This window comes from Fructilactobacillus hinvesii (genome assembly GCF_024029435.1).
GTDB classification, from domain to species: domain Bacteria; phylum Bacillota; class Bacilli; order Lactobacillales; family Lactobacillaceae; genus Fructilactobacillus; species Fructilactobacillus hinvesii.
On record NZ_CP097118.1, the window covers coordinates 1,202,656 to 1,259,948 of the forward strand.

The following is a 57,293-nucleotide window of genomic DNA, read 5'->3' on the forward strand; positions in this document are numbered from 1 at the left end:
ATCATCACGAGTTTGTAAAAAATTGACTCCTTTTGCATCACTTTCCGCGGCGGTTAGGCTCTGGGCGATGGCAGGAAATTGCTCTTGATGCACCTGTTCGTAACTTTGTTGAGCATCTTTAAACTTGATCAACGAATCTCCCGTTAGGGTCAGTTGTTTTACCTGCTGAATTTGTTCCGTCAAAGATAGGTTTTGCAATCGAGAAAGTTCCGTACTCATGGTATTAGCCCGTTTTAATTGGGTTCTTTGGTACACAACAACGGCTAGATAAATAACAATGATAATAATAACAATCCCGATAATAACGTTTAGCATGATTTTCAACCTTCACCTAATTAAATTTGTTAACTAACTGTCAATCCTACAGTCTCTCTGGATTATACCATAACAAAGCCGGGAAAAGCAGCCTCCCTCTGCAGAAAATCCGGTTTCCTGCGTTGACAAATGTTCCGATTCCAGTGTACAATCGTCGTTGTGTAAAATAATGCAGCGGCACACGGTAAGCTCGTCAACATGTCTTTGCTATCTTTAGAATAGTTTAATTAGTAACCCACCGGCTGCTGAGGTGAAAGTTCTGAGAGATATGCACGAATACTAAGTGTGCATTTGGTTATTTTACTCCAAATAATTTCATTGGAGGATTTATTATGTCTAGATATACTGGACCAAGTTGGCGAATTTCTCGTCGACTCGGCATTTCTTTATCGGGAACTGGTAAAGAGTTACAACGGCGTCCTTATGCACCTGGTGTTCATGGTCAGGGTCGGCGTCAAAAGCTTTCTGAATACGGTGTTCAATTACGTGAAAAGCAAAAGATGCGTTACATGTACGGCCTAACTGAACGTCAATTTTACTCCCTCTTCTTAAAGGCGGGTAAGATTCGGGAAGGTAAGCACGGTGACAACTTCGAAATTAAGTTGGAACAACGGCTTGATAACGTTGTTTACCGTTTAGGTTTAGCTACGACGCGGCGTCAAGCACGTCAATTAGTGAACCATGGTCACATTACGGTTGACGGTAAACGCGTTGACATTCCTTCTTACGAAGTTGAACCTGGTCAAGTAGTTGGCGTTCGGGAAAAATCCAAGAACATGGCCATCATCAAAGAAGCAGTTGAAGCAGTGGTTAGTCGCCCTACTTACGTTTCATTTGATGCTGACAAGTTGGAAGGTTCCTTAACCCGACTTCCACAACCAGATGAATTAAATGCTAACATCGACACTTCCTTAGTGGTTGAATTTTACAACCGTTAATCAGTCAAAAGAGCGATCTCTTCTTGTAGTGCCCCATAAAAGTTAGACAAAATCTAATTTTTATGGGGTATTTTTTATGACTAAATACGATACAAAATTCAAAATTAAAGTAGTTGAATTTTACTTGAATAACCCGGTTTCCATTAGGGAAACCGCTAGAAAATTTAACATCAAATCTAATACTAATCTATTGCAATGGATCGAAATTTATAAATCGGAAGGACCGTTAGGGCTAAAAGTTAATCGATCACATAAAATTTATTCCAGAGAATTTAAATTAAGCGTGGTAAACTACTATAAAACTCATGAAACTAGTATTCGGCTTACAGCATTAGAATTTAAACTCAATCAAAGTCAAGTACAAAATTGGATTTATCAATTTAATCATTTTGGTGCTGAGGCGCTCTTACCGAAAAGGCATGGTAGACCATCAATGAAGAAAAAATATAAAGATTCACCCTTATCACAAGATAAGGAGTCAGCTTATTTAGATGAAATTTCTAAGCTAAAAGCTCAAATTAATGAAAATCAGATGGAGATTGATATCTTAAAAAAACATCTAGCCTCAGAGTATGGCATAAAAATTGGACAAAACGACAATTGGAAGCACAGGTCATAGATACTTTGAGGCATAAGTATTCGCTCAAACAGCTTTTTCGTTACTTTTCAATGGCTCGCTCAACCTTCTATTACAATCTTAAACGAGCCAAACAACCAGATAAATATCAGCAAGTTAAATCAGAAATTAAATCCATTTTTAGTAAAAATCTAGAAACCTTCGGTTACAGAAGAATCTGGTTGAAATTGGTTAAATGTGGAATTAGTATTTGTCCAGAAACAGTTAGAAAATTAATGACTCAATTGGGAATTAAAACTAAAGTGTATTCTAAACCTACCAGCAAAAGATATAGCTCGTTTCGTGGCAAAGTGGGGAAAATTGCGCCTAACTTATTAAAGCAACACTTTAGTGAAAAGATACCGTTTAAAGTGCTGCACACTGATATTACCCAGGTTCAACTAGTTGACGGTAAGAAGGCTTATATTTCGGCTATTATTGATGAAGCTTCTAGTGAAGTCATTTCATTAGTAGCAGATAATAATGAAAGGTTTCAGTTAGTGGAAAGAATGTTAAATGAAACTAAGATCAAAATAAAAGACTTGAAGCAAGTAACAATTCACTCAGATCAAGGATTTCATTATCAAATTCCAGCATATCAAAGCTGGATTAAAGCTAATCACGTAACTCAAAGCATGTCTAGGAAAGGTAATTGTCTTGATAATGCGCCAATTGAAAGTTTTTTTAACTTGTTGAAACGAGAATGTTTAAATCGAATTAAATTGACCTCTTTAACTTCGTTAAAGCAGGTCTGCCAAGAATATGTTAAATGGTTTAACAAGGAAAGAATTTCAGGTAACAAAAAAGGACTTACTCCGATTGAATATCGGAATAAATCCTTAAAAACTGAATAATGTCATGTCCAACTTTTATAGGGCACTACATCTTGAGACCGCTCTTTTTTATTACTTAGAATTTGATGTTACAATTAAAGAACAACGAAAGAAAGGAGCACCACTACCATGCCTAACGAAAATAACGTTCAAGACCGGCTTGATCAAGCAATGAACGGAGGAACTCCGAAAATCAATCCGGATGAACAACGACGCTACCTTGGAACTTTCCGCGAACGCGTTGCACTAATGATTCCTGTCTCTGCGGTTAGTGATGATGCCGCTTTAAACCAAGTACGACAAATTTTAACGGCTCATTCTGATTACAACCTCCTCATCAACGGGAATTTAGATAACGCCTTGCAAAGTCCCTACCTGAAACTAGCTGGTGAACTACACGCCAAATTCACCCTAAAAAACAGTGATGACTATGGAACTGCTCCTGACCAAGCCGCTGTGGTGGTTGCGGCAGCTAATGCCATTAACGTTGAAAACATTGACTTTCAAGCTCCCCAGCAACAAACTCCAAAAGAACAGTCCAATAGCCGCCAATCGTTTTGGCAACGGCTCTTTCACCATTAAAGTATTGAAATCGAGGCTGTTATGCAACAAAAACCATTAGCATATCGGATGCGCCCCACTAAAATTGAAGAAATCGTCGGGCAATCGGAACTGGTGGGTCCCGGCAAAATAATTAACCGAATGGTCAAGGCCCACCTGTTGTCATCAATGATTTTGTATGGTCCGCCAGGAACGGGAAAAACTAGTATTGCGAGTGCCATCGCTGGTTCGTCGCAATATGCCTTTCGAACGTTGAATGCGGCTACTGACACTAAAAAAGAGCTTCAGATTGTGGCCGAAGAAGCAAAGATGAGTGGAACCGTCGTATTACTCCTGGATGAAATTCACCGGTTGGATAAGACGAAGCAAGATTTCCTTTTACCGCTCTTAGAAAGTGGCCAAATCATTTTAATTGGAGCGACAACCGAAAATCCTTACATTAACATTAGTCCCGCCATCCGTTCCCGTACGCAAATTTTTACCGTCCATCCACTTGCTAGTGCTGACATTAGTACGGCCATTGATCGAGCCCTACATGATCGTACAAATGGATTAGGTAGCGAACCAGTCAAACTCGATCCGGCCGCTAAAAATCTGCTGACGCACCGCACTAATGGAGATCTGCGTAGTGCCCTCAATGCCCTTGAATTAGCGGTTAAATCCACTCCTAAACAAGCAGATGGAACCATTCACGTTACTCTAACCGACGTGGAAGCGTGCTTACAGCAACAAGCTCTAACTCAGGATAAAGATGGCGATGCCCACTATAACGTCATCTCTGCGTTTCAAAAATCCATCCGCGGCTCTGATCCCAATGCTGCCTTGCACTATGCTGCCCGGTTGATTGAAGCGGGAGATCTAACCTCCCTCATCAGACGGCTGATGGTAATTGCCTATGAAGACGTGGGCTTAGCCAATCCAGCGGCAGCCGCCCGGACGGTAGCAGCCGTCCAAGCGGCGGAACGAGTGGGCTTGCCGGAAGCCCAAATTCCGCTTGCAAACGCCATCATTGAACTGGCTTTATCACCTAAGTCCAATTCAGCAATGGCGGCAATGGCGGCGGCTTTAAAGGACGTTCGGACCGGTAAATACGGTACCATCCCCCCTTATCTTCGTGATGCTCATTTTAAAGGTGCCAAGGAGCTTGGTCACGTTGGCTACCAGTATCCCCATGATTTCCCTAACGGATGGGTTAATCAGCAGTATCTTCCCGATCAAATTAAAGATGCCCAGTATTACCAACCAAAGGAAACCGGAAAAATGGAACGAGCCTACGCCGAGCAATATCACAAGTTACAGGCAGCGCAACATCAACAACCAAAGGAGGATTCCCATGATTAATTTGTTAGCGTTACTGTTTGCCCTCCTCTTGGCGGGAAACGGACTCTACTTTTTATTCCACCAGCACCGCCCCTTCTTACTCTTTCATCCGGAACAAAACTCTAAACTCCAAACCATTTTAAGGGTGAGCGGGATTTGCTTATTACTCCTAGCGTTATTGACGCTTGGGGCCGTTCTTCTCAATAACATTCCCCTCTTGGTAATTGCCTTAATTGGCGGTTGTCTCGGGTGCCTAATTCCTGAATTGTTGCTGATTCCTTACATGAATCATTAGTCACTGTTATTTTTGGCAAAGAGCGTTAAAATTAAATTGATTAGATGCTTCACAAATCTAAATGAGGTGATTATTTATGTTACAAGAATACAAAAACATCCTAGTCCCCGTTGATGGGTCCTATGGTGCAGAATTAGCCTTTGAAAAGGCCGTGGCCATCGCCAAACGAAATGAAGCTCACTTACATTTGGTTCATGCCATTGATACTAGAGCTTACCAAGACGTCTCCAGTTTTGATAATAGTATCGTGGACGAGATTACCGATAAAAGTAAAAAGCGGCTGGAAAAATACATTCAGACGGCCCACGAAGCTGGATTAGAAGCCATTGATTACTCAATTGAGTATGGCTCTCCTAAAACCATTATTGCCAAGGAATTGCCTCAAGAACTCAACGTTGATTTAATCATCATGGGCGCAACTGGTTTAAACGCTGTGGCCCGACTCTTGATTGGTTCCGTGACGGAGTACGTAACTAGAAACGCTACTTGTGATGTTCTGGTGGTTAAAACCAACTTGAAAAACGAACTGATTCCCGAAAAACAATTAGGCAAACAAAGTAAAGAGTAATTGTTAATCCCTAGCAATCCAGCTGGGGATTTTTTAGTTGATAAAGCTCGTAAACTTGGATTAACTTGCTGTTATTTTTTAAGTGCGCTACCTGATCAGCTTGGTGAAAAAGATGACTTGCAACACTATTTTGCTCTGTTGCTTGAACAGCAAGCCCCTCAAGATAATAAAAGTCGGTTAGACAATAATAGGAATAGTGTTGCTTCAAATAGCGACGCAATTGTTGACACATCCGTTGGGTTGCTGGATATAATTTGAGAATCAAACCAAGGGTCGTAGTGGCCATTCCAAATTTCATTAATATCAGCAAAGCTTCTTGTTCCGTTTGCAGCAATAATTCTAACTGCGTAAATGCCTTGTGTAGAGACAGCTGAGCCCGTTTTACAAAGTTAAGCCGTTGATAAGTGGCCGCTTCCCCCAGATAAGCCAGTCCCTGGGTTAACGTTAGCTGATTATTAACGGGATAACTTAACGCTTGATCAAAGGAAATAATTGCAGCTTCAAAGTTACTCTGCTGGAGTAACTGTAACAAACCGCAATAGCAATGATAACGACTTAATAACTGCTTAGAATCTAGATTTTCTACTTTAATCTGGGCTAAACGCCGGGCTCCTTCTTTAAATTCAAACTGAAAAAGATCTAGTTCGAGTGCTTGCAACTGCCGTTCTCCGTAACAATACTGCTTACAAAATTTTTGTTCTAATTCTTGTTGTTCAACTTTCAAACGTTCTAATAACGCGGGAATAATTTCCCATTTGGAAAAACTGGTGCCATTTTCCAAGGTACTAATGGTAGTTTGGGTACAAATTCCTCGGGCCAACTCCGCTTGAGATAGGTGAATTTGGTGCCGCCGAACCTTAACCAGGTGACTTAATTCCGCCAATAATTGGGGAGATGGTAATAACAGCATCTGTTTGCTCCTCTAAAAACGATTTAATTAAAATAAATATTATTATCCTATCTTTCTTATAATTTGTCAAACTAATAAAAAATCCTCCCCCGAAGTTAACGTTCATTGTAACTTCGGGGGAGGATTCTGTTATTTAGCTTTATAAACTTTCTTTTGATCCTTCGCTTCTAATGGTTTAAAGTCATGTAAAATTTGTGCTTGTCGTTCAAATTCATCTTGGGCCAAATCAATTAAGCGATCAATTAATTCTGGATAACTAATGCCAGAAGCTTCCCACAACTGCGGGTATAACGAGATGTTGGTAAATCCAGGCAAAGTATTAATTTCACTTAGATATGGAGTAAGGTCTTCTGAAACCAAAAAGTCGATCCGAGCCATTCCCTTTAGCTCAAGAGCTTGATAAGCATCCAATGCCATTTGTGTAACTTCGTTGCTGACCGCTTCTGGGAGTTCAACTGGAATGGTAAATTCAACCGCACTCGCGTCCACAAACTTGTTATCGTACGTGTAAAAAGCATCACTATCCGGAACTTTAATGGCTCCAATCTTAGAAGCTTGCGGGTGTTCGTTTCCAAGGATTGAGATCTCGACTTCTTCCGGACCTTCAATTGCCTCTTCAACCAGAACCTTCGTATCATAACGGAGGGCGTCTTGCATCCCTGCTTCATACTCTGCTTCGTTCTCCACCTTATGAATTCCAATGGAGGAACCTTGGCGAGACGGTTTAATAAATAATATTTTTGAAGCAAGCTTTTCACTAATGCGAGCATAACTCCAGTCAGAAACATTTTGAGGCGTCACCAAAACGTACTTTGTGTTCCGAACCCCCGTCGCCGTTAAGATCTTTTTGGTAAAGTCTTTATCATAGGCTAAGCCCGAGGCTTGAACTCCACTACCTACGTATGGTTTTTTTAGTAGTCGTAAGAGTCCCTGAATGGTCCCATCTTCCCCCAGGTTTCCGTGAATAATTGGGAAAAAGACGTCAATCTTTTTCGTGCTCTCAAGATTTAAAATTGGAGCCAAGGGATTAGCGATGTCTAATTGCGACGCTACCTCAGTGGCCACATCTTCTTCCTTTTCACCCGCAAAGACCCGGTGAGAAGCTGCGTCATCTAAAATAATTCCGTCCTTAGTAATTAAAAAGAGACTAACATCGTACTTCTCCTTGTCCATTGCATCAAAAATATTGTGGGCGGACCGTTTCGAAACGTCATGTTCTGAAGAATCGCCCCCAAATAATAGGGCAACATGTTGTTTTGTATCTGTCATCTGCTTTTCTCCCATTCGTGTGTTTTGGAAACTTAAGTATAACACTTTTTGGTCTAACTTAAAATGCCAAAACAAAAAAGCCTACCGCAGTAGACTTTTACGAAAATTGTTTAACGTTACTAAACATCGAATTCTTATTGTGATATTGCATTGACATGATGAAGCCAATCCCAATCATATTTCCGATTAGAGCTGATCCACCTTGGCTAATAAATGGGAGCGGAATCCCAGTCATTGGGATCAGGTCAATACTCATCCCAATGTTTTCCACCACGTGGAAAAGAATCATCATGATTACTCCCGTGGAAATGTAGGCGTAAAAAACATTCCGGGTTCGAAAGGTCACCTTAATCATTTCGTAAATTAGGAGGAAGTACAACAAGATTAACAAGGTTCCGCCGATGAAGCCAAAGTTTTCTCCCACTACGGAAAAAATCATATCGGATTCTCGGACCGGAACGTACACGTGCGAAACGTTAAAACCAGTTCCAGTCATTCCTCCAGAACCAACTGCCTTCATACTTTGCCACAGTTGGAATCCCTGATTACTAGAATCAGAGGCGGGGTGCAACCAGCTATCAATCCGTTCAAATTGATACTGCTTAAACCCTAAGTGTCCTAAAATAGCCCGACCACCGCTAGTAACTACTAACATTACTGCTGTCGTGACTAAGGCAACAAAGGCAATAATTCCAGGGCCTAAGATTTTCCAAGTAATCCCAGACACAATGATTAATCCACCTAAGATTGCTAGAAACACCACCGTCGTCCCAAAGTCATTTTGCAATTTCAAAAGAATGATCACTGGTAACGTCCACAAAAACATTTTCCCCAATAACTTCCAATCACTGCGCACCGTATGGATCGGATACTGATTATTGTGGGTAGCGATCACCCGTGCTTCCATTAAAATGTAAGCAGGTTTCATAATTTCTGACGGTTGGAACGTTAATGGTCCTAAAGCAAACCAACTTTTAGCTCCTGTTTGCACAAAATAAGCTCGACTATACAGAAAGAGCACTAGAAACAGTAAAACCACTCCAAACCAATAGATATAAGGAGTAATCTTCCATAGTTGCTGGGCATCAAACTGCATGATAACGACAACCGCTACCGCTCCAATTACGTACCAAACCAACTGCGATACTACGGTTCGGACAACTGAAACAGAACCAGTATCGTGCGAAGCCGCTACATAAATCGAGCCTAATCCGACCAAAGCTAACATTAGGACACAAAAGATAATGCTCCAATCAATCCGATCGTCACTTTGCATTTGTCTTCTTTGAAACACAGCTAACTCTCCTTCATTTGAATCCTAGCTTAGCGTTGGTGTAAATTATATTCACGAATGATTTGTTGGAGTGCATCCGTTTCATTTTTTTCGTGGAAAACTTGATCACCCACGTAACAATCAAATTTATCCTGATTGGCAACGATTTTACCCACTGTTTGGCCTTTAATTTGGACTAAATTTTCGTGTTCGGGAGTAGCCACCACTTCTAGTTCAATTTGTTTTTCTTTGCGACTCATCCTAACCTCCATTCTCTTTCATCTGGTTTCTTCGGACACTAAAATGGTTTGGTACCGGGTCAAAGCCACCGGAAACCAACGGATTACACCGTAAAATCCGTGCACCACCCATGATTAAGCCACGCAGACTCCCAAATCGTTCAATCGCTGTCAGGGTGTAGTGTGAACACGTTGGTTGATACCGACACGTCGGTGGTGTATGCGCCGAAATTCCACTTTGATATGCTCTAATGAGCTTAATTAACAAGGCTTGCACCGCATTAGTTCCGGCCAAAGAGGCTAAATTTTTGCTTGTTCGGTTGTTTCTTAGTATCAATGTGTTCGAGTAAGGCACTCGCCCCTTTTGCCACGTTTTCTAAAGGATCTTCAGAAACCATCACTGGGACTGTCAACGCATTGGCAATAACAAAATCAATGTTCTTCAACATTGATCCTCCCCCAGTTAACATCACTCCGCGATCAATAATGTCCGCAGCTAATTCTGGTGGGATGGTTTCCAGCACACTCTTAGCGGCGTTAATAATCATTTGCACCGACATGTGAATTGCGTCTGCAATTTCAGCACTATTAATGGTGACGGAAATCGGCATCCCACTCACAGCATCTCGACCCCGAACTTCCATTTCTTGAATGTCATTAGGGTCTGCTTGAGCCGTTCCAATTGCCTTTTTAATTTTTTCCGCGGTGTGTTCCCCAATGATAATATTATGGGTCCGCTTCATGTAATCAACGATGTCTTGGTTCATGACATCTCCAGCCAATTTAAGCGACTTGCTGGCTACAATGTCACCTAAAGAAACCACAGCAATGTCTGAAGTCCCCCCACCAATATCAATAACCATGCTTCCCGTTGGTTGGAAAATATCCATTCCGGCCCCAATGGCAGCGACCTTTGGTTCCTCTTCTAAAAAGACTTCACCACCCACTGATTTTTGAGCGGCTTCAATAATTGCTTTTCGTTCAATGTTAGTAATGTTAGTGGGAGCACAAATCATTACCTTGGGCTTTGAAACCATGCCCTTCACGCTTAATTTTTTAATGAAGTAATTTAACATTGCTTCTGTCACATCAAAGTCTGAGATAACCCCATCCTTTAATGGTCGAATTGCTTTGATGTTACCCGGCGTTCTACCAACCATTTCGTAAGCTTCTTTTCCGACTGCCAGAACTTTGTTAGTTTTCGTATCGATTGCAACTACGGATGGTTCGTTTAAAACGACTCCTTTTCCAGTTACAGATACCAACACATTGGCTGTTCCTAAGTCAATTCCGATATCTTCGGCCATAATTTTTCTTCCTTTCCCGCAAAAATCTAATCGTGTAAATTATATCATAAGTAGCGGCAGAAAGGCTTAATCCCCAGTCGAAACCCGCTCAATGTCTGCCCCTAAATGACGCAATTTCTTTTCAATTTCGTAGTAACCTCGGTCTAAATACTGGAGGTTTGTGATTTGAGTTTCCCCCGTAGCAATCAAACCAGCAATAATCAATGCGGCGGCGGCTCGCAAATCAGTAGCAGCGACTTCAGCTCCTTCAAAGTGCGTTGGTCCATGCATGACCACTGTGTTTCCTTTGATTTCGAACTTCGCATTCATCCGGCGGAGTTCATCTAAATGGCGGAAACGGTTTTCAAACACCGTTTCTGTCAACGTACTTACCCCATCTGCTTCAAGTTGTAACACGGTCATCTGTGGTTGCATGTCAGTCGGAAAACCAGGGTAAGGAGCCGTTTCAACGTCCACGGGTTGTAGTGTTTTCGGACCAACTACCTTGATTCCAGCGGCTTCTTCTGTGACCTGAACGCCCATTTCCCGTAACTTAGCTACGAGGGGTAAGTTGTGTTCCATGATGGCATCTTCTACCAATACGTCTCCCTGAGTTGCAGCAGCCGCTACCATAAAGGTTCCAGCTTCAATCCGATCTTCTACAACTTGATGATGCACCCCATGTAATTCGTCGACCCCTTCAATCGTAAGGGTATCAGTTCCAGCCCCCGTAATTTTAGCTCCCATGGCATTTAGCATGTTAACTAAATCCACGATTTCTGGCTCGCGTGCTACGTTTTTAATCACCGTAGTTCCTGTCGCCAAAGTCGCTGCCATCATCACATTTTGGGTGGCTCCCACACTCGGAAAATCAAAGTAAATTTCAGCTCCGTGAAGGCCTTCTGGGGCCCGAGCTTCTACGTAGCCCTCGTGTTGTTCAATCGTAGCTCCCATGGCTTCAAAGCCCCGTAAATGGATGTCAATTGGGCGCGAACCAATGGCACATCCACCTGGTAATGCCACTCGAGCCTTCCCCAATCGTGCCAATAGGGGCCCTAAGACAACGATGGAAGCGCGCATCTTAGAAACATATTCAAAGGGCGCTTCGCTACTGATATCCCCGGTCGCGTCTACTGTAATTTGATTGTGATTTTCATCAAAGTTCACCTGTAAGCGCAAACTGCGCAACACCTCGTTCATCACGTGTACGTCCGACAAAATTGGAGTATTAGTAATGATACTTTTTTCCTGTTTCCCTAAAATAGTGGCAGCCAAAATTGGCAAAACGGCGTTTTTCGCCCCTTCAATGTGGACACTTCCGGATAGGCGGTTGCCACCGCGCACAATAATTTTATCCATTTCTCTTCTCCTAGCTGATTTTAAAATAAGAATTGTAGGTTTTTTAAGTTATCAATAAAGGAGAGAAAGAAATTACTGCTTAAAGAACCAATTGCCAAGGCCATTAAAACTAATAAAACCTTCCCCTGTTGTTCTTTAATGGGTAAAAACCGTTCAAAATGAATTCCTTGAATGGCCCAAAATGCTAAAATCACAAAAAACAACTGACTAATTACACTAATTAAAGCCTGTAATCCAAATCCATTCATTTTCTCTTCCTCCATTGATTGCTATCCTTAATCTTATCATAAAATCCCGCAGGTGTCCCTTCCGCCACTCGTTTCCAGCCATGAATGCATAAAAAAAGAAAGCCATGAAAAACATGACTTTCTTTCTAAAAAACTACCGCCGATTAGCAACATTGATCCGATTCAAGGCCCGGCGAAGTTCAACTTCGGCCCGTTTCATTGTATCGGCATCGTGTTTGCTATTGGCTTCTTCAATTTCTCGTTGAGCCCGTTCCTTCGCATTATTAGCCCGGCCCACATCAATTTGATCTTTGCGTTCCGCACTATCAGCGACAATCGTGAGTTCATTATTCGAGAATTCAACGAAACCCCCGTTAACGGCGAGTGTATCAGTTTGACCGTCCTGATTTTTAAACTCAGCCGGGGCAATTTGTAAGGCGGCAATCACCGGAATATGGTTAGCCATGATTCCCATGTCACCACTTTGCGTTTGCACGACCGCTAATGAACAATTGTCATTAGTATAAATCGGTCCGTCCGGAGTCACGATACTAACGGTTAAAACATTCTTTGCTTCAGCCAATTAGATCCCTCCTTACTTGTCGGTATCCTTTTGGGTAGCATCGTACTTGGCAACCACATCTTCAATCGGACCACAGTTTCTAAAGAAATCTTCTGGAATGTAGTCGTACTTACCGTCTAAGATGCCTTTGAAGCCGGCCACTGTATCCTTCACGGAAACGTACTTACCAGGAACGTTCGTAAACGTTTCAGCGACTGAGAATGGTTGCGACAAGAAGAATTGAATCCGACGAGCCCGACCAACAATCGTCTTTTCTTCGTCAGATAATTCATCCATCCCTAAGATTGAGATGATATCTTGTAATTCCCGGTACCGTTGTAAGACATGTTGCACTTCACTAGCAACTTGGAAATGTTCATCCCCAATGATGGCCGGATCCAAAGCGGAGGAGGTTGATGCCAATGGGTCCACGGCTGGATAAATCCCTTGTTGAGTCAAAGACCGTTCCAAGTTAGTCGTGGCATCCAAGTGCGCGAACGTCGTAGCGGGTGCAGGGTCAGTGTAGTCATCGGCAGGAACATAAACCGCTTGAATCGAGGTAATGGCACCCTTCTTCGTCGAGGTGATCCGTTCTTGCAACTGACCCATTTCCGTGGCTAACGTTGGCTGGTACCCTACGGCGGAAGGAATCCGACCTAACAAGGCAGAAACTTCCGTACCAGCTTGGGTAAACCGGAAGATGTTATCAATAAATAACAGCACGTCTTTTCCAGCTTCATCACGGAAGTATTCCGCAATCGTCAGTCCCGTCAAAGCAACCCGCATCCGAGCACCAGGCGGCTCATTCATTTGTCCATACACCATGGCGGTTTGCTTCAGAACTCCCGATCCCTTCATTTCGAAGTACATATCGTTTCCTTCACGGGTTCGTTCACCAACCCCAGTAAAGACGGAAATTCCGTTGTGTCCTTGCGCAATGTTATGGATTAATTCTTGGATTAAAACGGTCTTACCAACTCCGGCACCACCGAACAATCCAACCTTACCACCCCGAATGTACGGAGCCAGTAAGTCAATAACTTTAATTCCCGTTTCCAACACTTCGGCTGACGGGTTAATTTCATCAAATTTTGGTGCTTCCCGGTGAATGCTCCACCGTTCAGCATCAGGACCAAATTCAGGGCCACCATCAATGGTTTCCCCTAAAACATTAAATACTCGTCCTAGTGTGTCATTACCCACGGGAACTTCAATTGGAGCGCCCGTGTTTTCAACTTCCATCCCACGACGTAACCCATCAGTTCCGTCCATGGCAATCGTTCTGACCACTCCGTCACCCAATTCAAGCGCCACTTCAGTTACTAAAACGTCATTGTCGCCCTTTTGGATTTTCAAAGCATCATTAATTTCAGGTAAATCGCCATCTAGGGGAAATTCAACATCGACAACCGGTCCAATTACTTGTACAACTTTACCAGCACTCATTATGCGTTAATTCCTCCTATCATTAGTGATTCAATGCTTCCTGACCACCAGTAATTTCGGTGATTTCGGTCGTAATCGCAGCCTGTCGAGCTCGATTGTATTTTAATTCCAGAGTAGAAATTAAATCATCAGCATTGTCAGTTGCTGCTTTCATCGCCATCGAACTTGATGAATGTTCGGCAGTTTTGGCATCTAAAATTGCCCCGTATACTAAACTTTCCGAATACTGTGGCAAAATAGCGTGTAACACTTCCTGCTCTGAAGGTTCCACTTCGTATTCAGCAGTCAGAGTTTCGGTTTGGACGCTAGCGCCCGCTCCTTTTCCTCCAGACATACTTTGTTCAATCGATTCTCGGTCCATTGGGAGTAGTTTTTCTACCCGAAAGTCCGAACGAACTCGATTGACAAAGTGGTTGTAACAAACGTATAACTCGCTAAACAAGTGATCGTTATACATTTGGGTGATTGTTTTCACAATCCCTTTAACCTCTTGATAACTAGGAATGTCAGAAACGCCACGATACTCATAAGCAACGTTTGCCTGATTCTTTTTATAGAAATCAGCACCCGTTCCTCCTACTGCTAGGATAACGTAGTCATCCGCATTAGGGGTGTGATCGGCGATAAACCGATTAGCACCACGGATTGCGTTACTATTGTAACTACCAACCATTCCCCGATCAGACGTAATCACTAAGTAAGCCGTTGGACCTTGCTTGCCTTGGTCCTTTGTCTTTGAAGGCGTTTGGCTATCTAACAAGTGTGACTCAGCCAAGTGCATTACCACCGCTTTAATTTTAGCCACGTACTCGTTGTACGTTGCCGTTTGCCCTTGAATTTGATTCAACTTTACGGTTTGGACCATTTGCATGGCTTCCGTAATTTGCCGGGTATTTTTAGTGGAGGCAATCCGGTGCTTGACTTCATTCATTGATTCAGCCATTAGTTATCCTCCCTTCAAATCTAAGCTTGCTGTGCGTTTTGATCTTGATCGGTTGCCGCTGTCGAAGTAAATAACTTAGCAAATTCACTAATGGCAGTGGTTAATTGTTGTTCATCAGGTAACTTACCCGTTTCTTTGATTTGTTGTAACAAGTCTGCGTGCTGATCATCAAAGTAATTGAAGATCTCGTTTTGGAAGCGTAACACATCGTCAACCGCAATCTTGTCGAGGTAACCGTGCGTTAAGCAGTACAAAATCAGAACTTGTTTTTCAACTGGGATTGGGTCATGCAGTTTTTGTTTCAAAACTTCCACGGTCCGAGCTCCCCGATCAAGCTTGGCTCTAGTTGCTTCATCCAAATCAGAACCGAATTGAGCAAATGATTCCAATTCGTGGTAGGAAGCTAAGTCAATCCGCAGCGTTCCGGCAACTTTCTTCATTGCTGGAATCTGAGCATCTCCCCCTACCCGAGAAACTGACGTTCCGGCATCAATGGCCGGCCGATCTCCAGCGTAGAACATATCCGCGTTCAAGAAGATCTGTCCGTCGGTAATCGAAATTACGTTGGTTGGGATGTAAGCAGACACATCTCCGGCTTGGGTTTCAACAATTGGCAAAGCAGTCATTGAACCACCACCGAGCTTGTCACTTAACTTAGCAGCCCGTTCCAATAATCGAGAGTGGGTATAGAAGATGTCACCGGGATAAGCTTCACGGCCAGGTGGACGTCTCAAAATCAAAGAGAGTTCACGATAAGCGTTCGCTTGTTTCGTTAAGTCATCATAGATGATTAACACGTGCTTCCCTTTGTTCATGAAGTATTCACCCATCGTTGCTCCCGCATATGGTGCGATGTAAAGCAACGGAGCTGGTTCAGAAGGACCAGCAGTTACAACCGTCGTGTAGTCCATTGCTCCAAACTTCCGCAGGGTTTCTACTTGTTGCATTACCGTAGAATCCTTTTGTCCGATGGCAACGTAAATACAAATCATGTCTTGGTCTTTTTGGTTCAGGATCGTATCAACGGCAATCGAAGTCTTCCCAGTTTTTCTGTCTCCGATAATCAATTCCCGTTGTCCCCGACCAATCGGTACCAACGCATCAATCGCTTTAATCCCAGTTTGTAATGGTTCATCAACTGATTTCCGATCCATGATTCCAGGTGCCTTGTGTTCAATTGGCATCTCAGCCTCGGTTTCAATCTTGCCATTACCATCAATTGGTTGACCTAGTGAGTTAACAACTCGACCCACCATTGCGTCACCAACGGGAACTTCCATGATGCGTCCGGTTCTTTTTACGGAATCACCTTCACGAATCCCGGTGTAATCACCAAGAACCACGATTCCGACGTTGTTGTTTTCCAAGTTTTGCACCATTCCGTAGGTTCCACTTTGGAATTCAACCAATTCTCCGGATAAGGCATTATCAAGTCCATAGGCCCGAGCCACACCGTCACCAATGTAGGTAACGATTCCAGTTTCTGCAACTGAGAGCTCGTCCTGATAGCCTTCTAATTGCTTCTTAATTAGAGCACTGATTTCTTCAGCCTTAATGCTCATAAAAGTTTCACCTCTTTCTTCTGCGAACTTATTACTGCAGTAACAACCGTTTCATCTTATCAATCTTAGTTTTAATGCTGCCATCAAACACGATGTTTTCAGACCGCAAAACTACCCCACCGATAATGTCTGGATCGGTTTGTTCTTGTAACTGGACCTGCTTAGCGTTCACTCGTTTAGCAAAGGTTTGCGCTAACTGGTCGTGTTGATCCTGCGAAAGCGGAACCGCCGTGGTTACAGTTGCAGTAACAATTCCGTGTTTTTGATCATACAAGCGCTTAAACTCGGCAACGACTGCGGCTAGGTCGCTAATCCGACCATAGTCAAACAGCATCTTCAACAAGTTTTGCACTGCCGGCGTTTGCACGTTTTCCACGAGCAGCGTCAACAGGGCTTGCTTTTGTGCGTTATCAAGTGCCGTTGCTGCTAAAGCGCCAGTTAGTTCTGGTTCATCGTCTAAAACTGCTTGAATGACATCCAAATCTGCTCTTCCGGCATCAACTTGATCATTAGTTTCTAAAACCGCATACAGCGCTTTGGAATACCGTTTAGCAACATCAAGTTTAGTTAGACTCATGACTATCCAACTCCTTAATGTAAGAATCAATCAACGTCTTTTGATCATTGGCGTCTAAGTTCTTTTGAATAATCTTGGAAGCAATTTCAATAGATAAATCAGCTACGTCATCTTTTGTGCTAGCCAGAGCATCTCGCTTTTGTTGTTCAATGTCCTTAGCCGCATTTTCTTTAATGGTTTTGGCATCCAAGTTTGCGTCACTAATAATGGATTCGCGCCGTTTATCACCGGTTTGTTGGGCCTTATTAATGATTTCGTTTGCTTCTGCTTGCGAATTAGCCAAAGCTTCCTTACGTTGTTTTGCCAACTCAAGGGCTTCAGTCCGCGACTTTTCGGCCGTATCAATATCATTGGCAATTTTATCCGACCGGTCTTGCATCATCTTGGTGACTGGTTTCCAAGCAAAAATCTTGATTAACCACATCAGAATAATGAATAACACCGCGTAGAACAAGGCATCACCAATATTAAATGCCTCTCCAACCACTAACATCTATTGACACCTCCTTTGTTTGTTAATCAACATTAAATGATTACTTGTTGATAACCAACATTGCAATCACGAAGGCTAAGATGGGCATAACTTCGATCAAAGCGACCCCAATAAACATGTTAGTCCGTAAAGTATTGCTTAATTCTGGCTGACGGGCCATTCCTTCAAGCATCTTAGAAATCAAAATTCCGTCACCGATACCAGCACCAACAGCGGCACCTGCGATCGCGATTCCTGCTCCAATTGCACCCATAAATACTTCCTCCTTTTCTTATTCCTCAATTGATAACTTCTGAGAAACATAAACACATGATAAAGTTACAAATACGTAGGCTTGAATACAGCCAATAAATACTGAGAAGGCCATCCACGCCATTTCAATTGGTGCTGAAATAGCCAGCGTGACAATCCCATGCGAAAATGCCATTTTCGCAATTAAACCTGCCAGCAATTCACCAGCAAAAATATTACCGTACACCCGAATTCCAAGGGTTAAGAAATTAGTAAACTCTTCCATCAAGTTAATTGGCAACAAGTACGGAATGGGCTGCAGATAGGTTTCAAAGTGGCCTTTGTAACCCAACTTTTGCACACTCGAGAATTGAGCAATCAACATTGACATCAGCGCAAACGACATTGCAACGATTGGATCGGCCGTAGGACTCTTTACGTACACAATTCCTCCTACTTCAATATGGAGAAATAATCCCAATTGGTTAGAAACCAAGATGAAGAAGAAGAGCGTAAAAGCCCATAAACCATAATCCTTGGTTGATCCACTTGGCATCGTCGACTTCACAATTCCGTTCGTAAAGTCAATCATGTACTCCAATAAATTTTGCTTCCCGGTCGGCTTCATTTGAATTTTCCGCGAACAGAAATAAACAAAGCTAAACACGATTGCTGCAACGATGAGTCCTGAAATCATGTTCCCAACGTTGAAGGTCAAACCGCAAAATTGAAAAGTACGAGTTGGATCCACTAATTATCACCTCTTTTGCCTTTCAAATAGCGAACGGTCGGCGCTGAATTCACACCTTGCTTTACCATTCATTTTAAGAAAAACCACAACTGCGGCTAATCCTAAAATTCATTAGAATGATACCACCAAATGAAGCTAAATACAAAGTAAATTATTTCCTTTTCACCGTGTAATGTACGTGATTGATGCCCAAGCAAAAAAGCAGAAATCACAAGATTTCTGCTTTTTAACTTTATTTGGTTCCAAACAAACGGTCCCCAGCGTCCCCTAATCCAGGCACAATGTACCCATGGTCTAGGTGATCATCTAAGGCAGCGGCGTAAATTTCAACGTCTGGATGAGCTTTTTCCAGTGCCTCTACGCCTTCGGGAGCAGCAACTAAGCACACAAACTTAATGTTTTTCGCACCCCGTTTTTTCAGTGCATCAATTGCCATGATGGCTGATCCCCCGGTAGCAAGCATGGGATCTACCACTAAAACTTCCCGGTCTTCAATGTCAGCCGGTAATTTCACAAAGTATTCGTGTGGTTCAAGCGTCTTTTCATCCCGGTACATACCGACGTGCCCCACTCGAGCACTCGGCAGTAGTTCCAAGATTCCATCAACCATTCCAATTCCAGCTCGAAGAATTGGCACGATGGCCACTTTTTTCCCGGCTAATTTTTTCGTGGTAGTTTTCCCCATTGGAGTTTCAATCTCAACGTCTTTTAACGGCATGTCCCGAGTAACCTCGAAGGCCATTAAATTGGCAATTTCGTTCACAACTTCCCGAAATTCATTAGTCCCGGTCTTTTTGTCCCGGATGATACTTAACTTGTGTTGAATCAACGGATGATTCATAACGTGAAACTTACTCAACGTCCCCACTCCTTTTTCTGTTTAAATCCACTACTAATCATATCACGAAGTGAACTAACGTGTAATGGGGTGCGTTTTACACAATGATTGAACGGTGGCCCGTACTTCAGCTAACGTTTCCTCGTCGTGGGGATGGTCAACCGTTTTGATGATTAGTTGAGCCACTTGCCGTGCGTCTGCTTCGTCAAAGCCCCGCGACGTAATGGCTGGAGTTCCTAACCGGACTCCACTGGTAATAAACGGGCTCCGCTGTTCGTTTGGTAGCGCTTCTTTATTTGTAGTAATGTTGACCGAATCCAGCAGGTTTTGCGCATCTTTTCCGGTTAATTCTGTCCCGGTTAGATCAATGTTTAAAAGATGGTTATCGGTTCCATCGGAAACCACTCGGATGTGTTCTGAGTGGTTAAATTCATCAGCCATAGCTTGGGCGTTTTTAATAACCTGCGCCATGTACTCATGAAAATCTGGTTGTAAGTCTTCATAAAAGGCAGCCGCTTTTCCAGCAATTACATGTTCTAGCGGTCCCCCTTGGGTGCGTGGGAAGACCGCCGAATTCAACTGTTTGGAGTACTTAGCTTGGGAGAGAATTAACCCACCCCGTGGTCCTCGCAACGTTTTGTGGGTCGTAGTTGTAACCACATCGGCAATTCCTACTGGATTGGGATGTAATCCAGCGGCCACTAATCCAGCAATGTGAGCCATATCAACCATGAGGTAAGCTCCCACTTCATCAGCAATTTTTCGGAATTCGCGCCAGTCAATGATCCGACTGTATGCTGAAGCACCGGCCACAATCATTTTAGGGTGGACCTGTTCGGCCAGCTCACGAATAGCTGCAAAATCAAGTCGTTCCGTTTCATGATTTAATCCATAGGCATATGAATGGTAAATTTTGCCAGAAAAGCTGACCTTGGCACCGTGAGTTAAGTGTCCTCCAGCATTAAGATCCATTCCTAAAATTACATCACCTGGTTGTAAAAAGGCCGCATAGGCTGCCTCATTTGCTTGAGATCCAGAGTGCGGTTGTACGTTCGCATATTCAGCCCCAAAAAGTTGCTTAGCTCGTTCGATGGCCAAATTTTCTACCACATCAATGTATTGACACCCACCGTAGTAGCGGTGTCCTGGGTATCCTTCAGCATATTTATTGGTTAGGACTGATCCCTGTGCGGCGCGCACTGCCTGAGACGCAATGTTTTCTGATGCAATTAATTCAATCGTATCAGCTTGACGTTGCTCTTCATCGTGAATGGCATCCCATAACTGTGGATCTAGGCGTTGGTAGTCTGCTGTCATTTCTTTTCCTCCAGATTTTCTTTAATCCGTTGCTGCGCCCCCAAAGTGGTGCTGCCCAGCTGCCTTCGTCAGTCGATTCATGTACGCCTCTCCTAATCCAGTAGTTGTAAAACCCTGAACCAGAATGGTCGCAAACGAATCATCCAGGTCAAACGTTCGTAAACCAGCAAACAATCCATGGCTGGCAGTTTTAACGTTCGTTCCTAGACTATATGTTACTACATTTTCAGGCCATTTGTACCGTTTAATGATGTTTTCGGTGGCTAAAATTCCAATTTGGGCAGCTTGTTTTTGACACCACGCAATTACTGCTTCCCAGTCCGTTCCCGGATCCACGATTTGGACATCCGCCGCCGGTGAATAGTGGGTGTATTTCATGCCCGGGGCCTTTGGAACCTCCTGCTGACTCACGTGATGGAGTTGATCATCAACTGGGCCAATCACCTGCTCAATCGCTGCACGGGTCACCGCTCCGGGACGCAAAATAGCGGGACGCTCCGTGGACATATCAATCACAGTTGATTCCACCCCAAAGTTAGTTGGTCCGGCATCCAAAATCCCAGCAATTTTACCGTGTAAATCATGATAAACGTGTTCGGCGAGGGTGGGACTCGGTTTCCCAGACGTATTGGCAGAGGGACCCACTAACGGAACCCCTGCTTCCTTAATTAATTCAATCGTTGCTGGTTGGTCGGGATTGCGAAAGGCGGCAGTGTTCAATCCGCCGGTTACTTGGGGAGCCAAGGCGCCTTCTTGTAACGGTAAAATGATCGTCAACGGACCTGGCCAAAACGTATCCATCAATTTTTGCACGGGGGCCGGAAGCGGCTGAGCGTACTTTTTCACCGTTGCTTCATCAGCCACGTGCACAATCAACGGATTATCACTTGGGCGGCCCTTAGCAGCGTAGACCTTTTCCACGGCGGCGACGTTCGTAGCGTCTGCTCCTAAGCCGTACACCGTTTCCGTGGGAAAGGCCACCAAATTGCCGCGCTTAATTTCCGCCGCAGCTGCGGCTACTTCTGCTGGTTTAAAAATTTTAGTTTCCATTATTATCCCTCTCTTGTAGTTGAATCCGAACCATTCGATCATGTCCAGCAAGATCTTGACGCACCTCAATCTGAGCTGTCGGAAACTGGTGGCGCCATAGTTGGACAACTGCTGGCCCCTGCCGGTATCCAATCTCTAAGTAAACTTGCCCAGTAGTCGTTAAATACGGGGCCACCGTCTGGACCAGTTGTTCATACAGAGCTAGTCCGTGATGTTTTGCAAACAATGCCGTGACTGGCTCATGATCTAAAACGATCTGGTCCATCACGTTCACTTCAGAACTCGCAATGTAAGGTGGATTAGCAACTAGCACGTCAAACCGTTGCGCCGGAATGGTTTTTAGTAAATCACTGTGCCAAAAAGTTACCGGCAGACCCAGTTTTTGGGCATTTTGTTGCGCTACTGTAAGTGCATCCGCTGCAATATCACTAGCTGCAACGGTCCAACCGGTCCGGTTTTGTTTCAATGCTAACGCAATGGCACCACTTCCCGTTCCCACGTCTAGCACGTGTAACTGGGGTTCTGGGTGATCTTTTAAAACCCAATCGACTAGTTCCTCGGTTTCTGGGCGGGGAATTAGAACCGCCGGGCTAACCTGCAGGTCTAATCCGTAAAAGGGAGCGTGTCCTAGGATATATTGTGCGGGCTCTCCTTGCTCTCGTCGTTTCACATTCTGTTTAAACTGAGTTAATTGGGTAGTTGTCAGTGGATTCCGATAGTTACTTAGTAACTGGGTTTGGTTCCAACCTAATTGTTCCATTAATAAATAACGCGCTTCCTCTGGAACAATTCCCTGCTCTTTAAAACGCAAAGAAGCCCACTGGAGGGCTTCAAAGGGAGTATTAAAATTAAACTTCGGCATCGTTTAAATGCTCCAATTTTTCCGCTTGATCTGAAATGATTAAGGCATCAATAATTTCGTCCAAATCGCCGGCTAACACTTTGTCTAACTTGTTTAAGGTCAATCCAATCCGGTGATCAGTCACCCGGTTCTGGGGGAAATTGTAGGTTCGGATTCGTTCCGAACGATCTCCAGTTCCGACCGCAGATTTTCTCTGGGCGTTATATTCATCCTCTTCTTGTTGCTTGTAGTAATCATAGACCCGCGCCCGCAGCACCGTCATGGCCTTGGCCCGGTTTTGTTGCTGCGATCGTTCGTCCTGCATGGCCACCACAATTCCAGTTGGTAAATGCGTCATTCGCACGGCAGAAGAGGTCTTATTAATGTGCTGACCCCCAGCTCCAGACGACCGGTACACATCAGTGCGAATGTCAGCTGGATCGATGTCAATGTCAACGTCTTCTTCTTCGGGCATCACTCCGACCGTAGCCGTCGACGTGTGAACCCGCCCGGCTGACTCTGTTTCTGGAACCCGTTGAACCCGGTGCGCACCGTTTTCGTACTTCAGCTTAGAGTAAACTTTGTCTCCAGTAATCATCAACACAATCTCTTTAAATCCTCCGACTTCCGTGTCAGATTCGTCAATGATTTCAACCTGCCAACCCTGCATTTCGGCGTACTTAACGTACATGTTGTATAAGTCGGCCGCAAACAGACTGGCTTCGTCTCCTCCGGCTGCTCCGTGAATTTCCATAATGATGTTTTTTTCATCGTTAGGATCCTTTGGAATCAATAAAATCTTGAGTTTTTGTTCTAACTCATCTTTTTCCTTTTCCAGGTCCGCAATTTCACCTTTGACCATTTCAGTCATGTCATCATCTAATTTTTCTTGCAACATTTCCTGATCATCTGCTAAGGCGGTCGTTACGTCCTGATAGTGGTGATAGGTTTCAACGGTTTCACGTAACCCACCTTCTTCTTTAGACAGTTTCATGAACCGCTGGGTGTCTGCAATCACTTCTGGATCACTAATCAACTCGTTGAGTTCGTCATAGCGATCAGAAACGGCCTGGAGTTTATCAAAAATTTGGTCCATTTGGTTTTCAGCCATCGTTCTCCTCTTTTCTAAATCTAAATTTCGTTTATAGGGGTGGATGTTGGTAATGCATCCGACAAACCGGGTAATAGGATTCGTTGCCACCCATCACCACTTGTTCCCCTTCGTAAACCGGATGTCCGTCGTGCAGCCGGAGGTTCATCGTCGCCTTTTTTTCACAAAACCAGCAAATGGTTTTCATTTCTTCAAGCTTATCCGCGTATAGCAATAGGTACTTAGAACCAGAAAACAAGTGATTTTGAAAGTCATTTTTCAGCCCAAATGCCATCACGGGAATGCGGAGTTCGTCCACAATTCGGGCTAGTTCCAAGATATGGTGGCGTTCTAAAAATTGAGCCTCATCCACCAACACACAACTGATGGGACGGTCAATCAACTGTGCCTGGTCTTTAACAATCTCATAGGCGTCGGCATCCGGATCAATGGCAATTGCGGTGCGGTTTAACCCAATTCGTGATTCAATCATCCCCCGGGCTTCTCGGGTATCCAACGCACTCGTTAATAAAACCACGCGCTTGCCTTGTTCTTCGTAGTTGTGCGCCACTTTAATAATCTCAATTGATTTGCCACTGTTCATGGCTCCGTATCGAAAGAACAGTTGTGCCAAGCTATCACCTTTTTCCTAAAATTCCTCTGCTTTTCATTATAGCTAATTTTAATTCGGCCTGCATTATATTTTGAAAATCAACCCGGTCGTTCCTAATCTTCGTGCAATCAATCGATTTATGCTAAAATCTAAGGGATTGACAATTGAGAATTAATAAAGGATGTGAACCGAATGACATTAAGAAGTGAACTTGCAACGCTAGCCGGTCGTTCCTCGTACTGGTTCTTGCATAACTTCATGGGAGGCGGAAGCTCCCTGCCCGGGAAAATCACTACCACCATTGACCCGAATGTCTTAAAAGAACTCGGCAAAAATTACGACGTCATCATCGTCAGTGGAACCAACGGGAAAACCCTCACCACCGCTTTGATTGTCCAGGTCTTAAAGGAAAAATACGATCGCATTGTGACAAACAAGACGGGCTCAAACATGGTGCAGGGAATCACCTCGACCTTTTTAGAGGCTCATCGCCCAGAAAAAGGCCAAAAAGGGATTGCCGTTTTGGAAGTGGATGAAGCAAACGTCAAACCAATCGTGCAACAGATTAAACCGAAAATGTTTGTTTTAACGAACATTTTTCGGGATCAGTTGGATCGTTATGGTGAAATTTATACCACCTACCAAAAGATTTTGGATGGAATCAAACTAGCTCCCGATGCAGTGGTTTTAGCCAACGGCGACGAGCCCATTTTCCATTCCAAGGAACTCCCCAATCCTCAGGTTTACTATGGCTTTGAGAATCAACCAGCTACAGGAGACATCAAGGCAGCTGCTAACACCGACGGGATTCTTTGTCCCGTATGTCAGCACTTGTTGCACTACCACTACATCATCTACGCTAACCTCGGTGATTACTTCTGCCCTAACTGTGGCTTTCAACGTCCCGATTTACGGTTCAAGGTCACCGAAGTTTCTGAACGTACTCCCAAGGCTTCAAAATTTGCGATTGATGGGCACCAGTACGAAATTGGAGTCGGAGGAACTTACAACATTTACAACGCCCTCGCCGCTTATGCAGTTGGTCGTGAAGTCGGTCTGCAAGCTGACCAAATTCGTCATGCCTTTGATAACAATCAACGGCTCTTTGGTCGTCAGGAAGAAATTAACGTCGCTGGAAAAGACGTCAGCATCATCCTGGTTAAAAATCCGGTGGGAACCAACCAAGTAATTGACCTGTTGGCCACGGAACCAGAACCATTTTCGTTTGTAGGTTTACTTAATGCTGAATACGCCGACGGAATCGATACCAGTTGGATCTGGGACGGTGAATTTGAACGCCTGCCGAAAATGGACATCAAGCGCTTTGAAACTGGTGGAAAACGGTATAAAGACATTACCTTCCGACTCAAGGTAGCCGGAGTCCCTAATGACCAACACACCATTCAACCAGACCTTGGTCAGGTCATCGAGGACATCAAACAAATGCCAACCAAGAAAGTTTACATTCTGGCCACCTACACGGCGATGATGGAAATGCGGGCACGCTTAATGAAGCAAGGTTACATTAAGGGAGGAAAATAATCATGACCATGAACATCCGGGTCGCCCACTTGTATGGGGACCTCATGAATACCTATGGTGACATTGGAAACATCCTAACCCTGCGCTATTACGCACAACAAATCGGGGTGGAAGTGACCGATCAAATCATCAGTTTGGAGGATGACTTTCGAGCTGATGACTTTGACTTTGCCGTCTTTGGTGGTGGCCAGGACTTTGAACAAATGGTGGTGGCTAAGGATTTGCCCAATAAAAAAGCCGAAATCATCAAGTTCATTGAACAAAATAAACCCTTAATTGCGGTTTGTGGTGGTTACCAAATGCTGGGAAAATACTATGTAGATGCGAGCGGGCGTAAGTTACCTGGGATTAGCGCCATGAACCACTACACCGAACAACAACACGAAAACCGGTTTATTGGTGACATTGAGATTCAAAACGAAGTAACCGGGCAAAAGTACCATGGATTTGAAAATCACCAGGGGATCACCTTCCTCGGTGATGATGAACATGCCTTGGGCAATGTGCTTAAGGGATACGGTAACAACGGTGAAGATCATACCGAAGGTGCCGTGCACAAAAACACGATTGGAACCTACTTCCACGGACCAATCATGGCCCGAAACGGCAACTTTTCCATCCACATGATGTTTGAAGCCTTACAAAATAAGTATCCTGATTATGACTTCACGGACTTAAAAACCAAGGTTAAACCAGAATCATACTAACCAATTCAAAAATGCTCCCACTAAGCTCATTGTGGGAGCATTTTTAGTTAGTCAATTTTAATTAGTCGAATAGCTCAGCCAGATAACTAGCCATCATCCGATTTCGTTCTTCCATAAAAGTTTCATTTACCTGCGGATGCACCCGGTTGGACAGAAATACCAAGGCACTGCGGCGGTCCGGAACCAGCATGATTAAGGTTCCCGTATAACCTCCCTGCCAGATGTAACGATGGCCCTGATAAGTTTCTAAGCGCCAGCCAAAGGAGCGACTGCCATCCTGCATCGGCGTTTGATCCGTATACATCGCCGCAAACATGGCGGGTGTGTAAACCTTCCCCGGGGGCGTTAATTGCAACATCCACTGGGCAAATCGGGTCACATCCCGTAACGAGCTAAAGAGGCCCGCTGAACCACAATCGGACCCCAAAATCTGGGCCTTGGGATCATGCACTTGGCCGACCCGATTGGTTCCAGTCTGTTCATCATATGTGGTCGGAACCGTTCGGTTAGAGTCCGGATGAAACGTCGAGTCAATTAGACCCAAGGGTTCTAAGACCATGTGCTTAATCAACGGTTGAATTGGTAAGCCACAAACCACTCCGGCAATCCACCCCAAAAAGATGTAGTTAACGTCCTGATAGTGCATTTTGTGCCCCAAATCAGAGCCAACGTCCAAGTCTAACAGCGCCGTTCGGAGTTGATTCATGGTTAATTGGTTGCGGTTGGGAATATAGCCTTCAATATTAGAAGTATGCGTCAACAAATGGCGAATCGTCACCTGGGGATGTTTCCACTCTGGTAGATAATTGGTAATTGAATCATCAATTCCGACCTTTTCTTGCTCGATCAGTTGCATCATGACCGGAAGCGTCCCCATCACTTTAGTTAAGGAAGCCACATCATACAACTGATTTTCCCGAAGGGGGACCTGGGTGGGCTGCAGTTGTTGGTTCCCTTGGATAAAATTCTGCACGTTAACCCCCGTCACGAAGGCATACGAGACTCCCGGAACAACTTGGTCCGCAATCATGTGCTGAATCTGAGCTTGGGTCCGTTCAAATGGCATCATCGCCCCCACCTTTCTTACTTAAATGGTTCTATTGTTCCGCATTTTTAATTTGACTAGCTACATCGTTATGTTTTGCAAAGTCAAAGTTTAAAAACTCTGGATTAGTGGCTGGGAAATGTTCCTGAAGATCGGTAAAGGATTGCATGCTTAGTTTAGCATCAGCTACAGTAAAGTCTAAGACATGCCCACCAAAGTCATGATCATCAGCAAGGAAGTGGTAGTGAAAACCACCAACCGCCACTCCGTTGTACAATTGCGGGGCATAGTAACCAAGCATCGTTCCAGTTACGTCGTGTTTTTCAAACATGGCTTGATCATTAGCTGCTTGTTCCAGCGTTGGGTACGGTTTGGTTTGTTTCTTCACTGAACGAGTTTTCATGAAGCTAAACTTTCCCGTCAGTTGAAACGAGTAAAATAAGTTATTCCACGGGTGCCGAGCCGCAATTTGTTGTAACATTTCATCGCGACTCTGGTTTTGATAATCCGCCTCTGGCTGGTAATTAGCAAAGTTCACCGTGGCAAATGGCACCTGATCATCAGGTTGTAAGACGTTTACGGCTCCAGTGGAGGTTACCTGATACAATGTCCCGTTTAAAATGATTAATTCTCCATCTAAGCCATCCCCGGTTCCAATCCCGGTATCACCGTGTTTTAACAGTTCTGAAACGGCCATTGTTCCAGAAAACAAACCAGCAGTTAAGTCAGCTAGGGTCGAATGCTGGTATAATAAATTTTGATTCATAATCTTATCTCACTTTCTCAACTAAGGAGTTGTTTATTTTGACTGATACAAAAATGAACGGTGCAGAAGCGCTCGTCCAATCAATGATTAATCAGGGCATCCAGTATTGCTTTGGAATCCCCGGGGCTAAAGTCGATCAACTGTTCGAAGCCCTTGAGTATTGTCCAGATGAACGTGCACCTAAACTTATTGTAACACGCCACGAACAGGATGCTGTTTTCATGGCGGCTGCCATCGGACGGTTAACCGGCAAGCCTGGTGTGGCCATGGTCACTTCTGGACCTGGGGTCGGTAACTTAACGACCGGATTACTAACCGCCACGACCGAAGGAGATCCTGTAATTGCCTTGGGTGGTCAAGTTCCCCAAGATGACTTAAATCGAGCTACTCATCAAGCTGCTCGTAACACTGATATTCTTAGTGACGTGACTAAGAGCAGCGTGGAAATTCACGATGCGAATAACGCTTCTGAAGTCTTTACCAATGCCTATCAAACGGCCATGGCGCCCAAGCAAGGAGCAACATTCATCTCCCTGCCTCAAAACGTATTGGCAGAAGAAGTTACAAGACCAGTCTTAAAACCACTCGGGAAAGTAGACCATGGTCGTGCTGGAAAAGCCACTTTGAATGCCATTACCGAACAAATCAAAAAGGCCAAACGGCCCGTGATTTTAGCTGGAATGCGGGCCTCTGCTCCTGACAATACGCAAGCAATCCGCAACTTAATTCAAAAATACGCCCTGCCCGTTGTGGAAACTTTCCAGGGAGCCGGAGTGGTTTCAAAGGACTTAGTTGACCATTACTTTGGTCGGATTGGCCTCTTTAAAAACCAACTCGGAGATTCGATTCTCCGTGACAGCGACTTGGTCCTAACGGTTGGTTACGACCCCGTGGAATACGAACCTCGAAACTGGCACGACGATAATACCCCCATCATCAACATTGATGACGTCCAAACGGAACTCTCTAATGATTTTCAACCAATCATTGATACCCAAACCAGTGTCGCCAAAACGTTGGAATCAATTACCGATGCCTTGCCAGATCAACCAGAATTCCCTGCCGATACCTTAGCCGAATTGAATAAGTTGCGCAGTGAATATGAAAAAATTGATGCTGAAAACTACCAACAATACGTTGAACAATCGGCCGGTGAGCAAGAACGCTTGAATCCATTGAACCTGCTAGAGGTCGTACAAGACAACGTTACTGAAGACACGCCCATCACAGTTGACATTGGAAGTCACTACATCTGGATGGCCCGCTACTTCAAGTCATACCAACCACGGACGTTATTGTTCAGTGATGGAATGCAGACCCTTGGTGTTTCGTTACCATGGGCCATTGCTGCTTCATTGGTTCGTCCCAACCAGAAAATTGTTTCCGTTTCTGGAGACGGAGGCTTCTTGTTCTCCGGTCAAGAACTAGAAACCGCGGTTCGATTGAACTCGAACATCGTCCAATTAATTTGGAACGACTCGCACTATGACATGGTGCGGTTCCAAGAAATTGCGAAGTATGGTAAGGACTCTGGAGTAGATTTCAATAACATCAACTACGCAGAAATCGCTAATGGTTACGGTGCTACTGGAATCCGGGTTAATAACCTTGATGAGTTCGAGGAAGCCTTCAAGAAGGCTATGAAGACTGATGGTCCGGTTGTGATTGACATTCCAGTTGATTACTCCAATAACATTAAATTGAAGACGTCGAAATTACTGTAAACTTTGGTAATTATAAAGAAAAACACTCCTACTTATATGGGAGTGTTTTTTTGTAGTTTTAACATTCAATTAGGCTGATAAATGCTTAATTGGTTTAATTTTGGTGTATTCATTAACGGAATCATCCAAGTTACGTAAATCAACGGAATTTTGCATGTTTAAAAAGTAAGTTTCGCTAGCGCCCAAGTATTTAACTAACAGAATTGACGTATCCAAACTGATTTTTCCCGATTATGCAGGATATCCTGAATTCTAGAGGTCGGTACAGCAATGTCTCTTGCCAACTTTAAAGCTGAAAGTTTGTAGGGAATCATGAACTCTTCTTTTAAAATATCCCCCATCGTGATTTTTACTGCATCATTCATAGTAGTTCACCATCCTAATGATAATATAGGTTTATTAATTATAAATAGCTGATTTGGTCAAATCGGGTTACCATTTGACCGAAAAACAGCGAAAACCAGTGAAACCCAAGGTAGCAAAAAAGCCCGAAATAACGGGCTTTTGAAGACTTATGAAATTCTGTGAAAACAGGTAATTGGGTATACTGGTTTCAAATTACTATCAGCCAAACCCTTATCAGTAAGGGATTAGGCGGGTTGCTTAATTTTCTGGTTACCAAATTGGTTACCATTTTAATTTTATAAACATATTACGAGATAGACTAAAAAAATAGCTTGGGGGCATGAAACAAATGGCACTGCTGATTAATTCAGTGGTGTTTTTTTGTGCCTAATCTCATCCGCAGCATGTAGATAGCTATATGACGGCTGAATTACTAGCCTACTAAACTACGCACCTAAATTCTCCGGTGTTAATTGCAAACATGCGCGGACTTTTCGCGGTTCTTAACTCACTGCTGAAAATTAAGCCATGACACCGCCCCACTTTTGTACATATCTAGCTAATAGCCTCTTATTCTGACGGATGATTTTTTAGCTATCACATTTCCTCAGTTTTGAGGGAATCTCGTTAGTAGCGATCATGTTCTTAATACTCCGTTTTTAGCAGTAACCCCAGTTTAGTTATAATCATCCGACTAGCCCCAAATGAACTGCCAACATCTGCCCAATTTTGGGCACATCTTTTTAGTGTTCTCTGTATTTTCACTGCATAATTTTAAGCAGTGAGATATTTAGTTAGTTTTGGATATAGATAAATCCGACTGCACAATTTTGAGCAGTCGAAATATTCTAATAACTTGATCAAAGGACAGCCGAAAATTAGGCAGTCAACATCCCCCCAGAATTGGGGACAACTACGAACTTTTTCGCCTGTCTTTTTAACGGTTAATTCCCACTGCGATATTTTGCGCAGTCAAAGACCTAATACGGCAAAACAACGTCCCAGCTAAAGACTATTAACGTAAAAAGGTGGTCTAATTTAGCCAAAATTGCCTAAATGCACAAGTTCAAACTTGGTTAGCGCCCTGAACCTTAACAAAACCTAACAAATGACAAAGTTAAACCCTATTTAGAGCTAGCGACCTAAATAAAAAACCGAGCATTTCCTAACATCATCCGCTAACAGCAACTAGCAATTAGTAGTTGAGCATCCTCTGAAATAATCTTAGTAAATCTTGGTATATGTCATGAAATGTCAGCATTTGCAAGTATTGGCGCCATGTTCTAAATCTCTATTTAATGCGATATATCAGTATTCTTTGGCATTGCAACGCGTTGCACTTTTGTTGCAAAGTGTTGCAACGTTGCGTTGCACTTGTTGCATATCCAATAACCCTAATTAAGCCATCAACCACGCCTATTACAGCTATTTAAGCACTAATTAGGCCATTAGCGAGCGTTGCAACGTGTTGCACTACTAACCAACCCTAATAAAGGGGTCGCAAATCACGACCCCCTTTAATCTTTAAAGGATGAGCAAAACGTTCACCCCTTGCTATTAATAAGGGGGTTCCAAAACGGACCCCCTTTAAACACTGATTATTAGCAAACTAAATAGCTAGCAAATTCCACCAGCTTATAGGGGTCTTCAAAATAGAGACCCCCTACATACCTAATTAGTAATCTAGGTGGGTAAGTAATCATTAGCGGACTATTTAGGGGTAGCCAAAACAGCCACACCGTAATCAGCTAATAGTAGCGATTCTTCACCACCACCTTTATTACTATTAGTATTTATTTCTTTTGGTACTTATTAGTGTCTGATTTTCCTATATACGTTTTTTGAACATAGGATTATCGAACATAGGAACATTAAACAAAATTTAATCAGTTCTAGCTAATAGCGTCGTGAATTGCGACGGTTTCTAACTACAACTAAACCAAGTCATCTAACGGGATCATTTATAAACATGTAAATCAACTTCAACAAAGGCATCCGCAAAATCCAAAAGCGCCTGCTTCTTTAGCTGATAAAAACGAGTTTTTGAGTACCCAAGGTTAGCAATCACCTGCCAAGGTTGAAGCTGTTTAACGTACAGACCAAAGAGAATTGTTTTACTAGGTTCATTACATGAACTAATCGCGTCAACCACTGCGGTTACAAGTCTTTCCGCTTCCAGTTTTCTAACTATGCGTTCCTCGTTAGTATTGCCAACTGGTTTGCTAGTAGGTACGGATGATAAGCTAGGGGATTTTAAGCTAACTAAATTTAGCCCCGATAATAAAATCAATCTCGGCAATTTCTTTTGTAAAAATCGTTTAGCCTGTTGCTGTGTTGCACTGGTATTAATCTCATAATCTAAAAAAGCTAAATCCATGAGTACACTCTCCTATCACTGCTAATAATTGCCGTTTTTAGTAACTGCCCTATCTGCCCTTAATTATGAGCTAGTATTCAAACGCTCATTTTTAAGCTCTAAGCCATTTTACTATCTAGCAAGGTAATTAATCTAATGAATAACTAGAACGCTTGTTTGCCTGCTAAATTTAACGATTTTTGCTATTAACCGATTCATTAACTGATCGTAATTAAGCGGATGCTCTGCGCTAGCTTCTCATCCCTTAAAAACATGGTTTCTAAGCCAACTAATAACTAGCATCCGCTCTAGGGGCTTTATTTTAGATTAGTTAGATCAGTTGCTAACTAGATACCTGCCACGCTGTTTTGACGGGTTAGCTAAGCTACTAATAGCTAATAGCAGGTGGTTAAACCATCGTTTTAAGGCGTTCAGTTTTGTTTACAGTTAGGCAGATAAACCATATTTTAGCCCGGTCAGCTCCTCGCTCCCTGCGCCCTTTACTGTTCTTCTTATTTATTGGCGAAGCCTCCCCCTTTTTTCTTCCCTGCTTTAGTCACTGCTCTATTAACTTATTTATTAAGTTATTTATTATGTCTGCAATTTTCGTGATACCTAATCACGATTCTTGCTATACCCCATCACAATAATTGCCATATGTATCACAATTCTTGCTATACCTATTGCAATTATTGCCATACGTTTGCCTACTTAATTGCAATAAACGTGATACGTAAGTGGAATATTTTACTACTTATTAAATAACCGTATAACATAGTAGTAATTAGCTATAAATGCCTATATATTGGGGTTCATTACTTACATACGGGCATACCCTCACCGCATATTAGGGCATACTCCCCGCGTGTCAGTGAACAGACGACTTGGCCATTTTGACCAGACACGCTAATTACTTTAGTAGAGCGGTTTTGTTGGTATGATACGATGCTAGTATCATTTTGCTACTATGCGATGGGTGTGGGTCGACGATCAACCCAAAATGGGCCGACGGAGTTATTAACTATTTTTAAAACGAGATTAACAACGGTTAAATACTCTAATACTCGATAGCAAAAAAATAAGGTAACATAGTACATGAGCTTAGTACCGTGTTACCTAGTTTAATATCAATCAATAAAGGGGAGACCCTTTTTTATTTTTCAGATTATCAAATAACCTTTTTATAAGCGGATGAATGTAAATTTTTCTCCTAGTAGTAGTTATATCACCATATTCAAAGCTGTTTTCTTTATAGATATAACCAAGTCTTTCTAGTTTGCTAAGTGAATAACCAATCATCCGTTTAGAGCGCCCTGTTTGCTTCGCTAACATTCTATCAGTTGCATAACAATAATGGCGCTGATTATCTGCCAAGCTAACTATTTTAGATAACAAAATCTTATCATCACCACTTAAATGCGTAACTTGTTGGAGGGATGCGGGTACTCTTACAAAAGTATCGTGATCATTAACATTTATATAACTAGTAATATTTCTATTTTTACTAGCAAAATATTCTTCTCTTTTTTCATTATCAACGATGATAAACTCCCCCTAACTATTCCCAACCCTCTTTTTCCAGCTGGCGTTGTTTATAGTATTCCGCTTCTTGCTCGTCTACGTCTGCTTTAGTTTGTATTGATGGGTCATCTAACCACTTTTCAGCAATAGAATTAGCGTAAAGCATTATCTCAATGGGGTTATTAATACTCTGGTCTAGGGCTTTGCTAATTGCGTAATTAATAGCCCAATTCGGTAACTCGTAGTAGTGCTTGAAAAGATGGATTAAATCCTTAGTTAGCTTCTTCCCCGTACATAATTCAAAGTAATAAGGCGCTGGTAGATTCAGCACTTCCTCACTGTCTAACCGTTTGCTATATAGGCGTTTAATATCCTTAAAAACGGCCTTGGCAAGTTCTAAGGTGTAGACGTTGCCATTATGTCCGCCCTGCCGTTTCTTAGATAGATAACCGGCTGCGATTAGGTCATTTTGGTATTTAAAGAACGTTTTGGGCGTCATTTGTAGCATCTCGCATAGTTCTTGCACCGTAGCAGTACATTTATACTCATCACCAGCTAACGAGCTTAGAACGTCATAGATGGCGATGGCTTGAAACCCGATTCTGCTATCTTTGCTAAGCCGGGCAAAAGTATAACCGTAATTAATTGGCTTTAGTTCTGCCATGGATCCGTACCCCCGTTATATTTTCTGTTAAGTTATCTAAAGTAGCCCCTAGATCAGAAGAACCTCTTTCGATAATCATTGATTTTTCAGCAATCACTTTTAATAAGTTCATGATATGGTAAACGCTGGTTGCGTTATCTGCGTTGCTTTGGATAATATCAGTTAGTGAGTTGATAGCTAGATTAGCAAGTGAATTAACTACATCCGCATCATCGCCAATACTATTATTCTGCTTAATCATTTCTTTTTTATTCATCATCCGTTTACCTCTCTCTTTTTAATTACGCGCCTAATCCTGCTATAATTAAAAAGGCTTGAACAAGCCAACAACGCATTTTTAAACGTTTTAAGTAGTCCGCAACTCGCCAAAGTAATGCGGGCTATTTTTGTTACCTTGCCTAGCCTTTTCATTGTTACTAACTCCCTTGCTTAGCTCTCTATTGGTCTAAATAGTCAAAGCTGAATCTAATTTCTTGATAGCTATATCCACTAGCCAACCGGTTAGCGATTTTCAGCTTTACCTCATTAACCCTCTTAATCTGTTTATCGCTTAAAAAGTTAGTAATCACCTTACCACTCGGGATATTTAGCTGTTTTCTTAATTGCTTGGCATTCTTGCCCGTTGCAACCTTATAAGCCAAATCAAAATACTTTTGATAGTCATCCTCACCGGCTTTGTGTACCGCCTTGCGTAATCGTTTATTAACGGATGCCGTTGTAGTGTCCTTAGTGTTATTTCTTTGGATCCTGAACACTAATTTAACTAGTTCCGTACTGAAATTAGCTACAATGCCCGTTGATCGCATGAATACCACTAATAGAGTTGCCTGTGCTGGGTTAAATAGATAAACCTTTCTCCCTTGGGCATCATAGCGGAAATGTAAAATATCTCTACTAACATTTTTTAACTCTTTGGCATGACGCCTAACCAGTTGCAATAACGCCGGATGCGAAAGATCTAGGATAGTTTCTAATTCATCAGAACTAATATAGCCCTCTCGTTGCTTGCTCAATCGTTTAAATAATTGGCTTGTTGCCATGGTTTTTTACCCCCCTTTTATCATCCTTACCGCGTAATTCTTCGAACCAGTATGCAAATACGGTTAAATTAATCGAAGCGGAAATAGTTAGTAGCAAAAACAACCAATTTATTAATACCGTCATAACCTCACCCCCTTTCAATAGCTATAAAACCTAATTACATATGTTTGGCCACCCTTTTAATTGGGTGGTCTTTTTTAGTTAAAGCGTGCCCCCAGCTTTGCTATGTTAGTAATTTATCTAGTGTGTTCATCCCAAAACTTTTTAGCATTGGTTTTGCTGATTCGCTTAACGTTCCCGATTGTAGTTACTGGTAAGCCTTGTTTGATGAACTTGTACAAAGTGTTGTAGCTTCCAATATTAAAATATTGAAGCGCCTGCTTATAATTCATGCTTTCCGGAAGCTCTGCCCTGTCTTTAGAAATATCTTTAGTAATCATCATCCGCTACCCTTTCTTTTACCTAGCAACTTGAGATTTTGCGTTATCTTCCATGAACTTACGAGCATCCGTTTTGCTAATCCGCTTGCTACCGCCTACTACAGTAACTTTTAAGCCTTTAGCAATGAATTTATACAGCAAGTTATAACTACCAATATTCAAAAATTGGCACGTCTGATAATAATTCATATACTCCGGCAATTGATTCTCTGGTAATGGTTTAATAGTCATGTTTACCATCCTCCCTAATTAAAAAACGTATTTTTACGTAATCACAGATTAAATAAAAAACGCAATTACGCGTAATTTAATTTTATATTACTTCGTTTTATTTTTCAATATTTAACGTAATTTTGCGTAATTTAATTTTTAAATGCTATAATTCTAAAAAGGTTAGGAGGTGTTTAAAATAGCAAAGGATAAAAATCAGAAACTAGAAATAGGGAAAAGAATAAAAGCTATTCGCATTTCTCTAGGATTAGATCAACCGCAATTCGCTGAAAAGGTTGAACCAATCGCTAAGCCTAGCAATGTATCACGTTGGGAAAATGGTATAAATACACCTAACGCTAAAAGATTAAAATCTATTGCAAAATTGGGTAATGTTTCCGTCGATTATCTATTAAATGGAAAATCTAAAAATAAGCTATCAAAAGATAATATGGGTGAAGCGCTTAACGAAATAAAGGCTATTCACCTTTCAAAGAACGACAAACTAAAAGAAGCATTAGATATAGTTTTTACAGAAGAAAACGTAGAACGATATACAGATGATCAGTCTACGATTGTTTTTTCTTTCTTAAAATTTCTAACTACAAGTTTTTCATTAGAGAAGAAAGACGATTTTAACGATCTATATGCAATAAATACTAATTTTAGTATTCTGATAGATGAATTTACTGAAATGTTAGAAAATAAGAAAAAAGACGAAACGGCAAAGATAAGTAAAGAACAAGCAGCAGAGCTAAGCGATACCGTAGAAAATTTAGAAAACTCAATAGATAATTTCAACAGTAGTTTAGATGAGTAAATAAACCACTAATTAAACCGTTACAACGGATGACGATACCTATTTCAACTTAGTTATTACGCAATCTACATAGTTAAATCGTGCCCCCAGCTGATTTTATTGTGGAGATAAGAGCAATGACTAACATTAGAAAATACACTACTAAAAAGGGCAAAACGGTTTATTTTTTCAACTTATATGTTGGCGTGGATCCAAAGACTAAAAAGACCATCCGCAAAAAAGTTAGATGCCAAACAAAAAAAGAAGCCCAGCTAGAACTAGCAAGGCTTCAATATCAGATTAAAAGCGGTAAATTCGACTTTAATAAACCGCAAATTATTACGTTCAATGAATTATATCACCGATGGCTAGAGAATGAATATAGCCAACGCAATCTAAAAGCAAGTACGGTTACTACCACCGAACGAAACTTTAAGTTGCATATTCTCCCCTACTTTGGCGAGTTTGATATCAGTAAAATCACTGCCGAGGATGTTTACAAAGCGGTAAGAACGTGGGAGAACGAGAAAATAAAGAAAACTAACCAACTAAAGAATTATGTATCTAACGTACTGCAATACGGAGTGGTTACCGGCTTGTTAGGCAATAATGTTGCGATCGGTATTAGAGTGCGCAAACACGACCAACAAATAACTAGAGATACGATTGGTAACTACTACGAAGAAGACGAACTAAACCGGTTTCTTATGCTCACTAAGCAATACTATAAAGGACGGCCACAGCCATTTATCTTTTTTAGTTTGCTAGCATTTACAGGCATGAGAAAGGGCGAGGCTTTTGCTCTGACGTGGGATGATATCGATTTTAATAAACACACCATTGATATCAATAAAACGCTCTCAAAGGCCGGTAACGAGTTAGTTATTCAATCACCTAAAACCAAGGGTAGCAAGAGAACGCTAACCGTACCGCCTAAAATCATCCGCTTATTAAAGAGTTGGCAGATTAAACAACGAGAATACCTATTCGCCTTAGGGACTAATAGCAACCCCGGCCATTTGGTTTTTTCCAACACTAAAGGCGAGCTATTACAGCCGACCAAGTCAACCTATTGGCTATCTACCATTCAGAATAAATACAATTTAAAGCACGTTACTGCGCACGGGTTTCGTCACACCTTTGCTACACTGTCTTTTGCACATGGTATGGATGTAAAAACCGTTTCTAAATATCTCGGTCATTCAAACATTGATACGACCATGGATATTTACACAGCAGTAACCAAGGAGCAAGAAAATAACGCAAGTCAGATTATGGATAAACTCATCAACTTATAAAAAAATGGTTACCATTTTGGTTACCATTTGACCGAAAAACAGCGAAAACCAGTGAAACCCAAGGTAGCAAAAAAGCCCTAAATAACGGGCTTTTGAAGACTTATGAAATTCTGTGAAAACAGGTAATTGGGTATACTGGATTCGAACCAGTACATTATGGATTCAGAGTCCACTGCCTTACCAGTTTGGCTAATACCCAATAAGTACATTAAATATACTACAATGTCTGGGGATACTTGTCAATCATTAATTCAATTGACTTTTATCATCGGAAAGCGTAAAATGAAACCGTTATATGATGATTATTGCCCGTTGGTCAAACTGGTTTAAGACGTCGCCCTCTCAAGGCGGAGTTACGAGTTCGAGTCTCGTACGGGTAATTACCAAAAAGTCGCTCATTTGAGCGGCTTTTTCTATCACTTGATGTGTGAGGTTCTCAATGATTTTCTTATTTTTTGTTTTCCCCTTCCTGTTATTACTGGCAATCATTTCTGGATTTCGCAGTAATTGCTGTGGCTGCTTGGCTCTCATCTTCTTTTTAATTATCCTGGGCTTTTTCATTACGTACTTTTGGTTTTTTGCTGTCCTAGCACTTTTGGGGTTACTGATTTTAGTTACCACTAGTTTCTTTAATAACAATTAAAAACGTTCGTTGTCCTAATTTTTGGCAACGAACGCTTTTTTATTTTGTCAATTTAACTTTAAAATCTGGAAAACTATTTTGCTTGTTCCTGTTGTTTGCGATATTCCTGTAAGTCTGCAATTGTGATGAATGGATAACCTTCCTGTTGTGCAAATTCTTGCAGTTCAGCTCGTCTCATCATCGTTCCGTCTTCCTTTAGGATTTCAACGATGGCATCTACTGAGGTTGCGCCTGCCAAGAGGGCTAAGTCAACGGCTGCTTCCGTATGACCGTTTCGAACCAATCCAGATTGCATAATGTTTAGAACAATTCTTTTTGTCATTAATTTTTATTTGCTTGTCTATTCTTTTTTATTTCTGCGCTAATTTTTGGTTAATTTCTGCAACCATGCGGCGAGCCCGTTTCATTTCAATGTTCCAAATTACCACGTAAATTACGATAAAAATCAAGGTAAAGTTTGTAAAATAAATCCAGTTCAGCGGGAACCATTCAGAAACAATTGCTAAGAGCGAAAAGAGAACGTAAGTCACGATAAAATGCAAAACCGTTCGCTTAGTGATGCTCCACCGTTCCACCTTAAAAATCAGTCTACTCAACGAAAAAACGATTCCCATCGTCATCCACATCACCCCGGTCACGGCCATCGCGTTCAGTTCTGAACCGAAATGACTAACAAAAGCCGGACTAGATGGAAACATCCGTGTCACTCCATCTAATTTTGAAAACAACATGGCTAACCAAAATCCAATGAACAAACCTCCCGTTGCTCCACTAACTGTATAATTCCAAATCCGTCGCATCATTAATCCAACTCCTTTTTCATTTTTTGCACAAACCGTCGTGAGGCATAACTCACTTGTCCTGTTTTCAACCGCACCTCATACTGTCCCGTTCGACTCAGTGCCAAGCGATTAATCACCGCTAAATTTACAATTTCGGCACTCGAAATCTGAATGAAATGTTGCTTGGGTAAAGCATCCCGTAGTTGATAGATCCGGGACTGCAAGCGATACTTACCAGTCGGCGTTTCCGCATACACCGCTTTGTTCTCGGTGTAAATTCGGTTAATTTCCGTCACGGGTAGCGCAAACGATTGTTGGTTCTGATAGCCGGTAATAACCCGGGGCCGCCCCCACTGTTCCACCGTCGTTGCTAGTTGTTGCAGCTCCTCGTCTTTTTGCTCAGCGTGCAGGGTCGCAAAGGGTTGCACGAACTGGGGCTGTAAATCAAATTCAACTTTCATGTTTTTCCCTCCTTGATCATTAGCTTAGCAAGTTCAACCGCGAAAACAATGCCTAGGTGGTTAAGTGGTTAATTTGAACGGATAATTGGTCATAAAAAAAGAACGGGTCCCCGTTCCTCACAAAATCAAGAATTTAAATTTGTTTTTCCACACTAATCATTTCCAACAAGCCCTGCGCGCATTCACTCCCCTTGTTACCGGCTTTGCCGCCCGCTCGGTCTAACGCCTGCGCCATATTGTCCGTCGTTAACACGCCAAACATTACTGGAACTGGACTCGTCAACGAAACCTCTGCAATTCCAGCGGCCGCCTGCGAACAAACGTAATCATAGTGAGAGGTTGCACCCCGAACCACGGCCCCCAACGCAATCACGCCATCTACTTTACCTGCTTCACTCACCAACTTAGCTACTCGGGGAATCTCAAAAGCCCCCGGCACCCAGTAAACCTGAATGGCTGCTTCAGCTACACCACATTGCTCTAGGGTAGAGACCGCTCCATCCAACAATTTTTGTGTCACTAACTGGTTAAACTTCGCCACCACAATGGCAATCTTGTGCCCGGTTCCATTCAACGTCCCCGTTACAACTTTCATCATTAATCAATCTCCTTTAGCATGTGCTTCATCTTGTGCTTTTTCGTGGCTAAGTAAGCCCGGTTCATCGGATGTGGTTTAATTTCTAACGGTACCCGCTTACGCACCATAATCCCCGCGTTGGCTAGTTGGGTAAGCTTATCCGGATTGTTGGTCATTAAATCAATCACCGTAACCCCTTGATCGCGTAAAATGGCAGCCGCTAGCTCGTAATCCCGCTCATCTGGGGCAAATCCCAGTTGCTGATTAGCTTCGACCGTGTCCAACCCCGTTTCTTGAAGCCGGTAGGCGGCCAGTTTATTGGCTAAGCCAATCCCCCGCCCTTCCTGGCGAAGGTACAGCACCGCCCCGTGTCCTGCAGCTGCAATCATTTGGAGCGCCGCGGGCAGTTGCTCGCCACAGTCACAGCGCAACGATCCAAACACGTCTCCCGTTAAACACTCCGAATGAACACGCAGTAACAGTGGTTCATCAGCTTGAATTTCTCCCTGACTGATCAGTAACGCTGGTTCTTTATCCTCCGCCGTTTGGTAATCCGTTAGTTGAAACGTCCCGTACTGGGTCGGCAATTGTACTAGGGCTAAGCGCCGAAGATTGCGTTGGAGCTGCGCTTTTCGGTACGCCTGTAATTCTGCAATCGTAATAAAGGGGTAGCCGGCCTGACGAGCGAATGCCCGTAACTCAGGCTGCCGCATCATGGTGCCATCATCATTTAAAATCTCGATGATGGCTGCTACAGGAGTCGCCCCTGCTAACCGCGCTAAATCAACCGCCGCTTCTGTATGCCCGTTGCGCGCCAACACTCCTCCTTTTCGAGCTTGTAAGGGGAAAATATGCCCTGGATGATAGAAGTCCGCTTGGGTGGCCTGCGGATTAGCCAAATGTCTAATGGTAGTGGCCCGGTCGGCCGCCGAAATCCCCGTCGTCGTGGTCTTAGCATCTGTCCCCTGTAAAAAGGCGGTGCCAAAGGCATCCTGTTCGTGAGCCATCGGTTCTAACCCCAACCGCTGTACCTGTTCTGGTGCCATGGGGACGCACAATAATCCCCGAGCTTGCGTCACCATCGCGTTGACCGTTTCTGCCGTCATCGTTTCCGCCAAACCAATTAAATCCCCTTCGCCTTCTCGATTTTGATCATCGGCAACGACCACTAGTCCACCACGCTGTAACTGTTGCAAAGCTGCTTCAATTCGTTGGGTTGCTGTCATGCTGCATCCTCCCATTCACATATTTACCTAATACATCCGTTTCCACATTAACCAGGTCGCCTACGGCAAGTTGCCCTAAATTAGTCTGTTGTAAGGTATGGGGAATCAGACTAATTTCAAACTCCGCCGCTGTGACGGCCGTGACCGTTAAACTCACTCCGTTGACCGCCACCGAACCCTTTTCCACGACTTCCGATTGGTAACGCGCTGGTAACGAAAACTGCATCCGGACCGCGTTTTCTTCTTGAGCAATTTTGGTTACCGGAACCGTCATGTCCACGTGCCCAAGTACAAAGTGGCCATCTAGTTGTTGGGTCACTAATAGCGCTGGCTCTATGTTAACAGTATTTCCTGGCTGTACCTGCTGTAAATTGGTGCGTTGGGTTGTTTCCGGCATCACATCCACGTTAAATTCGTGGTCATTATAATCAATCACCGTCAGACAAATTCCATTGACAGCAATGCTATCTCCAATCCGACTGTGCCATTGCCTGGGCAACGAACTGGTAATTGTCATCCGCCCGGACGTGGCCGTCGGATCCCAGTGCCGAATCCGACCGGTTCCCTGAATAATTCCTGTAAACATCATTTCCTCCTTAGATCGATTCGCCAGTCTTTTCCTAGTGGCTGCATCTGCGTCAGTGTAAAGTTCAGCGGATGTCCTTGATACTCGCTAAAAACCGGTAAGCCTGGACCTAAAATTGTTGGAGCAGTGTAAACTATCAATCGATCAACCAACTCGGCTGCTAAAAATCGGGACTGGACGGCACTGCCGCCTTCGACCAACAGTGATTGAATCCCCCGTTGTGCTAACCGGTGCACAACTGTGGCAGGCATCCACGCCTCATCCACTAAAACTTGCACAGAAGTGGGCCACTTTTTGTGGGTGGCGTGTCGACTCAAGAGGAAGGTCGGAGCCTGATCGTCCAACAAGTTCAGGTGCTCCGGAAGTCGATCTGCATCATCCACTAGGGCCACTCGAACCGGAGGATAATCTAACGTTTGCTCCCGGACCGTCAGCCGGGGATTATCAACTACCAAAGTCCGTTCTCCCACTAAAATCGCTTGCTGCTGCCCCCGCAATCGTTGGCTATCTCGATAAGCAGCTTCCCCGGTAATCAGGGTTCGTTGTACTCCAGCTTGATTCATTTTTCCATCAAGGGTTTGCGCTACTTTTACTGTTACTAACGGACGTTGGTCACGGTAAAAAAAGTTGTAAGCCTGATTCAAGTCCCCCGTGTCGTTGACAACGGTAACGTCAATCCCGGCTGCTTCTAACATTCTTTTCCCCCGACCAGCAACCACTGGATTCGGATCCAGCTGCCCGATGATGACCCGTTTAATTCCAACTTCAATTAATTTAGCTGCACACGGTGGCGTTTTGCCATAGTGACTACACGGCTCTAACGTCACCACCATCGTTGCTCCTTTTGCTAACGCTGGATCTGGTAATTGCAAAAGCGCGTTAATTTCTGCATGAGCCCCGCCAAAATGCTGATGATAGCCAGTGGCCAACACCTGACCATCCTGGACAATCACAGCTCCAACCACTGGATTAGTGTACGTATGCCCAATTCCCTGTCGGGCCGCCATCTGGGCTTTGTGTAATAGTGCTCGCTCGTCCAAATCATTCCCTCCCTCATTTTCATTGCAAATAAAAAAAGCCCCACAGTTAAAAACTGCGGGGCTCCCGTTTTTTAAGTTAATTCAAAGAAGCTTTTTAAAACTCAACGGACCTACTGCTCCCATTAAGCTCAAAAAACTGCTTGGTTTCTTCTCCCATCCAGACTATACTGTCGGTTCTAGACTCTCACTAGATCCACCGCACGAATGCGGGTCACGGACTTCGGCTACTGCCGTTACCGTCGGTCGGGAATTACACCCTGCCCCGAAGAAACTAATTTAATTGTTGCATTTACTATACCTGAATTGATGCTTCTTGTCCATCCGCTTTCCATTTCCGCCAATAATTAGCGTCCACCTGACTCCCATCGTAACGCGTAATTTGCTTAGGAACCACGTGGTCTAACTGAAAGCCGGCCCATTGCGCCACATGATTACTGCGCTGGTTTAAAACCGCCACCACAATCGTAATCGTATCGAGCTGCAAGTTCGAAAAACCATATTGACACAGCGCGAGCACGGCCTGGTGCATGATGCCATGGCCCACGGCCCGATTAGCCAGCCAGTAACCAATCTCGGCGTTTTGTTGTCCGGAATCCAGCTGGTCATACCGATTAAAACCGATCATTCCGACCGGTTCGTCGTGCCACAGAATGATTAATTGCAGTGAACGGTGCTGTTGCGCCTGTACAACCAAATCCTGTAAAAAGGCAATCTCACTTGATTTCGTAGTTGTTGGAACCCACGGCAACCATTGCTTTAGTGTTTCTCGGTCTTTAGCAATGATGGCTGCTAATCGGGGTCCATCCGCTTTCGGTTCCGGCGTGCGCAACGTCAGTTCGTTATTCACAATTAGTTCCATCTGAATCCCCCCTTAGGTTGGAATCAGTATAAACTCATTGGGTTACTTGGTCAACTTGGTGCCGTTCGGAGTACTGCAGGATGTAGATGGCAATGATAATTAAGATGGCTCCGATCATTTCGACAATGTTTAAAGTAGCGTGGAACCAGAAAATACTAATGACAAAGGTAATTACTGGTTGAATCGCATCCACCAAACTAATGGCAGCTGACGACGTGTAGCGAGTTGCGTAAATAATGGCTGGGAACGTAATCAACGTTCCAAAGAAGATGATTCCGAGGATTCCGAGCACGCCACCCATGCTGAGGTGAGGCACTCCCACCCAAATTGGCTGGTGTAGGTTAAAGGCAATGCTGGCAATCAAAGTTCCCCAGCCTAACACAACAAACGGGGGATTGTCTTTCCCAATTTCCTTGGGTAAAACCACGTAACCAGCGGCCGTAATCCCGGAGATAATTCCCATTACTAGCGAAATCATGGGAATCGAGAGTTCATTGAGGTTTCCCTTGGTCACCGCTAAAAATACTCCCAACAGAGCTAAGATAAAGACCACCAGATCTACTTTACTCGGTCGCTGACGTTGAAAGATTAAGGCTCCCAGCAGAATAAATAAGGGAGCCAGGTATTGCAAAATGGTAGCCATGCTAGCCCCGTTACTGCCTCCCTGTTGAATGGCAACGTAGAAGCTTCCCATGTTTCCAGCCAATCCAAACAATCCATAAGCAACTAGCCAGCCAAGCGACCGCCAGCTCTTAAAGACGCCAAAAATTTTCCCACGGTAAATAATGGCACTGAGCACCAACAAAATGAGGCTGGCAATTGTCGTCCGGGCCGACAAAAACCAACCAGCGGGAATGGTTTCATTTTGTGAGACAAATTGCTGCAACGTTCCGGAAAAACCCCAAGAAACGGATGCAAAAATCGCAAATAATAACACTTTCGTGGCTCGATTCATTGATTTCATAATTTTTCCTCCTAATTTTCTGACTTTAGCTTACGTACCTCCTTTTTAAAAGTAAATGCATCATGTCACTTTTTATCACACCAACTAAAAAAGAGTCCGCCCTGCCTGCTCATGCAGAAAATCAGTGCTGACTCTTTGCTTTAATTTTAGTTTGCAAACGCTTTTTTACCGTAGCTAAACAGTAAGCTCAAAATTAGGCCCACGATGAGGAACGGAACGAAGTCCAAACCAACTTGATACAGTGGAATTGTGTGTAAAGACCATTGATCCAGTGCTGTGAATGGCGCAAGACTCAAAAGGGGCTTAGGAAGAGTGTGGATAAAATCTAAGATGGCTGGAATCAAAACAATTCCCGTGGTTATCCGATAAATTAACGGTTGGGTGCCAAGGAATGGTTTTAACAGTCCCAACAGAATTAACGTAATGGCCAACGGATACAAGAAACTCAATAATGGCGCTGAATACTCGATGATTTTTTCTAACCCAAAGTTAGCAATCAAAAAGGCAATGGTGGTCGCCGTTAGCAAAATCTTATGGTATCCAATCTTCGGCAGTTGCCGGCTCAGGTCTTGAGCTAACGAAGTTAACAAGCCAATCGCCGTGGTTAAACAAGCTAAAAAGGTTAACGCGGCCAATACCCCTGCTCCCATAATGCCAGTGTAGTGTCGCATGATTGCCGTAAAGGCAGTTCCCCCGTCAGCACTAGCCTTGGTAAAGGATAAGCTCGCAGCTCCTAGGGCAATTAAGAAAGTGTAAATCAAGGCCTCAAAGCCCATCGTGAGCCCTCCGACCTTAGCTACGGACCACGAACGGTCCCGACTGGATTGACCAAACGCCTTCAACGCCGTGATGATGGTAACGCCAAATCCTAATCCGGCCAGAGCATCCATCGTATTATATCCCTGTAAGAAACCGTTAATTAAAGATCCAGTTCCCTGGCCCGCTTGTGGCATCAATGGCAGTCCTCGAATATCACCGTACAGTAAGAAAGCAACGACGAAAAGAAATACCATCAGTAAAATAAAGATTGGGTTCAATACCTTCCCCACGTTTTTGGTAACGCTCCCCTCGTGGTAAGCCAAGCCAAAGGTTAAGGCAAAAAAGAATAACGAAAAAAGTAATAACGCTGGGGTCGCCCAAGCCTTCGGAATAAATGGTTGCACTCCCATTGAAAAGGTAACGGTCGCCGTCCGGGGCGCTGCAATTAATAATCCCAAAGAAGCGTGGGTTAAAACCAAAAATCCAATCGCAAAGAATTTTCCCGCTGGTAACGCCAGGTCATACATGCTGTTACTTTGGGTAATACTTAAAGCTAAAATGGCAAATAACGGCAATAAAATCGCCGACAATAAAAAACCAACCGCTGCTGGTAACCAGTTGGGGCCAGCCATTTGACCTAAATGAATGGGAAAAATTAAGTTACCGGCTCCAAAAAAGAGTCCGAACAGTAGCGAAGCTAAGATCAAATATTGTTTGAAACTCAGTTTGGACTGTGTCTCCGTCGTAAGCGTGGTCATGATGCATCCTCCTCGTGTAATCAATCATTATCACTCCCTAAGGACGTGTGACCGCGGTACCACCTTATTTTCCCAAAACTTCACAGTTTTCGGCTCTGCGAGTGTGCTAGTTGAAAATAAAAAACGTCCTGTACTGCTCTAGAAACAGTCCAGGACGTTCTCACGTGTTACCACCCATCTTCCCAATCACTTGATTGGCTCAAGGTATGTAGTTAAAACTAACATACTCAGTGCGATAATGGGCACTCCCAACAACTACTCGCATCCTCGCAGTTGCAACTTGGAGGTTACTTTCACAATCCAGTTTCTGATCCCCTTTGCACCAACCGGGAACTCTCTAACAGTCACTGGAAAACTACTCTCCTCCGCTTTGTTTTTCGAATTGATTAATTGCCATTAATTTACAGGAGTTTACTTAGTTTGTCAAACTCTTTTTTACGTTTTGCCGTTGCCAATAAGCGAGGCAACTACTTATTACCAACCCGACTAACATAAACGGAATAAAATCTAGTCCGAGCTTAAACCACGGAATGAAATCACTGCACCAATTATCAATAACCATGATGGGCGTAATTTGATGCAACACTGGCGGTAAAGTATGCAAGAAATCTAATCCGGCTGGAATCATCACCAAGCCTACCGTCCCGCGATACACCACCGGATTCCGTTTAATCCACTTGTTTAAAAGCGCTAAGCCAATGACGGTGATGGCAATTGGATACAACAAGCTTAAGATGGGAGCAGAAAATGCGATAATTTGGTCTAACCCAAAGTTTGCGATGACAAATGCAATCACATTTGCACCAATTAAAAATTTATGGTATCCAATCCGCGGGAACCGGTTGCCTAAGTCTTGCGCAAAAGAAGTCAACACTCCAACTGCAGTTGTTAAACAAGCCAAAAACGTTAACGCTGCTAATAAAGCAGCTCCAAACGCACCGGTGTAATGAGCCATGATTTGGGTAAAGGCAGTTCCCCCATCCGCACTAGCTTTAGTGTAACTTAGACTAACCACGCCTAGGGCAATCAAACCGATGTAAATCAAAACTTCTAACCCCATGGCAAGTAACCCAATTTTAGCAATGTTACGTCCCTGATGCCGATCGGACTTTGTGTAGGAACAAACCGCTGCAATGATCGTTACCCCAAATCCTAACCCCGCAAGCGCATCCATGGTATTATACCCTTCCAAAAATCCGCTTACTAACGAGGCCGTCCCCTGTCCCGGAGCGGAAACTAGCGGTAAATTAGTCACGTCGCCTCGAACCAGAAAAGCAACTAAAAACAAGAACAAAATTAGCAAAATAAACAAGGGATTCAGAAGTTTCCCTACGCTGTTAGTGATGCTAGTTTGCCGGTATGCCAACAGCACGACCATCAAGAAAAACAGGCCCGAAAATACTAACAAAGCAGGCTGTTGCCAACCAGTGGGCAAAAAGGGTTGGACTCCCATCGTAAAGGTGACGGTTGCTAACCGGGGCGATCCAATCAAAAGCCCCATCGACCCGTGCGCAGCCAGTAGGAAAAGTACGGAAAAGGTACTGCCAACCGGCAATAACAATTCAAACATATTCTTACTCTTAGTTAAGCCTAGGGCGAAAATCGAAAAAAGAGGTAATAAAATGGCTGATAGTAAAAATCCGATGGCCGCTGGAATCCAATTAGTTCCCGCCGTTTGACCTAAATGAACGGGAAAAATCAAATTACCGGCTCCAAAAAATAGCGCAAAAAGCAGGGAAGCTAAGACCATGAGTTGTTTCAGCTTTAATCGTTTGGGAGTCTCTAACTCATTCATATAAAATTCTCCTAACCTTAATTTAATAAAATGCAACTAAGAAAAAACGTCCCTGTTCAATTACTGAACAAGGACGTCAAAAACGCGGTACCACCTTTACTTAGCTAGCGGTCCGGATCCACTAGCCATCTCATGAGCACGGCTGCAAGTCGGTTGCTTAGATCCAGTTGGTCTTGCAATAAAAAAAGCGTCCTAGCTGTACTTCATGAACAGTCCAGGACGCTTTTCCACGTGTTACCACCCAGTTTTCCCATTTCTAATCGAAATGGCTCTAAGTACGGTTGCTTCACAACGATACTCGTTTGCGATAATGGGCAATCCCAACAATCACTATTAAACGTTCGTGATTGCAACTTGTAGCTGATCTGTCTAAGTGGATAAACATCCTATCACACCAACCTAGGACTCTCTTCGATTATTTCACTTAGAACTGGGCTACGCTTCGTTTTTTATTTTCTTAATTGTTATGCTTTATTCTACGGAATTTTTCTAATTTGTCAAACTCTTTTTAAAAAAAATGGTGGCGGTTAACGTGAACCTTATGGTGCCGATATCCTCCATTAAACTTATGGTAGGACTTAGTATGATAATTCTCATAGTTCATCGGCGTTGGCACGTTCATGGTGCGATCAACCGTGGAGCGTCCCGTGGCATAATCAAAGGCCAAGCCCGGCTGCACGTTATACAAATAACGATTCAAGTGAAAGGAGCCATCCGAACTAACCGCTTGCACCCAGACTCCCTTGGCCATCAAGTCATTCCCCTGAAAAACGGGAGTCACCTGATAGATCACTTTTTTGCCCGCTGCCAAGGCATTTCGAACGGCTTGCTCGTTAATCGTCATCACCTTTTGATTGGCAAAAGCCGTTTGGGTAAAGAGGTTTTTGGGATTATCAATCGAACCCTTAGCCCCCGGTGTATACTGCCCGTTTTGATTCAAATTAAAGGTACACGTATAGGCAATGAGATGCCCCCGGTTAACCGGATAAACCCGTTCACCATTAACTCGTTTTGGTTGGTTCGACCAACCCGTCGGTTTAAACACCTGCGCTGCTCGTCCCTGCGACTTCCCCAAGTTTTCCTTGGTTAAATATGCGGTGGCCGTGCCCACTCGATTTAATTGATCTAAATTCGAAAAATCGATGTGACTAACGGAATAATTAATGGGAGCAATTGTATCAGGCTGATCATTATTCAAAACGTCATAAGCCGTTGCTCCCGATTGATAGTTCGTTTGTTGTAACTGTTGGTAGCGCGCCGTGGCCTGTGGGGCCATAGTTACCGCCGTTTGTGCGTGAATTAGGGTAGCTCCGGTTCCCAAACTAATGGTTATCCCAGCAACGATTCCCACCAGCCAGTGCATGATTTTTTTCATTGTTTTTCTCCTTTGCATCCGAACGTTTGTTGCCCTACTTATCTTACGGGAATCTTTGGGAGCTGTCAAAATTGCCAAACTAAAAACCAGAGCAAGCTCTGGTTTCAACAATCATTTTTAGTCTACTAGTTCACCGTTACAAATTGTCTTAAAATGCTCTGCAACTACCTGGGCTCCAATAAATGGAGTGTTTTTACCCTTAGATTTCATTTCCGTAGTAGTAATCTGGCGGTCAACCTCTAAGTCCCAGATGGACAAATTGGCAGCCCCGTCCACTTTAATTTCTGTTGAAGCGGGGATCGCAAAAATCCGGGCTGGATTTAAGCTCATCCAGTTTAGCAACTGTTCTAATGAAACCGTCCCCGGTTCTACTAGTTGAGTGAACAACAACGGAAAGGCCGTCTCTAATCCGGTAATTCCAAAAGCACTATCTTTAAAACTATCACCCTTATCCGCTACCGTGTGCGGAGCATGATCGGTCGCAATCATGTCAATCGTGCCATCCAGGAGTCCCGTTAACAATGCTTCTCGATCTGCCTTGGTTCGTAGCGGTGGGTTCATCTTAAACATCGGGTTATCGGTTTGAATCATATTGTCATCCAATAATAAGTGATGAGGACTAACTTCCGCCGTCACGTTAATTCCATCTGCCTTCGCCCGCCGGATTAATTCCACACTGCGCGCGGTTGATACGTGACAGACGTGATAGTGCACACCAGTAACTCGAGCTAATTCTAAATCCCGGGCTAATTGACTCGTTTCGGCCACGGAGACTGCGCCTGGCAAATTCAGGGCTTGAGCTCGTTGTCCCGCATTCATGACCCCACCGTTCATTAGCGCATGGTCTTCAACGTGAGCAGCTAACGGCAACCCTGTTTTGGCAATGGCAACCATTGCATCGTACATCGTTTTGGCGGTTTGAATTCCAATTCCATCGTTACTAAAACCGATGGCCCCAGCAGCTTTCATGCCGGCAAAGTCAACCAGCTCATCCCCCCGTTCATCAGTCGTAACCGGTGCATATTGTAAGACGTTCACCTGTGCTTGTTGTTGGTTAGCAGCAATCATCTTAGTAAGTTCCGCAAGAGTATTGGGCACCGGGGTCACGTTTGGCATCGCACACACCGTCGTATACCCACCGTGAGCTGCTGCTGCGCTTCCAGTTGCCACCGTTTCCTTCTCAGTTTGTCCAGGATCTCTGAAGTGCACATGAACATCCACTAACCCCGGTAAAATGGCCTTTCCCGTTACATCCAAGACCTGTTGGTCCGGTTGCTCCAAATGTTCTCCAATCGCTGCAATTTTGCCATCCACAATCAAAACGTCACCAGGAACTAACTGTTGGTCCTGATAGACCTGACCATTTTTTAACAATAATTTTGCCATTGCTTATTCTCCTTTAATTTCAGCGGGATTAATTAATCCCTTGGCCACTAAGACGTCCGTTAAAATGGCCATGCGCATGTACATCCCGTTTTCCATTTGTTTAAAAATCCGCGACTTAGGTTGTTCCACCAGGCTCGAATCAATCTCAATTCCCCGATTGACCGGCGCCGGGTGCATGATGATAGCGTTCGGCTTCATCCGTTGGTACCGTTCCTTGGTTAGGCCAAAGCGTTGGTGGTAGCTCTCGGCGTCAAAGTCTTCCAGTTCGGTCCCTAGGCGTTCCTTTTGCACCCGTAGCAGCATCACAACGTCGGAATTTTTGACCGCGTCGTCAATCGTCGTGTAGTTACCGTACTGTTCAAATTCAGCGTTGTACCATTGTTCCGGTCCGGCGAACGAAACGTGCGCTCCGAGTCGAGTTAATAGCGCCATGTTAGAGCGCGCTACTCGTGAGTGGTTCAAATCCCCGACAATCGTGATGTTTAAATCCTTGAAAGTCCCAAACTCTTGGTAAATGGTCATCATGTCTAGCAATGACTGGGATGGATGTTGGCCACTCCCATCGCCACCGTTAACAATGCTGATGTCCAAATTATCAGCCAACAACGGCTGGTAATATTCGTTTTCTGGATGCCGAATCACGGCCACGTCAACCCCAATGGCTTGAATCGTCTTAATTGTATCTCCGAGCGTTTCGCCCTTAGTTACGGAACTCCCATCAGCCACAAACTGAAGCACCTGCATCCCTAACCGCCGTTCTGCCATTTCAAAGCTGGTGTGGGTACGAGTACTATTTTCAAAGAATAAATTCATCGCAAAGGCCGGCCGGGTCAAGCGTACCGTTTTACCAGCTTGAAATAACTGGGCCAGGCGAATCTTATGTAAGACGTCTGCTTCACTTAAATCGCTTACGGAGACTAAGTCGTGTTGCGCTGTATTAACCATTTTTTCCTCCTGGTAATTATCTAAATAAAAGGGCATGCTCCCATTAACCGAGCATGTCCCTAAAAACAGCGCCAGTTAACTTATCAACCTCTCTGGATTGAATTAAAGCACCCGCTTTATCGAGTTGTCTAATTGGTGCCTACTTTAACGAATTTAAGTCCAAAAGTCAATCCTGACTCGCTTGACAAGCCCTCCTTTCTTCAGTAGGATTAATACAATTAATCTTAATTTGGTTCAGAGAGACCAAGAGATCTTCAGCATGATAGTTAACGTTACGCAGTTAGTGCGGTCTTTTTCTCTGAACCAGGACCTCGCTAACTGCGTTTTTTGATTTAGCTATGCTACCGATAAAGGAGCAAACAAAGGAGAAGAGTATGACTGCAATTGATTTAAGCGCCACGATTGGAACAGAGACCTTTCAGCATCCGTTGATTAACGCAGCTGGGGTATGGGATGAAACCGCAACCGAAATGAACGCCGTGCTGGCTTCCGCTGCTGGCGGATTAACCACTAAAAGTGCAACCTTAGCTCCTCGAGCTGGAAACCCTAAGCCCCGTTACTTTGACACTAAACTAGGAAGCATCAACTCGATGGGGTTGCCTAACCAAGGATTGGACTACTACCTTGATTTCATCGCTAACACTACAACTGACAAACCAATTGATTTATCCGTAACGGGAACCAAAATGGCAGATCAAATTGCGGCGCTCCAGCAAATTCAAGCCAGTGATTTTACCGGGATGTGTGAGCTAAACTTATCGTGCCCCAACGTAGTTGGCAAACCGCAAATCGGTTACGATTTAGACGCCACTAAAGAAATCTTGGATCAGGTGTTCGATTTTTACACCAAACCGCTAGGGGTTAAACTTCCTCCCTACTTTGACCTCCAACAATACGATGCAATGGCTCAGATTTTAAACCAATATCCTCTAACATACATTAACGCCATTAACAGCGTGGGCAATGGCCTCGTGATTGATCCAGACAGCGAACGAGTAGTCATTAAACCCAAAGGAGGCTTTGGGGGCATCGGCGGAAAATACATCAAACCGGTAGCGCTAGCTAACGTTCGTGCTTTCCGGCAACGCTTGCGTCCTGAAATCAAGATCATCGGTACCGGTGGGGTCACCACGGGAACAGATGTCTTTGAATTAATCCTGTGTGGGGCGGACATCGTGGAACTCGGAACGGTAGTCATGCAAGAAGGACTGGCCGCCTTTGCCCGCATTAACCAAGAGTTAACTGACCTCATGGCAGCCAAAGGTTACCACAAACTAACTGATTTTCGGGGTCACCTACAAGAATATCAAGACTAATCTTCTTAACAGTAAAAGCCACATGGCAATATTGCCATGCGGTTTTTTTGACCATAAAAAAACTGCAACGACCAAATGGCCGTTACAGTTTTTATTATTTACTTTATTCGAATGAACCCCATGCTACTTTTTGAGTTTCACGAACTGGACAGTATAATTTGTTACCACTGTAACCAGTGTATTCAACCCAAACGTGACCGTCTTTTACAACGTAACCATCGTAGCTAATCTTAGCTCCAGCAGGAAGGTAACCAGTAATCTTAGCCTTTAAGCTAGCTGATTCACGAACGGCGATTTGAGTGTCACCATTAGTGAAGTAACCAGTTTCAGGGTTAAACTTACCTTCGTTTGATGATTGTGAAACTAACTTAGCATCAGTTAAAACTGGCTTAGCTTCTGCGGCTGGTTGTGCAGCTGCTTGTTGATCATCGTTAGTTGCTGGTGCTTGGGTGTTGTCAGCAGCTGGTTGTGCGGCTGCTTGTTGATCATCGTTAGTCGTTTGTGCTTGACTGTTGTCAGCGTCTGGTTGTGCGGCTGCTTGTTGATCATCGTTAGCAGGTTGTGCTTGCGTGTCAGCGGCTGGTTGTACGGCTGCTTGTTGATCATCATTAGCAGGTTGTGCTTGCGTGTCAGCAGCTGGTTGTGCAACTGCTTGTTGATCATCGTTAGTTGCTGGTGCTTGGGTGTTGTCAGCAGCTGGTTGTGCGGCTGCTTGTTGGTCAGTGTTAGCCGTTTGTGCTTGACTGTTGTCAGCGGCTGGTTGTGCGGCTGCTTGAGTAGTTTGTGCTGGTGCGCTAGCAGCGGCAGAAGCACCGCCACCAATCCGACCATAGGTCACTTGACCAGGGAAGTAAGAAATGGAATCCCCACTAATAACTCCACGGTTTTGAGCATCAAGCATTTGACCATTTCCTTGGTAAATTCCCACGTGGTAAATACCACTACCATCGTTGAAGAATACTAAATCACCGGCTTGAGCTTCAGAAGCACTAATTGGTTGTGCTGCAGCGGCTTGAGCTGCGGCAGTCCGTGGCAAGCTAACTCCGTTTTGACCATAAACATATTGCGTAAAGCCAGAGCAGTCAAAACCACCAGGGTTACTACCACCCCATGCATATGAAGTACCAACGTGTTGTTGTCCAGTGGACAAAACATCAGCAGAAGCAGTGTTGTTACCTGCAAAGAAGAAGGCCCCAGCCATCATTGAAGTAGCGATTCCGGCAAACAACCATTTCTTACCTGCTTTGTACATCTTAAAGTGAACTTTAGTATTTTTCATTGTATCGATAATCTCCTCTTCGAAATTGTCTTTTTAGTTTTTAATTTAATTAACTTACAAGATATATCCTAGCATGCCCATCAATGCTTGTGGGTAATTCAACTTGTTCTTAATCTAACTGTAATCGTTTTGAAATATATTGCGAAATTATTAACTAAATCTAAAGCTAAGCGGATTCCTCTCTTAGCAACCGTTTGAGCTGTTTCAAAGTACAAAAAAACGTAGAACGTTATCTACGTTCTACGTTTTAATGACTGAAATTAATCAATTTCTTTTTTTAACTTAGCAGCTAATTCTTCGTAGCCCGGTTTGCCTAACAAAGCAAACATGTTTTGCTTGTAAGCTTCCACTCCGGGTTGGTTAAATGGATTAATCCCATTTAAGTAGCCCGAAATGCCAACCGCTACTTCGAAGAAGTAAATCAAGTACCCAAGGCTGTATTCTGATTCATCTGGAATTTCAACGGTCAGAACGGGAACCCCACCATCGTTATGAGCAAGGACGACCCCTTCGTAAGCTTTGTCATTAACTTCATTTAAGGTTTGACCCTTCAGATAGTTCAATCCATCCAGATTATCTTTTTCCATGGGAATATCAACGTTGTAAGGTGGTTTCGTAACTTTTACAACTGTTTCAAAGAGATTCCGTAATCCTTCTTGAATGTATTGACCTAACGAGTGCAAATCAGTGGTGAAGTTTGCAGAAGATGGATAAATCCCCTTTTGGTCTTTTCCTTCTGATTCACCCATTAATTGCTTCCACCATTCAGCAAACATCCGCAGGTTTGGTTCATAGTTTTCAATTAATTCCGTTACGTAACCCTTCCGGTACAAAATATTACGTAAGGCGGCATAGCGGTAAGCATCGTTCTTACTCAAGTCTGCATCTTGGTATGCAGCAGCGGCATCAGCAGCTCCGTGCATTAACTCGTTTAGATCAGCCCCAGTAGCAGCAATCGGTAATAATCCTACCGGAGTTAAGACAGAGAACCGGCCCCCAACGCCATCTGGAATGATGAAACTTTCGTAACCATTTGCTTCCACTTCTTGGCGTAATGCTCCATTTTTAGCATCCGTCGTGGCATAGATCCGGCGACTAGCTTCTTCTTGTCCGTACTTCTTAATTAACTTTTCTTTGAAAATTCGGAATGCGATGGATGGTTCCGTCGTGGTTCCTGATTTAGAAATTACGTTAATTGAAAAGTCCCGATCACCAACGAAGTCTTGTAATTCCTTCAAGTATGAGGCACTCAATGAGTTTCCGGTAAAGACCACTTGCACCCCACGTCGTTCTGACTTGGGTTTGGAATTGTAGAAACTACCGTTTAAGAAATCGACGGCCATCTTGGCTCCCAGGTAAGAACCCCCAATTCCGATGACAACTAAAACATCGGAATCTTGTTGGATTTTTTCTGCCGCCTTTTGAATTCGAGCAAATTCTTCGTGATCATAATCAGTTGGTAACGTAAGCCAGCCCCGAAAATCAGCTCCGGCACCAGTTCCATTGCGTAATTCTTGGTCAGCAGCGGTTACTAAGGCTTGCATTTCTGGCAATTCGTTTGCTTGGACGAATTTACTAACCTTCGAATCATCAAATTTAATGTAAGCCATTTGTGCTACTCCCCCACTTCGTTCTTCTTTTCGTCATCAATTGCCTTTTGGGCTAATACAAAGTCCCCAAAGGTTGCCGAGCCGTTGTGTTGAATTTCCGGACCCGTAATGTATTTTTCTAATGAGCCAACGCTAAGGTAGTTGTTAAAGA

At 43.5% G+C, this 57,293-nt stretch carries 63 protein-coding genes, 2 tRNA genes, 1 riboswitch and 1 other annotated feature (2 of these 67 only partly in view); of the genes, 14 read left to right on the forward strand and 51 right to left on the reverse strand.

The genetic code is table 11. The features are described from left to right. Positions 1–315 carry the start of a septation ring formation regulator EzrA gene (gene ezrA, locus M3M39_RS06170; protein ID WP_252796983.1) on the reverse strand. It extends 1,395 nt beyond the left edge of the window, so 315 of the gene's 1,710 nt are visible here — the first part of the coding sequence; its start codon is at positions 313–315; its stop codon lies off the left edge, out of view. Positions 316–647: 332 nt separating this feature from the next. Between ezrA and rpsD the strand changes: the two genes are divergently transcribed. The 7 genes from rpsD to M3M39_RS06205 all read left to right on the forward strand — a co-directional run bounded on the left by rpsD (position 648) and on the right by M3M39_RS06205 (position 5,446). Next, complete coding sequence (gene rpsD, locus M3M39_RS06175; protein ID WP_252796984.1) at positions 648–1,253, forward strand: 30S ribosomal protein S4; 606 nt, start codon at positions 648–650, stop codon at positions 1,251–1,253. Between the two features lie 76 nt (positions 1,254–1,329). Further along, a complete protein-coding gene (locus tag M3M39_RS06180; protein ID WP_252796985.1) occupies positions 1,330–1,872 on the forward strand; it encodes a helix-turn-helix domain-containing protein in 543 nt (180 codons plus the stop codon). Between the two features lie 5 nt (positions 1,873–1,877). Then, positions 1,878–2,723: an IS3 family transposase gene (locus tag M3M39_RS06185; RefSeq protein ID WP_252797956.1), complete on the forward strand. Its 846-nt coding sequence runs from the start codon at positions 1,878–1,880 to the stop codon at positions 2,721–2,723. A gap of 108 nt (positions 2,724–2,831) precedes the next feature. Then, entirely contained in the window at positions 2,832–3,284 is a 453-nt protein-coding gene (locus M3M39_RS06190) for a YueI family protein (RefSeq protein WP_252796986.1), read from the forward strand. 21 nt (positions 3,285–3,305) lie between these two features. Then, complete coding sequence (locus tag M3M39_RS06195) at positions 3,306–4,604, forward strand: replication-associated recombination protein A (RefSeq protein WP_252796987.1); 1,299 nt, start codon at positions 3,306–3,308, stop codon at positions 4,602–4,604. Beyond that, a complete protein-coding gene (locus tag M3M39_RS06200) occupies positions 4,597–4,878 on the forward strand; it encodes a hypothetical protein (protein WP_252796988.1) in 282 nt (93 codons plus the stop codon). The genes M3M39_RS06195 and M3M39_RS06200 overlap by 8 nt, the downstream gene beginning before the upstream one ends. A gap of 76 nt (positions 4,879–4,954) precedes the next feature. Next, on the forward strand, positions 4,955–5,446 hold the full coding sequence (locus M3M39_RS06205) for a universal stress protein (protein ID WP_252796989.1): 492 nt from the start codon (positions 4,955–4,957) through the stop codon (positions 5,444–5,446). 10 nt (positions 5,447–5,456) lie between these two features. On the opposite strand, the gene M3M39_RS06210 is transcribed toward M3M39_RS06205, so the two are convergent. The 22 genes from M3M39_RS06210 to M3M39_RS06315 form a co-directional block, all read right to left on the reverse strand. Next, positions 5,457–6,356 carry a helix-turn-helix domain-containing protein gene (locus M3M39_RS06210; protein WP_252796990.1) on the reverse strand — a complete coding sequence of 300 codons (900 nt, stop codon included), beginning with the start codon at positions 6,354–6,356 and terminating at the stop codon, positions 5,457–5,459. Positions 6,357–6,485: 129 nt separating this feature from the next. Continuing rightward, positions 6,486–7,625, reverse strand: a complete 1,140-nt coding sequence (locus M3M39_RS06215) for a D-alanine--D-alanine ligase family protein (protein ID WP_252796991.1) — start codon at positions 7,623–7,625, stop codon at positions 6,486–6,488. A gap of 97 nt (positions 7,626–7,722) precedes the next feature. Beyond that, on the reverse strand, positions 7,723–8,901 hold the full coding sequence (locus M3M39_RS06220) for an FtsW/RodA/SpoVE family cell cycle protein (protein WP_252797993.1): 1,179 nt from the start codon (positions 8,899–8,901) through the stop codon (positions 7,723–7,725). Positions 8,902–8,948: 47 nt separating this feature from the next. Continuing rightward, complete coding sequence (locus M3M39_RS06225; RefSeq protein WP_252796992.1) at positions 8,949–9,158, reverse strand: DUF2969 family protein; 210 nt, start codon at positions 9,156–9,158, stop codon at positions 8,949–8,951. A gap of 1 nt (position 9,159) precedes the next feature. After that, positions 9,160–9,432, reverse strand: a complete 273-nt coding sequence (yidD, locus tag M3M39_RS06230) for a membrane protein insertion efficiency factor YidD (protein ID WP_420842996.1) — start codon at positions 9,430–9,432, stop codon at positions 9,160–9,162. Further along, positions 9,419–10,444 (reverse strand): rod shape-determining protein, encoded by a 1,026-nt coding sequence (gene mreB / locus M3M39_RS06235; protein ID WP_252796993.1) that lies wholly within the window; start codon positions 10,442–10,444, stop codon positions 9,419–9,421. The genes yidD and mreB overlap by 14 nt, the downstream gene beginning before the upstream one ends. A 66-nt stretch (positions 10,445–10,510) precedes the next feature. Then, positions 10,511–11,782, reverse strand: coding sequence for a UDP-N-acetylglucosamine 1-carboxyvinyltransferase (gene murA, locus M3M39_RS06240; RefSeq protein WP_252796994.1), 1,272 nt, complete (start codon positions 11,780–11,782; stop codon positions 10,511–10,513). 20 nt (positions 11,783–11,802) lie between these two features. Beyond that, a complete protein-coding gene (locus M3M39_RS06245; protein ID WP_252796995.1) occupies positions 11,803–12,030 on the reverse strand; it encodes a DUF1146 family protein in 228 nt (75 codons plus the stop codon). 133 nt (positions 12,031–12,163) lie between these two features. Beyond that, positions 12,164–12,592 (reverse strand): F0F1 ATP synthase subunit epsilon, encoded by a 429-nt coding sequence (locus M3M39_RS06250; protein WP_252796996.1) that lies wholly within the window; start codon positions 12,590–12,592, stop codon positions 12,164–12,166. Positions 12,593–12,604: 12 nt separating this feature from the next. Next, positions 12,605–14,017: a F0F1 ATP synthase subunit beta gene (gene atpD, locus M3M39_RS06255; RefSeq protein ID WP_252796997.1), complete on the reverse strand. Its 1,413-nt coding sequence runs from the start codon at positions 14,015–14,017 to the stop codon at positions 12,605–12,607. A gap of 22 nt (positions 14,018–14,039) precedes the next feature. After that, positions 14,040–14,960 carry a F0F1 ATP synthase subunit gamma gene (locus M3M39_RS06260; RefSeq protein ID WP_252796998.1) on the reverse strand — a complete coding sequence of 307 codons (921 nt, stop codon included), beginning with the start codon at positions 14,958–14,960 and terminating at the stop codon, positions 14,040–14,042. Between the two features lie 20 nt (positions 14,961–14,980). Next, complete coding sequence (gene atpA, locus M3M39_RS06265) at positions 14,981–16,522, reverse strand: F0F1 ATP synthase subunit alpha (RefSeq protein WP_252796999.1); 1,542 nt, start codon at positions 16,520–16,522, stop codon at positions 14,981–14,983. 31 nt (positions 16,523–16,553) lie between these two features. After that, complete coding sequence (gene atpH, locus M3M39_RS06270) at positions 16,554–17,099, reverse strand: ATP synthase F1 subunit delta (protein ID WP_252797000.1); 546 nt, start codon at positions 17,097–17,099, stop codon at positions 16,554–16,556. Then, positions 17,086–17,592, reverse strand: coding sequence for a F0F1 ATP synthase subunit B (atpF, locus tag M3M39_RS06275; protein ID WP_252797001.1), 507 nt, complete (start codon positions 17,590–17,592; stop codon positions 17,086–17,088). The genes atpH and atpF overlap by 14 nt, the downstream gene beginning before the upstream one ends. 40 nt (positions 17,593–17,632) lie before the next feature. Further along, entirely contained in the window at positions 17,633–17,845 is a 213-nt protein-coding gene (gene atpE, locus M3M39_RS06280; protein ID WP_252750032.1) for a F0F1 ATP synthase subunit C, read from the reverse strand. An 18-nt stretch (positions 17,846–17,863) separates the two neighbouring features. Continuing rightward, positions 17,864–18,574: a F0F1 ATP synthase subunit A gene (gene atpB, locus M3M39_RS06285; protein ID WP_252797002.1), complete on the reverse strand. Its 711-nt coding sequence runs from the start codon at positions 18,572–18,574 to the stop codon at positions 17,864–17,866. A 232-nt stretch (positions 18,575–18,806) separates the two neighbouring features. Continuing rightward, the gene (gene upp, locus M3M39_RS06290) at positions 18,807–19,433 is read right to left on the reverse strand and encodes a uracil phosphoribosyltransferase (RefSeq protein WP_252797003.1); all 627 of its coding nucleotides are present in this window, start codon (positions 19,431–19,433) and stop codon (positions 18,807–18,809) included. A gap of 54 nt (positions 19,434–19,487) precedes the next feature. Then, entirely contained in the window at positions 19,488–20,729 is a 1,242-nt protein-coding gene (glyA, locus tag M3M39_RS06295) for a serine hydroxymethyltransferase (protein WP_252797004.1), read from the reverse strand. A gap of 21 nt (positions 20,730–20,750) precedes the next feature. Then, on the reverse strand, positions 20,751–21,779 hold the full coding sequence (locus M3M39_RS06300) for an L-threonylcarbamoyladenylate synthase (protein ID WP_252797005.1): 1,029 nt from the start codon (positions 21,777–21,779) through the stop codon (positions 20,751–20,753). After that, positions 21,769–22,641, reverse strand: coding sequence for a peptide chain release factor N(5)-glutamine methyltransferase (gene prmC / locus M3M39_RS06305; protein WP_252797006.1), 873 nt, complete (start codon positions 22,639–22,641; stop codon positions 21,769–21,771). The genes M3M39_RS06300 and prmC overlap by 11 nt, the downstream gene beginning before the upstream one ends. After that, entirely contained in the window at positions 22,628–23,716 is a 1,089-nt protein-coding gene (gene prfA, locus M3M39_RS06310; RefSeq protein ID WP_252797996.1) for a peptide chain release factor 1, read from the reverse strand. The genes prmC and prfA overlap by 14 nt, the downstream gene beginning before the upstream one ends. A gap of 46 nt (positions 23,717–23,762) precedes the next feature. Next, on the reverse strand, positions 23,763–24,344 hold the full coding sequence (locus M3M39_RS06315; protein WP_252797007.1) for a thymidine kinase: 582 nt from the start codon (positions 24,342–24,344) through the stop codon (positions 23,763–23,765). 171 nt (positions 24,345–24,515) lie between these two features. On the opposite strand from M3M39_RS06315, the gene M3M39_RS06320 reads away from it, so the two are divergent. Both M3M39_RS06320 and M3M39_RS06325 read left to right on the forward strand, forming a co-directional pair. Then, positions 24,516–25,865, forward strand: coding sequence for a Mur ligase family protein (locus tag M3M39_RS06320; RefSeq protein WP_252797008.1), 1,350 nt, complete (start codon positions 24,516–24,518; stop codon positions 25,863–25,865). Positions 25,866–25,867: 2 nt separating this feature from the next. Next, positions 25,868–26,572, forward strand: coding sequence for a type 1 glutamine amidotransferase (locus M3M39_RS06325; protein ID WP_252797009.1), 705 nt, complete (start codon positions 25,868–25,870; stop codon positions 26,570–26,572). A gap of 61 nt (positions 26,573–26,633) precedes the next feature. Here M3M39_RS06325 and M3M39_RS06330 read toward each other — a convergent pair whose 3' ends face one another. Continuing rightward, positions 26,634–27,641: a serine hydrolase domain-containing protein gene (locus M3M39_RS06330; RefSeq protein ID WP_252797010.1), complete on the reverse strand. Its 1,008-nt coding sequence runs from the start codon at positions 27,639–27,641 to the stop codon at positions 26,634–26,636. Between the two features lie 28 nt (positions 27,642–27,669). Beyond that, entirely contained in the window at positions 27,670–28,383 is a 714-nt protein-coding gene (budA, locus tag M3M39_RS06335; protein ID WP_252797011.1) for an acetolactate decarboxylase, read from the reverse strand. A gap of 53 nt (positions 28,384–28,436) precedes the next feature. Between budA and alsS the strand changes: the two genes are divergently transcribed. Then, a complete protein-coding gene (gene alsS / locus M3M39_RS06340) occupies positions 28,437–30,107 on the forward strand; it encodes an acetolactate synthase AlsS (RefSeq protein ID WP_252797998.1) in 1,671 nt (556 codons plus the stop codon). A 194-nt stretch (positions 30,108–30,301) separates the two neighbouring features. On the opposite strand, the gene M3M39_RS07475 is transcribed toward alsS, so the two are convergent. The 8 genes from M3M39_RS07475 to M3M39_RS06380 form a co-directional block, all read right to left on the reverse strand. Beyond that, a complete protein-coding gene (locus M3M39_RS07475; RefSeq protein ID WP_338028470.1) occupies positions 30,302–30,472 on the reverse strand; it encodes a helix-turn-helix domain-containing protein in 171 nt (56 codons plus the stop codon). Positions 30,473–32,409: 1,937 nt separating this feature from the next. Continuing rightward, entirely contained in the window at positions 32,410–32,829 is a 420-nt protein-coding gene (locus M3M39_RS06350; RefSeq protein WP_252797012.1) for an ArpU family phage packaging/lysis transcriptional regulator, read from the reverse strand. A gap of 1,110 nt (positions 32,830–33,939) precedes the next feature. Continuing rightward, complete coding sequence (locus tag M3M39_RS06355) at positions 33,940–34,353, reverse strand: helix-turn-helix domain-containing protein (protein ID WP_338028479.1); 414 nt, start codon at positions 34,351–34,353, stop codon at positions 33,940–33,942. A 13-nt stretch (positions 34,354–34,366) separates the two neighbouring features. Further along, positions 34,367–34,993, reverse strand: coding sequence for a hypothetical protein (locus M3M39_RS06360; RefSeq protein ID WP_252797014.1), 627 nt, complete (start codon positions 34,991–34,993; stop codon positions 34,367–34,369). After that, complete coding sequence (locus tag M3M39_RS06365; RefSeq protein ID WP_252797015.1) at positions 34,971–35,252, reverse strand: hypothetical protein; 282 nt, start codon at positions 35,250–35,252, stop codon at positions 34,971–34,973. Before M3M39_RS06365 ends, M3M39_RS06360 begins: the two co-directional genes overlap by 23 nt. A 178-nt stretch (positions 35,253–35,430) precedes the next feature. Next, the gene (locus tag M3M39_RS06370) at positions 35,431–36,033 is read right to left on the reverse strand and encodes a hypothetical protein (RefSeq protein ID WP_252797016.1); all 603 of its coding nucleotides are present in this window, start codon (positions 36,031–36,033) and stop codon (positions 35,431–35,433) included. 237 nt (positions 36,034–36,270) lie between these two features. Further along, positions 36,271–36,477 (reverse strand): DNA-binding protein, encoded by a 207-nt coding sequence (locus M3M39_RS06375; RefSeq protein WP_252797017.1) that lies wholly within the window; start codon positions 36,475–36,477, stop codon positions 36,271–36,273. A gap of 15 nt (positions 36,478–36,492) precedes the next feature. Next, positions 36,493–36,705 carry a DNA-binding protein gene (locus M3M39_RS06380; protein ID WP_252797018.1) on the reverse strand — a complete coding sequence of 71 codons (213 nt, stop codon included), beginning with the start codon at positions 36,703–36,705 and terminating at the stop codon, positions 36,493–36,495. A 169-nt stretch (positions 36,706–36,874) separates the two neighbouring features. On the opposite strand from M3M39_RS06380, the gene M3M39_RS06385 reads away from it, so the two are divergent. Then, on the forward strand, positions 36,875–37,504 hold the full coding sequence (locus M3M39_RS06385; RefSeq protein ID WP_252797019.1) for a helix-turn-helix domain-containing protein: 630 nt from the start codon (positions 36,875–36,877) through the stop codon (positions 37,502–37,504). A gap of 116 nt (positions 37,505–37,620) precedes the next feature. Next, entirely contained in the window at positions 37,621–38,781 is a 1,161-nt protein-coding gene (locus tag M3M39_RS06390; protein WP_252797020.1) for a tyrosine-type recombinase/integrase, read from the forward strand. 126 nt (positions 38,782–38,907) lie between these two features. Here M3M39_RS06390 and M3M39_RS06395 read toward each other — a convergent pair. After that, positions 38,908–38,980 (reverse strand) — tRNA-Gln (locus M3M39_RS06395). 107 nt (positions 38,981–39,087) lie between these two features. Here M3M39_RS06395 and M3M39_RS06400 point away from each other — a divergent pair. Further along, positions 39,088–39,161 (forward strand) — tRNA-Glu (locus M3M39_RS06400). A gap of 336 nt (positions 39,162–39,497) precedes the next feature. Here the strand turns inward: M3M39_RS06400 and M3M39_RS06405 are convergent. From M3M39_RS06405 to M3M39_RS06470, 14 genes are all read right to left on the reverse strand, one after another. After that, positions 39,498–39,746 carry a 3,4-dihydroxy-2-butanone-4-phosphate synthase gene (locus M3M39_RS06405; RefSeq protein WP_252797021.1) on the reverse strand — a complete coding sequence of 83 codons (249 nt, stop codon included), beginning with the start codon at positions 39,744–39,746 and terminating at the stop codon, positions 39,498–39,500. Between the two features lie 28 nt (positions 39,747–39,774). Then, positions 39,775–40,227 (reverse strand): DUF3021 domain-containing protein, encoded by a 453-nt coding sequence (locus tag M3M39_RS06410; RefSeq protein WP_252797022.1) that lies wholly within the window; start codon positions 40,225–40,227, stop codon positions 39,775–39,777. Continuing rightward, positions 40,227–40,667, reverse strand: coding sequence for a LytTR family DNA-binding domain-containing protein (locus M3M39_RS06415; protein WP_252797023.1), 441 nt, complete (start codon positions 40,665–40,667; stop codon positions 40,227–40,229). Before M3M39_RS06415 ends, M3M39_RS06410 begins: the two co-directional genes overlap by 1 nt. 133 nt (positions 40,668–40,800) lie before the next feature. Continuing rightward, the gene (gene ribH, locus M3M39_RS06420) at positions 40,801–41,262 is read right to left on the reverse strand and encodes a 6,7-dimethyl-8-ribityllumazine synthase (RefSeq protein WP_252798000.1); all 462 of its coding nucleotides are present in this window, start codon (positions 41,260–41,262) and stop codon (positions 40,801–40,803) included. A 2-nt stretch (positions 41,263–41,264) separates the two neighbouring features. Continuing rightward, entirely contained in the window at positions 41,265–42,470 is a 1,206-nt protein-coding gene (ribA, locus tag M3M39_RS06425) for a GTP cyclohydrolase II (RefSeq protein WP_252797024.1), read from the reverse strand. Then, complete coding sequence (locus tag M3M39_RS06430) at positions 42,448–43,056, reverse strand: riboflavin synthase (RefSeq protein ID WP_252797025.1); 609 nt, start codon at positions 43,054–43,056, stop codon at positions 42,448–42,450. The genes ribA and M3M39_RS06430 overlap by 23 nt, the downstream gene beginning before the upstream one ends. After that, entirely contained in the window at positions 43,056–44,096 is a 1,041-nt protein-coding gene (ribD, locus tag M3M39_RS06435; RefSeq protein ID WP_252797026.1) for a bifunctional diaminohydroxyphosphoribosylaminopyrimidine deaminase/5-amino-6-(5-phosphoribosylamino)uracil reductase RibD, read from the reverse strand. Before ribD ends, M3M39_RS06430 begins: the two co-directional genes overlap by 1 nt. 141 nt (positions 44,097–44,237) lie before the next feature. Beyond that, positions 44,238–44,370, reverse strand: a riboswitch (FMN riboswitch). Between the two features lie 18 nt (positions 44,371–44,388). Beyond that, positions 44,389–44,955, reverse strand: a complete 567-nt coding sequence (locus tag M3M39_RS06440; RefSeq protein WP_252797027.1) for a GNAT family N-acetyltransferase — start codon at positions 44,953–44,955, stop codon at positions 44,389–44,391. A 34-nt stretch (positions 44,956–44,989) separates the two neighbouring features. Beyond that, the gene (locus M3M39_RS06445) at positions 44,990–45,919 is read right to left on the reverse strand and encodes a DMT family transporter (RefSeq protein WP_252797028.1); all 930 of its coding nucleotides are present in this window, start codon (positions 45,917–45,919) and stop codon (positions 44,990–44,992) included. Positions 45,920–46,065: 146 nt separating this feature from the next. After that, positions 46,066–47,436 carry a branched-chain amino acid transport system II carrier protein gene (gene brnQ, locus M3M39_RS06450; RefSeq protein ID WP_252797029.1) on the reverse strand — a complete coding sequence of 457 codons (1,371 nt, stop codon included), beginning with the start codon at positions 47,434–47,436 and terminating at the stop codon, positions 46,066–46,068. Between the two features lie 415 nt (positions 47,437–47,851). Next, a complete protein-coding gene (brnQ, locus tag M3M39_RS06455) occupies positions 47,852–49,231 on the reverse strand; it encodes a branched-chain amino acid transport system II carrier protein (protein WP_252797030.1) in 1,380 nt (459 codons plus the stop codon). Positions 49,232–49,443: 212 nt separating this feature from the next. Next, positions 49,444–49,683: a binding site (T-box leader), on the reverse strand. Positions 49,684–49,739: 56 nt separating this feature from the next. Then, entirely contained in the window at positions 49,740–50,606 is an 867-nt protein-coding gene (locus M3M39_RS06460) for a DNA/RNA non-specific endonuclease (RefSeq protein WP_252797031.1), read from the reverse strand. Between the two features lie 117 nt (positions 50,607–50,723). Further along, positions 50,724–51,992, reverse strand: coding sequence for a dihydroorotase (locus M3M39_RS06465; RefSeq protein ID WP_252797032.1), 1,269 nt, complete (start codon positions 51,990–51,992; stop codon positions 50,724–50,726). A 3-nt stretch (positions 51,993–51,995) separates the two neighbouring features. After that, positions 51,996–52,937: an aspartate carbamoyltransferase catalytic subunit gene (locus M3M39_RS06470; protein WP_252797033.1), complete on the reverse strand. Its 942-nt coding sequence runs from the start codon at positions 52,935–52,937 to the stop codon at positions 51,996–51,998. A 374-nt stretch (positions 52,938–53,311) separates the two neighbouring features. Here M3M39_RS06470 and M3M39_RS06475 point away from each other — a divergent pair, with 374 nt between their 5' ends. Then, entirely contained in the window at positions 53,312–54,253 is a 942-nt protein-coding gene (locus tag M3M39_RS06475) for a dihydroorotate oxidase (RefSeq protein ID WP_252797034.1), read from the forward strand. Positions 54,254–54,356: 103 nt separating this feature from the next. Here M3M39_RS06475 and M3M39_RS06480 read toward each other — a convergent pair whose 3' ends face one another. The 3 genes from M3M39_RS06480 to M3M39_RS06490 form a co-directional block, all read right to left on the reverse strand. After that, the gene (locus M3M39_RS06480; RefSeq protein WP_252797035.1) at positions 54,357–55,532 is read right to left on the reverse strand and encodes an NlpC/P60 family protein; all 1,176 of its coding nucleotides are present in this window, start codon (positions 55,530–55,532) and stop codon (positions 54,357–54,359) included. Between the two features lie 260 nt (positions 55,533–55,792). After that, positions 55,793–57,142, reverse strand: a complete 1,350-nt coding sequence (locus M3M39_RS06485; protein ID WP_252797036.1) for a glucose-6-phosphate isomerase — start codon at positions 57,140–57,142, stop codon at positions 55,793–55,795. Positions 57,143–57,147: 5 nt separating this feature from the next. Further along, positions 57,148–57,293 carry the end of an ROK family protein gene (locus tag M3M39_RS06490; RefSeq protein WP_252797037.1) on the reverse strand. 754 nt of this gene lie beyond the right edge of the window, so the window shows 146 of its 900 coding nt (coding positions 755–900); its start codon lies off the right edge, out of view — the gene reads right to left on this strand; the stop codon is at positions 57,148–57,150.

Coding starts and splice junctions, on each gene's coding strand:
- rpsD (WP_252796984.1), top strand. CDS start 648: ATGTCTAGATATACTGGACCAAGTTGGCGAATTTCTCGTCGACTCGGC.
- M3M39_RS06180 (WP_252796985.1), top strand. CDS start 1,330: ATGACTAAATACGATACAAAATTCAAAATTAAAGTAGTTGAATTTTAC.
- M3M39_RS06190 (WP_252796986.1), top strand. CDS start 2,832: ATGCCTAACGAAAATAACGTTCAAGACCGGCTTGATCAAGCAATGAAC.
- M3M39_RS06195 (WP_252796987.1), top strand. CDS start 3,306: ATGCAACAAAAACCATTAGCATATCGGATGCGCCCCACTAAAATTGAA.
- M3M39_RS06200 (WP_252796988.1), top strand. CDS start 4,597: ATGATTAATTTGTTAGCGTTACTGTTTGCCCTCCTCTTGGCGGGAAAC.
- M3M39_RS06205 (WP_252796989.1), top strand. CDS start 4,955: ATGTTACAAGAATACAAAAACATCCTAGTCCCCGTTGATGGGTCCTAT.
- M3M39_RS06210 (WP_252796990.1), bottom strand. CDS start 6,356: ATGCTGTTATTACCATCTCCCCAATTATTGGCGGAATTAAGTCACCTG.
- M3M39_RS06215 (WP_252796991.1), bottom strand. CDS start 7,625: ATGACAGATACAAAACAACATGTTGCCCTATTATTTGGGGGCGATTCT.
- M3M39_RS06220 (WP_252797993.1), bottom strand. CDS start 8,901: ATGCAAAGTGACGATCGGATTGATTGGAGCATTATCTTTTGTGTCCTA.
- M3M39_RS06225 (WP_252796992.1), bottom strand. CDS start 9,158: ATGAGTCGCAAAGAAAAACAAATTGAACTAGAAGTGGTGGCTACTCCC.
- mreB (WP_252796993.1), bottom strand. CDS start 10,444: ATGGCCGAAGATATCGGAATTGACTTAGGAACAGCCAATGTGTTGGTA.
- murA (WP_252796994.1), bottom strand. CDS start 11,782: ATGGATAAAATTATTGTGCGCGGTGGCAACCGCCTATCCGGAAGTGTC.
- M3M39_RS06245 (WP_252796995.1), bottom strand. CDS start 12,030: ATGAATGGATTTGGATTACAGGCTTTAATTAGTGTAATTAGTCAGTTG.
- atpD (WP_252796997.1), bottom strand. CDS start 14,017: ATGAGTGCTGGTAAAGTTGTACAAGTAATTGGACCGGTTGTCGATGTT.
- M3M39_RS06260 (WP_252796998.1), bottom strand. CDS start 14,960: ATGGCTGAATCAATGAATGAAGTCAAGCACCGGATTGCCTCCACTAAA.
- atpA (WP_252796999.1), bottom strand. CDS start 16,522: ATGAGCATTAAGGCTGAAGAAATCAGTGCTCTAATTAAGAAGCAATTA.
- atpH (WP_252797000.1), bottom strand. CDS start 17,099: ATGAGTCTAACTAAACTTGATGTTGCTAAACGGTATTCCAAAGCGCTG.
- atpF (WP_252797001.1), bottom strand. CDS start 17,592: ATGTTAGTGGTTGGAGAGGCATTTAATATTGGTGATGCCTTGTTCTAC.
- atpE (WP_252750032.1), bottom strand. CDS start 17,845: ATGGGTGCAATTGGAGCAGGAATCGCGATCGCAGGTGCCGCTGTTGGT.
- glyA (WP_252797004.1), bottom strand. CDS start 20,729: ATGACAGCAGACTACCAACGCCTAGATCCACAGTTATGGGATGCCATT.
- M3M39_RS06300 (WP_252797005.1), bottom strand. CDS start 21,779: ATGGAAACTAAAATTTTTAAACCAGCAGAAGTAGCCGCAGCTGCGGCG.
- prmC (WP_252797006.1), bottom strand. CDS start 22,641: ATGCCGAAGTTTAATTTTAATACTCCCTTTGAAGCCCTCCAGTGGGCT.
- prfA (WP_252797996.1), bottom strand. CDS start 23,716: ATGGACCAAATTTTTGATAAACTCCAGGCCGTTTCTGATCGCTATGAC.
- M3M39_RS06320 (WP_252797008.1), top strand. CDS start 24,516: ATGACATTAAGAAGTGAACTTGCAACGCTAGCCGGTCGTTCCTCGTAC.
- M3M39_RS06325 (WP_252797009.1), top strand. CDS start 25,868: ATGACCATGAACATCCGGGTCGCCCACTTGTATGGGGACCTCATGAAT.
- M3M39_RS06330 (WP_252797010.1), bottom strand. CDS start 27,641: ATGATGCCATTTGAACGGACCCAAGCTCAGATTCAGCACATGATTGCG.
- budA (WP_252797011.1), bottom strand. CDS start 28,383: ATGAATCAAAATTTATTATACCAGCATTCGACCCTAGCTGACTTAACT.
- alsS (WP_252797998.1), top strand. CDS start 28,437: ATGAACGGTGCAGAAGCGCTCGTCCAATCAATGATTAATCAGGGCATC.
- M3M39_RS07475 (WP_338028470.1), bottom strand. CDS start 30,472: ATGAATGATGCAGTAAAAATCACGATGGGGGATATTTTAAAAGAAGAG.
- M3M39_RS06350 (WP_252797012.1), bottom strand. CDS start 32,829: ATGGATTTAGCTTTTTTAGATTATGAGATTAATACCAGTGCAACACAG.
- M3M39_RS06360 (WP_252797014.1), bottom strand. CDS start 34,993: ATGGCAGAACTAAAGCCAATTAATTACGGTTATACTTTTGCCCGGCTT.
- M3M39_RS06365 (WP_252797015.1), bottom strand. CDS start 35,252: ATGATGAATAAAAAAGAAATGATTAAGCAGAATAATAGTATTGGCGAT.
- M3M39_RS06370 (WP_252797016.1), bottom strand. CDS start 36,033: ATGGCAACAAGCCAATTATTTAAACGATTGAGCAAGCAACGAGAGGGC.
- M3M39_RS06375 (WP_252797017.1), bottom strand. CDS start 36,477: ATGATGATTACTAAAGATATTTCTAAAGACAGGGCAGAGCTTCCGGAA.
- M3M39_RS06380 (WP_252797018.1), bottom strand. CDS start 36,705: ATGACTATTAAACCATTACCAGAGAATCAATTGCCGGAGTATATGAAT.
- M3M39_RS06390 (WP_252797020.1), top strand. CDS start 37,621: ATGACTAACATTAGAAAATACACTACTAAAAAGGGCAAAACGGTTTAT.
- M3M39_RS06405 (WP_252797021.1), bottom strand. CDS start 39,746: ATGACAAAAAGAATTGTTCTAAACATTATGCAATCTGGATTGGTTCGA.
- M3M39_RS06410 (WP_252797022.1), bottom strand. CDS start 40,227: ATGATGCGACGGATTTGGAATTATACAGTTAGTGGAGCAACGGGAGGT.
- M3M39_RS06415 (WP_252797023.1), bottom strand. CDS start 40,667: ATGAAAGTTGAATTTGATTTACAGCCCCAGTTCGTGCAACCCTTTGCG.
- ribH (WP_252798000.1), bottom strand. CDS start 41,262: ATGAAAGTTGTAACGGGGACGTTGAATGGAACCGGGCACAAGATTGCC.
- ribA (WP_252797024.1), bottom strand. CDS start 42,470: ATGACAGCAACCCAACGAATTGAAGCAGCTTTGCAACAGTTACAGCGT.
- M3M39_RS06430 (WP_252797025.1), bottom strand. CDS start 43,056: ATGTTTACAGGAATTATTCAGGGAACCGGTCGGATTCGGCACTGGGAT.
- M3M39_RS06440 (WP_252797027.1), bottom strand. CDS start 44,955: ATGGAACTAATTGTGAATAACGAACTGACGTTGCGCACGCCGGAACCG.
- M3M39_RS06445 (WP_252797028.1), bottom strand. CDS start 45,919: ATGAAATCAATGAATCGAGCCACGAAAGTGTTATTATTTGCGATTTTT.
- brnQ (WP_252797029.1), bottom strand. CDS start 47,436: ATGACCACGCTTACGACGGAGACACAGTCCAAACTGAGTTTCAAACAA.
- brnQ (WP_252797030.1), bottom strand. CDS start 49,231: ATGAATGAGTTAGAGACTCCCAAACGATTAAAGCTGAAACAACTCATG.
- M3M39_RS06460 (WP_252797031.1), bottom strand. CDS start 50,606: ATGAAAAAAATCATGCACTGGCTGGTGGGAATCGTTGCTGGGATAACC.
- M3M39_RS06465 (WP_252797032.1), bottom strand. CDS start 51,992: ATGGCAAAATTATTGTTAAAAAATGGTCAGGTCTATCAGGACCAACAG.
- M3M39_RS06470 (WP_252797033.1), bottom strand. CDS start 52,937: ATGGTTAATACAGCGCAACACGACTTAGTCTCCGTAAGCGATTTAAGT.
- M3M39_RS06475 (WP_252797034.1), top strand. CDS start 53,312: ATGACTGCAATTGATTTAAGCGCCACGATTGGAACAGAGACCTTTCAG.
- M3M39_RS06480 (WP_252797035.1), bottom strand. CDS start 55,532: ATGAAAAATACTAAAGTTCACTTTAAGATGTACAAAGCAGGTAAGAAA.
- M3M39_RS06485 (WP_252797036.1), bottom strand. CDS start 57,142: ATGGCTTACATTAAATTTGATGATTCGAAGGTTAGTAAATTCGTCCAA.